Source organism: Acinetobacter sp. YH12120, from assembly GCF_013418795.1.
GTDB lineage: Bacteria > Pseudomonadota > Gammaproteobacteria > Pseudomonadales > Moraxellaceae > Acinetobacter > Acinetobacter towneri.
Genome location: NZ_VPBI01000002.1, coordinates 115,343 through 173,013, shown reverse-complemented (window position 1 = coordinate 173,013; position 57,671 = coordinate 115,343). Strand labels below are relative to the sequence as shown.

The window sequence follows — 57,671 nt, the reverse complement described above, 5'->3', positions numbered from 1 at the left end:
CGTGAAATTCTTACCGTCGTTGAAACGGTTAGTAACGAAAAAGGTGTAAGTCGTGAGGCAATTTTTGAGGCGCTTGAACAGGCTCTTGTTGCTGCGACGAAAAAGAAATTCTACGAAGGCACAAACTCAGAAGAAGCACGCTTACGTGTGGAAATTGATCGTAAAACAGGTGACTACAGAACTTTCCGTCAGTGGGAAGTGGTGGCAGATGAAGATCATGAAATGCCTGCATGCCAAGATGCAATTTCTGATGTAGACCCTGCAAAGTGGTCAATTGGTGATATTCGCGAACTTGAAGTTGAGTCAATTGACTTCGGTCGTATTGCTGCGCAAATTGCCAAGCAAGTGATTGTGCAAAAAATTCGTGAAGCAGAACGCGCATTGGTTGCAGATGCTTATGAAGCCAAAGTAGGCGAGCTGATTTACGGTGAAGTGAAAAAGCAAACCAAAGATGGCTTTATTATTGATTTGGGCGACAATGCAGAAGCATATTTGGCGCGTGAAGAAATGATCGCCAAAGAAATTTTGCGTCCTAAGCAGCGTGTGAATGCAATTTTGTACAGCGTGAACCGTGAAGGTCGTGGTGCACAATTGTTGTTGTCACGTGCCAAGCCTGAAATGCTGATTGCATTGATGAAAAAAGAAATTCCAGAAATTTCTGAAGAAATCATCGAAATTAAAGCAGCAGCGCGTCAGCCGGGTGTACGTGCAAAAATTGCAGTAAAAACCAACGACCATCGTATTGACCCTGTAGGTGCATGTATTGGTATGCGTGGTACACGTATCCAAGCGGTACAGCAAGAGTTAAATGGTGAGCGTATTGATGTTGTGGTGTGGTCTGATGATCCAGCACAATATATCGCCAGTGCTTTAGAGCCAGCCGATGTATCGGGTATTGTGATTGATGAAGAAGAACGTACTGCCGACATTATTTTCGCAACCAGCGATCAGTTGGCACGTGCAATTGGTTCACAAGGTCAAAACGTACGTTTAGCCTCTGAACTCACAGGTTATAAGCTGAACATGATGCTTGAAGAAGAGTATCACGCACGTCAGCAAAATGAAGCGCAACAATACTTAGACTTGTTTGTTTCACGTCTAGACATTGCTGAAGATTTGGCGATGGCATTGGTAGAAATGGGCTTCACTTCATTAGAAGAAATTGCGTATGTTCCTGCGGAAACATTTGACGAAATTGATTTAGATGAAGAAATTGTTGAAATGTTACAAGGTCGTGCCAAAGAAGTGGCATTGGCAGACGCATTGCAACAGCAAGAAAATATCCAAGATCCGAGTGCAGAACTTCTAGCAATGGAAGGTATGACACAAGAGATCGCTTATGCGCTTGCCGCTCGTGGTGTCATCACAGTTGATGATTTAGCTGACCAAGCGACTGACGATATCGAAGATATTGAAGGTCTAGGTACAGATAAAGCGGGTCAATTGATTATGAAAGCGCGCGAATCATGGTTTAACTAGGAGGTAATATATGACGGACAAGTCGATTAAAGAGTTAGCGCTCAGTGTAGGTCGTCCAGTTGAGAAACTCCTGGAACAGGTTCGTGACGCAGGTTTACCACAGCGTAAGGCTGACGATATTATTTCCACTGAACAACAAAGTACCCTAGTGAACCATTTAAAAAAGGTTCACGGTCAAGAGGGTAATGCAGGACAAATCACGTTGAAACGTAAAACCACCAGTACCGCTAAAGTGGCAAGTACTTCGGGCAAAGCGAAAACGATTAATGTAGAAGTTCGTAAGAAGCATACATTTGTAAAGCCTGATCCTGAACAGATTAAAGCGGAAGCACTGGCAAAAGCACAGGCGGAAGCAGCTGAAAAAGCGCAAGCAGAACAGCAAGCACGTGACGTGGCAGAAAAGAGCAAAGCGAAAGCAGACGCGCCTCAAGCAGGTGCTGCAAAAGCGAAACAAGCTTTAGATGCAATGCGTGCAGCAGCGAAGCAAGAAACAGCCAAGCAAGAAGTTGCGAAAGCTGCGGTTGTGGTGAAACGTAAGTCAACCAACAAGCCAATTGTGAAGCAAGCAGTGAAGGTCACTGAAACGCCTGAGCAAAAGAAAGCACGTGAAGCGCAAGCAGCTCAGTTGAAAGCGACTGAAGAAGCAGCACGTCGTAAAGCGGCTGAAGAAGCGCAGCAACGTACGCTTGAGCAAATGCGTCAGATGGCATCTAAATACTCAAATGAAGATGCAACAGCTACTATTCGCGTGGTAGATGATTCTCCATTGGCGGCTGGTCTTGTGGGTCAGGCTTATGAAGATTCATTTGCCAAAGAAGACCGCGAAATCAAGCGTGGTACCAGTACCACCAATACACGTTCACCGAAAAAAGGTGGTCGTCGCGGTCAGGAAGAGCAATCTTTCAGCCAAAACCCACATAAACGCGGTTTGAAAACGAGCCAAGCCAACAAGCACGGCTTTGAAAAACCAGTTAAAAAACAAGTTTATGATGTTGAAATTGGTGCAACGATTGTGGTTGCAGACTTGGCTGCAAAAATGGCAGTTAAAGTACGTGAAGTGATTAAATCACTCATGAAAATGGGTGAGTTAGTTACGCAAAACCAAGCGATTGAGCAAGAAGTTGCGGCACTTGTAGTTGAAGAAATGGGCCACAACCCAGTTCTAGTATCGGATACGCAAGCTGAAGATAACTTACTCGAAGCGGCTGAAGAGGCACGTGGTGTTCAAACGACACGTCCACCAGTGGTGACCATCATGGGTCACGTTGACCATGGTAAGACATCATTACTTGACCGTATTCGTCGTGCCAAAGTGGCTGCAGGCGAAGCAGGTGGTATTACCCAGCACATTGGTGCATACCACGTACAAACCGACAAAGGCATTATCACCTTCTTAGATACACCGGGACACGCAGCGTTTACTGCAATGCGTTCACGTGGTGCGAAAGCAACAGATATCGTGGTATTGGTAGTTGCGGCAGATGATGGTGTAATGCCACAAACTGCAGAAGCCATTGACCATGCGCGTGCAGCGGGTACGCCAATCATTGTTGCCATTAACAAAATGGACAAAGAATCGGCTGATCCAGACCGCGTATTGAATGAATTGACCACCAAAGAAATCGTACCTGAACAATGGGGCGGTGACGTACCTGTTGCAATGGTTTCAGCGCATTCAGGTCAAGGTATTGATGAACTTCTTGACTTAATTTCAATTCAAGCAGAAATGATGGAATTGAAAGCATCTGAAGAAGGTGCAGCGCAAGGTGTGGTGATTGAAGCGCGTGTAGATAAAGGTCGCGGTGCAGTGACGTCAATTCTGGTACAAAACGGTACTTTGAATGTAGGTGACTTGGTACTTGCAGGTTCATCTTATGGTCGCGTACGTGCCATGACTGATGAAAACGGTAAGCGTATTAAATCTGCAGGTCCTTCAATTCCAGTTGAAATTTTAGGTTTACCTGAAGCGCCAATGGCAGGTGACGAAGTTCTTGTTGTAAATGACGAGAAGAAAGCACGTGAAGTTGCCGATGCGCGTATGGATCGTGAGCGTCAAAAACGTCTTGAGCGTCAAAGCGCAATGCGTCTTGAAAACATCATGGCATCAATGGGCAAAAAAGACGTTCCATTTGTCAATGTGGTATTGAAGACCGATGTACGAGGTACTTTGGAAGCCTTGATTGTTGCATTGGGCGAGTTGTCTACCGATGAAGTACGTGTACGTGTGATTGGTTCAGGCGTAGGTGCGATCACTGAGTCTGACGTTACGCTTGCAGAATCTTCAGAAGCTGTATTACTGGGCTTTAACGTACGTGCTGACAATACTGCGCGTCAAAAAGCCGATGCCGATGGTATTGACATTCGTTACTACAGCATCATCTATCAATTAATTGATGATGTGAAAGATGCGATGAGCGGTAAGCTTGCACCTGAACACCGTGAAACTATTTTGGGTGTTGCAGAAGTGCGTGAAGTGTTCCACTCAAGTAAGTTCGGTGCAGCTGCAGGTTGTATGGTACTTGAAGGCGTACTTCACCGTAACAAACCAATTCGCGTATTACGTGATGATGTGGTGGTATTCCAAGGTGAGCTTGAGTCACTTCGTCGTTATAAAGACGTGGTGGAAGAAGTTCGCGCAGGTATGGAATGTGGTCTTGCAGTAAAAGGCTATAAAGACATCAAACCACTTGATAAGATTGAAGTGTACGATGTTCAATTGATTAAACGGAGTCTTTAATGGCGGGTAGTCAACGTCTGAAGCGTATGGCGGATACAGTACAGCGTGAGCTGTCAGAACTGATTCGCCAAGAGCTGAAAGATCCACGCTTAGGTGGTCTTGTGACCATCTCTGCAGTGAAGGTGAGCCCAGACTTAGGATATGCGGAAGTGTACGTGACCGTCATGGGACGTGAATTAGGCGATGAGCAAAGCGAAACGGCAAATAAAGAAACCTTGGATGTGTTGAATAAAGCATCAGGCTTCTTGCGCCATGAGTTAAGCCGTCGTATTAAGACACGTATTACCCCGCGTTTGCGTTTTCACTACGATAAAACCAATGCCTATGGTAACTATATGTTTGGTTTGATTGCAGAAGCGGTAAAAGATTTACCTCCTGCAGCACCTAAGCAAGATGAAGAATAAATCAGTGATGATAAAAAATGCCACCTTCGGGTGGCATTTTTTTGTCTATCATGTTTGAGCTTTTGCAATGTAAGCAAGGTTATATCGGATACGATGCTTTTTTTAATGCCTGACTAATATTCTAGACCAAATCATCATGGGACTTTTTTTCATAACGACGTAAATTACGACGTTGGCGTTGCCACGGTAATGGACGGTCTAAGGTTTCAGGCACATTGCCACTCATCGAACGTAAACGTAAATGCAGTGCTGCCTGTGCCATTAAATTGGCAGAAACAGGCGCGGTAATAAACGCAAATAGGGTGATTAATACTTCTGCAAAGCCAAATCGTCCTTCAAATGCCGCATAAATAATGGCTGCAATTAAGAAACTGCCTAGTCCTAAAGTGCTGGATTTTGTAGGGGCATGTAGTCGCATAAATAAGTCGGGCAGGCGAACCATGCCGATGCCGCCCACCAACATGAAAAAGGCGCCAATGATTAAAAAGAATGACACTAAAATTTCCATGAATAATTGCATGTTCATTCTCCTTAATCAATCACATGACCGCTGGTGAAATAACGCGCCAGTGCAGCAGTAGATACAAACCCTAGCATCGCCACCAATAATGCACCTTCAAATAAGGAGGTGGTACTCCAAAAGATACCCAAAACTACCACCAAGCAGGTTGCATTTAAAAATAAGGTATCCAAGGCCAACAGGCGGTCCACAATTGAAGGGCCAATAATCAGACGGTATAGGCACAACAACATGGAAAGCGTAATCGCAACTATGCAGATTCCAAGTGCATAAGGCAGAATCATCATTGCTTTTCTCCTGACTGCGCATCAAAAATTTCAATCAGTGGTTTTTCATAACGATTTTTGATGTCTTGAATATCTACACTTTCATCTGTAGTGTTTAAGGCATGCACCAAAATATCACCACGATCTTGGTCAATACCAGCCGTGACCGTGCCTGGTGTGGTGGTAATGATCATCGCCAAAATACTGTTGACCTGTTCGTGCTGTGTTTCGAGAGGGACACGGAACCATTTTGGCTGCATGCGATCTGTTGGACCAAGCACCAGTTTTGCGACACGAATATTACTAATCATAATATCCCAGACCACCACAAAGAATAAGCGAATGGCTGCAGTCCAGTTGATGTCTGGTGTACGTGTGATAAAGGGCTGGATCAATTTGGGAATTAATAGTGCCAAAACCAGTGCCATCAACAGATTTCCTGCAGAAACACTATGCGCCAACATCAGCCAACTCAGTGCCACCAATACAGATACAAACGGGTGTGGCAGCAGGTTGTCCCAAAACGAAGTTTTCGGTCTCGTTTTTTGCATGTTTAGGGCTCCGCAGGTTTGAGTTGAGTATCGCTAGGTTGCTGCGCTTCCTCACGATTTTGCTGTTGAATCTGACGTTGTTTATAGTCAGAAATATGCTCGCCTTCCAAGGTATTTGGATGAATCACGTATGGAATTAAATGTGCGTTGGCATCGATTGCTTCGCCACCGTACTTGGTTTCTGGTAAGTACAATGGATCATAAGGTTGTACGCTAATCACATTTGTAGCACGGTCTTTTTTCAGAATCAGAGCTTCATAGGCCGCATTATGTTGAATTTGCTGTGCAGTGTTCAGCATATATTGCTGAATTGGATTAGCAAATACTACGTACAGTACCAAACCCGTCAAAAGTAAATAAATGACACGGTCATTTCGGGGCGGAGCAATTGCAGGCAATCTCTGATATTCATCATAGGCTTCAGTGCGTATATCATCTTCAGGTTTGGTCGCGCGCCAAAATAAAATAAAGCCGACACGGGTGAACGCAATAATACTAAGCAAGCTGACCAAGAGAATGATGCCAATAATCCAGCCTTGATGTGCCATATTGGCAGAGGCTTGCAAAATAAAGACCTTGCCCAAAAATCCACTAAATGGTGGTAAGCCCGCCATCATTAATGCAATCATGAAGTACGTGATAGCCAGTACTTTATGTTGCTTCATTTGTGGGGCAATGTTGAAGTGATCTTTAAATGCACCACGTTGAGAAGTAATCCAACCGCACAGCAAATAGAAAGCCGCTGCAATTAAGGTACTGTGTATCAAGTAATACAGTGCAGCTGACCATGCCTGTGTGTTCAGCATTGAAATAGCAATGAGGATGGTACCAATTGAAGACAGCATCATAAAACCGACAAAGCGACGTAAGCGCTCAGCACCAATCGCGCCAATGACTCCATACAGGGAAGTAATCAAACCAATCGTCAGTAAGCAGTCTTGTAAGATTTTATGGCTCAGCTCATCATCAAATACGGTTCCATTGACTCGCAAAATAGCATACACACCGACTTTGGTCATGATGGTGAACAAGGCTGCTACAGGAGTTGTTGCCACGGCATAGGTTTTAGGTAACCAAAAACCGACAGGAAGCATGGCAGCTTTAATACCAAACACCACAAATAGCAGTAAGCCACCTGCCACCGCAATTTTATGTGCATCAGCATCGAGTAGGGGAATTAGACGCGCCACATCGGTCATGTTTAAACTGCCGACACTACCGTAAATCATCCCTAAGCCAATTAGGAAGAGGGCAGAGGCTAATAGGTTGATGGTGACGTAATGAATCCCGAGTTGAAAACGTGCTTTGCCTTGACCGTGCAATAACAACACATAAGAAGCAAGGAGTAATACCTCAAAGAAAACGAACAGGTTAAACAAGTCACCTGTGAGGAATGCACCGCAAAGTCCCATGAGCAGGAAATGCACCATGGTGTGAAAATAGCGACCACGCTCATCCCATTTCTTGCTGGAAAACCAAAGCAATGGCAGAGCAAGTGAATAAGTCAGTACCAACATGAGGGCAGACAGTTGATCTAGCACTAAAATAATGCCAAATGGTGCCGCCCATTCGCTCAAATTATATATAATAATTTGTCCGCTGCTGACTTGAATTAAATAGCTGATCGCAGTGACTAAACCGAGCGTAGCAGAGAGCTGACTAATTCCACGACGCCATGGCTGACGCCAGTCATGTGAGAGTGAACCAAAGCCCGGATTGCCTAATAGCACCAAAATAAATGCGGTAAAGGTTGGAATCAGGATGCTAAAGATCGGTGAATGCTGTAGCCAAAATTGGAGGAAATCATTCATTATGGCTCATCCTCACGTGGGTCAAGCAGTGGATGTTCTTCTTTGGCATCGACGTGGTCTGTCCCTGTTTCATAACGGCTACGCAGCGCCAATTGCACAATAAATGCAGTGGTGGCAAAGCCAATCACAATTGCAGTTAACACTAAGGCTTGTGGTAATGGGTCAGTGACTTTCGTGGCTTCAGTCAAAATTGCAGGCGCATTGAGTTGAATACGCCCCATGCTGAATAAGAAAATATTGACTGCATAACCAATCATGGCCAAGCCCAAAACAACCGGAAAGGTACGGGCACGTAAAATTAAATAGATTCCTGTCGCGACTAACATTCCAATGGCAGACGCAATTAAAAACTCAATACTAATCATTGCATTACTCCTTTGGAAGTGGGCCAGACATGCCTGAGTGACGGGAGTCGCCCAGGACCGAAATCATCAACATGACCGCGCCAACCACCGTGACATACACGCCCACATCAAATAAGGCAGCTGAAGCGAGGTGCATTTCACCAATGATTGGAGGATTGACATAAATATGTGCGCTAGTGAGGAAAGGACGTCCCCAGAACCATGCAGCAAGTCCTGTCAGACCTGCAATGCTTAAACCCACTCCAATCCAGATTTCGTATAAACGTCCAGATTTGGCTTTGAGCATTTGTTCGGTCTGGTCTTGACCAAGCGCAATGTATTGGATGATTAGTGCCATTGCGGTAATTAAGCCAGCAATAAAGCCACCACCTGGTAAGTTATGACCACGCAAGAAAATATACAGACTGACCACAAGGGCGATTGGTAAAATCCATGAGGCCGTAATACGTAGCATTAACGGCGAAGGATTAAAGCGATAGGTTAAACCCTGGGTCATGATGGTGCCGTGCGCACGCATACCATCCATTAAGCACAGCGTACCAATCGCGGCAATGCCCAAGACGGTAATTTCACCAAAAGTATCGAAACCACGAAAGTCTACTAAAATGACGTTGACCACGTTGGTTCCGCCACCGAGTGGAATGGATTGCTGATTAAAGAACCATGAAATTGAATTATGGTCGCGGGTCATCACCAGCCATGCAATCCAGCCGATACCGATACCGCCACCAATCGCAATGAAGGCATCTCGCCAGCGACGTGAACGGCTTGACTCATACGGGGTCAATTGTGGGAGCAAGGATAGACTCATGAGCAATAAAACAGTGGTGACAACATCAACCGTGATTTGAGTTTGCGCCAAGTCGGGAGCAGACAGTCCGACAAAAACCATAGTGACGACCAAGCCAACTGCACCGCTGATTAAAACAGCTTTGATGCGCTCATGGTGGAACCACAGCATCATCCAACAGGCAGAGAACAGCAACAACCATAAAACAATGGCAATCATAGGGGCATGTGTGAGTTCACGTGTACCAGTTGTTAAGCCCTGATTGAATAATGGTAGCGCGACCATGAAAACTGTAAAAACAATGATCCACACCAAATAGCTTTGAAGTGAACCGTTTTCGGTTTTGCGTTTAATTTTGCGAGAAACTTGTAGTAAATGTTTTAAGAATAATTCAAACAGCAATTTGCCTTGGAATTGACCTAAATGTGGATCGAGGTCAATGTCACGGATTTTTCCACCTTTGGCGAGCGAGAAATAGAAGATGATCCCGCCAAGCAAAGCAATTGCACTCATTAGCAAGGGAAGGTTAAAGCCATGCCAAATTGCTAAATGTGTGCCTTCAAACTGTAACAGTTGGGTACTGGCACGAGTTGTGCTATTGACAATATGCTCGACCAATAAGGCAGGCATCAAGCCGACTAAAATACATAAAACCGCCAATAAAGTTGCGGGTGCACGCATGCCAAACGGGGGTTCGTGAGCTTCTTTGTTTGGGACATCTTTACCAATTGGGCCGTCAAAGAAAACGCCGTGTACCAAACGTATTGAATAGACCACTGCAAAAATACCCGCCAGTGTGGCAACAATTGCAGAAACCAACAGTACAGGGCCAGATAAGTTTGCTATCAGTTCGTTAAAGAACATTTCTTTGGATAGGAAGCCATTGGTTAAGGGTACGCCTGCCATAGAGGCCGCGGTAATCATGGTGAGGGTGGCGGTAAAGGGTAGCAGTTGCCATAAGCCACTAAGTTTACGTAAATCACGTGTGCCTGATTCGTGGTCGATAATTCCCGCAATCATAAACAGTGCCGCTTTAAATGTGGCGTGGTTGATGATGTGGAAAATTGCTGCAGCCACTGCCAACGGTGAACCAATGCCCAGTAAGCACATGATCAGACCTAAATGACTTATGGTGGAATACGCCAATAAGCCTTTTAAATCTTCTTTGAAAATAGCAAAGAATGCTGCCATACACAGGGTAAATAGACCAATAAAAGTGACTAGGTTGTGATATAACGCTGCGCCTGCAAAAATTGGCAATAAGCGCGCCAGCAAGAAAATCCCTGCTTTGACCATCGTTGCCGAATGTAGATAGGCAGAAACAGGCGTGGGTGCAGCCATGGCATTGGGTAGCCAGAAGTGAAACGGAAATTGCGCACTTTTGGTAAATGCACCCAATAAAATCAGCAATAAAGTTGGTACAAATAAATGATGACTTTGAATTTGTTCAGTCATCATTAAGATTTGGTCAATTTGATAGGTGCCTGTGATTTGCGCCAATAACACAAAACCACCGAGCATGGCGAGTCCGCCCATGCCTGTAATGGTCAGTGCCATACGTGAGCCGCGTTGTGCTGCCTCGTAATTGCTCCAATAACCCACCAATAAGAAAGAGGAAATACTGGTCAGTTCCCAAAAAGTCAGCAACAAAATCAGGTTATTGGAGAGCGAAATTCCCAACATGGCAGCCATAAACAGCATGAGGAGAACATAGAGTTTACTGAGCGAGTTTTGTGGACTTAAATAATAATAGGCATAAATAAAAATGAGTGTGCCGATCCCCGTGATCAGCAAGGAGAATAATAAACCAAGCGCATCTAGACGGAAGCTTAAATCAATCCCCAACTGTGGCAGCCAAGACCATGTTTGAATGATCGTTTCGCCATTAAAGACTGCTTTTGCTTGAGTCAGGAGCAGAATAAGACTGCTCAGACTGACGCCAATCGCCCCTAAAGCCGTTACCCCGCGTGAAAATTGTTTCAGCCACGAGACAAGGGTTGTGCCCAGTACTAACGGTAACAATATAATAATCGGTAGCACACTCATATCCATTGTCGTGAATAGGTTGAAAACCTAAAGGATGAATCTTATCTTCCAAGGATTACAGGACAGCAACACACCATCCAAAAGATTCAATCTTGAAAGCCAATCAGTCGTGTCAGTAAACACGTAGTCTATTGTTTTGATGAGCGTATTGTCGCAACTTAAACTCAAAACAAGATCATGCAAAAATAATTTTACATGGCTAGGCGGCTCAAGCAGCAAAAAATATGCTGATCTTTCGCTGACGATGCAGCGAATAAGGTTGTGCTTGGTTTGGTTAAAGCTGTGTTAAAAATATTTAGATGCGTCAATCTACAACCTAGTTGAACTATGGATGAAGTTGATCTGCATCTGCTGCATTTTTACAGCATTCACCGTGTTTGAAAGGTCAATAGACACTATTCAAGGTATAAAAAAAGTTGTATTGCGCAACTTTAAAAACTACAGCAAAATCGGATTTTACTATAAAAGTTCAAAATTAATCTGATTTTATTACATGAATAAAACAACATCAATTTATTTTGCATACAGCAAAGTCATTATATACCGTCTGTTATATGCGGGATAAAGTATTTCCTTGCTTTTTGGCCAAGTATGCCTTGAAAGACTTCGGCAATTAAGATTCAGGCAATTGATCAGGTGTTGGCTCACTATCCAATTGCTGTAAGCGTTGCAGCAATTCCTGTTTTTGTTCGGCAGTTAAATGGTTTTGAATCTGCTGCAAAATTTCAGCCGTGCCTAATTGTGTTGGGTTTTGTTCTTGTAGGCTGACGTCTTCTGTCGTGTGAGTGGTTTCTAGCACATCAGCATAAATTTCTGCAAACTGCGGTTGTAAACTTTGCCATGCGATGGGATGCAGCTGTTGATGTTCCAGTTTTAAACATTGAAAGCGTTCCGCTTGTTCCAAAAGTTCGCTGCGGTTGCCTGTGGCAATAATTTGTAAGCGCGGAAAAGCTTGATGTAAACGGGTCAGTATTTGTGCGGCCTGTTGTTGATCGAGCTGATGATCAATCTGGTCAATCAACAAAATACCATCTCCCTCGCGACACGGATACAAACTGTTTGGGTTTAGCAAACAGAGGCGACGTACAATATCGCCTACCAGAGCAATCCAGTTGCGCTGACTGTTCGACAATTGCTGATACAGCATATCTTTGCCCTGACAGCGCACCATGAGTTGTAATTTAGGCAGATGTTGTAGATATAGGTCTTCAATTTCAGGCAGCACGATTTGTAAGGCATCTTTCAGTGCTTGTAAACTCGGTGCATGCATTTGGGTATAGGCATGCAATAAGGACTGATTCAGGGTTTGTGCGAGTTCGCTTTGTTGTTGCTGATATAGCTTGTGTAAAAGCTGCGCACTTTGGGCATTTTCAATATCGGAAATTTCCCGCAACCATTCAAAAAAACGAGTAAATGTCGTGAATGGAATCGCAGCAATTTCGTAGGCATGTCCAGGTTGTAAAATCAGCGGATTATTTTTATTGAGTAAATTAACTTCATTCACGAAGCGTTCTGCAGGGTAGTAGGCAATCAGCGGTAGACCTTGCATCGGGTCATGTTTAATGGCGTGTTGATAGAGCTGCACCATTTTTTCAAGCTTGGCGGTTTCTGCTTTGCTTACTCCTACGCCGCTACTATTCAGGGTTTTATATAATTGCCAGTCACAATGTTGGGTGCTTTCAATTTGCGTGTTGCTTGATTCTGCCAAACTGCCTATTTCTGCTGGAATTTCCACACAAACATCAATTTTAGCTTGCAAGCGGTTGAACAAAATATCTTGATCTTGCATCACCAAACCCGCAGTGCGTAAGTCTTTATAGCGAGCGGCAAACCAAGTCAGTGCTTGATAACTAAATCGTAACAGCGAGGTTTTACCCGCGCTTTGGTCTGCCAAAATAAGCGTAATGGGCAGGTCGTGATAATTGAGTTCGAGTTTTAGGTCTGCAAAATGGGTGATGTGTCTGAAATGAACCGATGTAATTTTCATAGCGCACCTGCTGCAATTACCCCACCGCTTTGCGTAACGATGTCGGCATTTTTATTTTCAGTTGTTGTACCAAATCGTAAATATGATGAATATTTAAACTGACTTTAGCACGTGTGCATGCCACGTACAGTAATCTTAATTCTTCATCGCTAATTTTATGCTCTTTGTCGTTCAGTTTAAATTGGTAGTCGTCTTCAATATGTACCCGATTCCATTCTAAACCTTTGGCTTTATGCGCTGTCGAAATAATATAGTCGGCTTGGTCAATTGGGGTGATTTTTGCCAACGCCCGTTTGAGTGGATTAGTACCATGATCATCCACCAGTTTGACCAAAGGTTTAATGTCGCTGCCATCGTTGGTTTCACAATATTCATGTACATCATGCCAAGAGTTAAACCATGCCAGTTCTGGAACGTCGGTCACACGTTTGCCTTGTTTGAGCATCGCGGCAGCATCCACAAAACGGTTTAAGCGCACATGGTCGGCTTGCAGACTGACTTTATCGCCATGCACTAAACCTGCCAGTAGCAGTTCCATGGCACGGGCGTTGGTACGGCATAAAATCGCATCACGCATTTTGGTATGCGGTTTGTTGACCACTTTGGAATGTAATTCTGGATTGCCCAAGAGTGGCACGGTTTCATTCAGCCCACCTAAAATGGCATTGGCGGTCAGGGCAATTTCTTCACCAAAACGGAACGATGTGGTCAGTCGTGATTCAGGCAAAGGTAATTGCTGCATGGCATTGATTGCACCACGCCAAGCATAGATTTGCTGATGCGCATCGCCCACATAAATCACTTGAGTATTACGTTGCTTGAGTAAAATGCCCAGCATGAGCGGGTCGGCATCTTGAGCTTCGTCAAACAGCACATAATCGGCAGGAATGTTGGGTTCAGACAAGGCCCAAAGTTTCAGATAAATATCGTGTCCAATGCCTGCCTGATGATTCGGGTCAATTGACTCCAACCAGCGTCGTTCTACCGCAGGATAAAGATGCTTTTGTAAGGTGTCGATGTCATCTGGATGCAACCAACTGGGTGCTTGTAAATGTCGTGGGGCAGGGTATTGCGAACTGGTCGAGCAGAAATGACTCACGGCATTGGCCACCAAACTGGCTAAACGACTTGGCATCAACACATATTTTTCATAGCGTCCGCCCATCATACGTCTAAGGGTAATCGGTTCTAAACGATACTCTTTGGCAATAAAACTTGGACTTAAACGGGGTAGGCGTAATTTGTTGGTGACTCCACGTGGAACGCTGCGATATGCAAGCGAGTGAAATGTACGACAATCGACCTGACGATGAAATTTACTTTGTGCTTCTGCGGCAATGGCTTTGTTAAATGCCAAGTACATGCCACGCCGTTCTGGCATGGCATCACTGATCATTTGTAAGGTCGTGGTTTTACCTGTACCTGCATAGGCAATCACTTTAAAAGATTTGCCCAGACGTGCATTATCTATAGCAGTGGCTTGCTCATAGGTCGGGCGAGGCTTGGTGATTACAGACACAGATCAGGGTTGGCTTTTCGCGTTAATGGCTACGGTTGGCTTTTTCAACCAAGCCTGATAAACCTTGACGACGAGCCAATTCATTCAGTACCACTTGCGGTTCAATATCGAAATAACCCAACATGACAATGCTGTGGAACCATAAATCGGCCACTTCATAAATCAGGTCATTTTTGTTGTTGGCATTGGCTTCGGTGTTGAAATCTTTGGCGGCAATAATTGCTTCCACGGTTTCTTCACCTACTTTTTCCAAAATTTTATTCAAGCCTTTATGGTATAGCTTGGCTACATAAGATGAGTCAGGATTAGCGGTTTTGCGCTCGCTCATCATTTGCCCTAAATAAGCCAAAACTTCAACTTGTTCAGCTTGTGCTTTTGATTGGCTCATGGCTAAGGTGTGAGCATTGGCGGCTTGTTCACCATAAATTTGATTCGGGTCTTTCAGCTGTGCATCTACAATTTCCCAACCATTGGCGGTGAGTTTGCGATAGAAACAAGATTCACGCCCTGTGTGGCAAGCAATTCCACCATGTTGTTCAATTTGCAGGATAATCACATCGGCATCGCAGTCCAGACGAATCTCGTGCACAGTTTGAAAGTGTCCAGATTCTTCACCCTTGTGCCACAATTTATTGCGCGAACGTGAAAAATACACCGCCTGATTTTTTTCGGCAGTTAGTGCCAAGGCTTCACGATTCATCCACGCCACCATCAACACACGTCCTGTTTGATGATGCTGTGCAATGGCAGGCACTAATCCTTGTTCGTTAAATTTTACTTCATCGAGCCATTGCAACTTATTCATGAGTTGTTCACCAAAATTAATTTAAATTGTATGGACGCTATTTTCAGAGCGCACGATTTTGCATCGTCCCTATAGTGTACGTGATTCAGGACAATTTACCTAAATTATCTTGCCAGATTTGTACTGTCAAAGCGTTTGCATAAATTGAGGGAAGTTTTGTTTTTCCACCATTTCCAGAAATTCATCGCCCAAACGCTGACTTTCTGCCACCGATTGTTTCCATAAGCGAACGCGCTGTGCCTGATCTAAACCTTTTAAAGTGAAGTCTTTACGATCGGGCAAACGGCCTAAAGGCAAGCTGCTTAAATATTCTGCCGAAGGTGATAGCAAGAGTGTGCGGGCCTGATTTTCAGGATTAGCCTTACGATGCTTCAACATTTTATCGAACCAGCCAGGGGTAATGCTGTCGGTAAAGTGTGGATACAGCACAATGCCTTGACTTTGGTAAGGTAAGTCCAAATGGTAGTCAATTAAGCCACCATCCCGATAACTGCCTACGGGCGCATCAGGGATATCACGAATTGCAGACATTACGCCGGGAATAGACGCTGAGGCGAGTAGCCACGGTGCGACATTCTGCTCATTCAGGGCTTGGTAATGGGTGACAAAATCATCCTCTACCATAAACTGCTGACCTTGCGCAGGTTGGCTGATGACACGCTGCATAAATAAGCGATTGTGTTTGCGAGCAATGGCATTGCTGCCAATAATTCCTGCCACAGACGCAAGCAAAGGCAAGGCTTGGTCACTTTGGAAAATATGCTGAGCTTTGACTGAAATAACCGTGAGGTGATAGTCAGGATGCTGAATCAGTTGTTGTTGCTGTCCCTGAATCAGTTCAAACAGCATGTTTTGACAAATCTCGGCGACTTCTTGGCGCGACATTTTTTTATGAAAATACAGGTTGGTATATAAATCGGACAGACGTTCAGTGCCTTGTTTTGCGCCCCACGCCAAAATACTGGCAAAGCGCCAACTGCCAATTGAAGAACCGACCACGGTACGACGCTTTGGGGCTTGGGCAAAAAACTCGCCAAAAATAGCTTGGTCTAAGCCTTGAATGCCAATGCCTTTGGGGCCGCCTGCTGCGCCTGGAATAATATCGACGTGTTGGGCGTGTAAGCCTTCTTGTTCAATCAGTTGGCGTGCCAGATGTCCTGCGCGAATACTAAGTGCAGGGGCACGTTTATGCAAAATCTGAGTCATGCTTGGTCTATAACGCTACAAATGTGCATTAATTGTAGGCGTGGTGATTTTTGCAACAATGGCGAGAGGCATCACTTGGTGACTGATGAGTCATGTTGAGGTTTTTAGGGGGAGTTAGATAAAATCAGTGCGATAAAAAAGCCTATTTTAAAACAGGCTTTTAGTTTTTTTTGTTGCTGCATCAATTTGTTATCAAGCAATGTGGCTTTATTTGGCTATCCGCCAAATCGCCAAGAAACTTGCCAACGCGATTAAAACAATAGAGACATACCACGGTGCAATAATCGCAATGGAGAGGAAAATGGCCATAATGCTGCCAAAAATCCAGCTGCGTTTTTGCTGATGTTCCATTTGCAGACGCATGCTTTGTAATTCATGCAATTGTTTGGAATGCCAAGCCGATTGGTTTTTTAAACCATTTAAACTGTCAATCATTAAACTTGGTAAGTCTTGTGCACCCAGTAACAGGTCAGGAATTTGCTGCCCAATTTCTTTGACATTTTTGACTGGATTCATATTGGCTTTAATCCAATCCGTTAAAATTGGTTTTGCCAGTTTCCAGATATCCAGTTCAGGATATAAGTCTGTGCCCAAGCCTTCAACGTGCACCAATGTTTTCAGGAGTAGCATCAATTGTGGTGGAATTTCCAAATGGAAACGACGTGCAATATCCATGACCTGAATCAGAATGCCAGCAAAGTCCAATTCGTGCATCGGTTTAGACACCATTGGCCCGACAGTACGACGCATTTCGCGGGCGAGGGCATCTTGATCTGTGCCTGGTGGAATCCAGCCAGCTTGATGTACGACTTGAATCAGCTGCATAAAGTTGCTGTTCATCACTGCTAGCAACATACGCGCTACGGTCATTTGGTCATGCTTGGACAGCTCGCCCATAATCGCACAATCTAGCGCAATAAAACGCGGATTATTCGGATTGATGGTTTCCACGAAGACGTTGCCAGGGTGCATATCGGCATGGAAAAAGTTGTCACGGAACACTTGGGTAAAGAAAATTGTGAGGCCTTTTTCTGCCAAATCGGCACGATCCATACCCAAACGATCAAAGGTTGCTGTGTCGGAAATTGGCACGCCTGTAATGCGCTCTGCCACCATTACATCTTTACTGTCCATATAGACTTCAGGCACATACATCATGCTTGAGCCTGTAAAGTAGTGACGCATGCGGCGGGTGTTATCCGCTTCTAAGGTCAAATCCAGTTCGTTGAGAATAATTTGACGATAGTCCTGAATAATTTCAGATAAATGTAGAGCACGTGCCGCTTCCAGACGTTTTTCCAGTGCTGCGCCGAGCCATTCCAAAATTTCAAAATCTTGTAGAATTTGCTGGCGAATATCGGGGCGGGTGACTTTAACCACGACTTCACGACCATCATGCAAGGCAGCGGTATGGACTTGCGCAATAGAGGCTGCTGCCAAAGGCTGTTCATCAAAACGGGCAAACAGGGTGTTGATGTCTGCCTTAAGGGATTGCTGAATTCGCATTTGTGCCACGTCAGAACCGAACGGTTTGACACGGTCTTGTAGCAATACCAATTGCTGTAAAACTTCAGGCGGAATCAGGTCACGACGCGTAGACAGCAATTGCCCAAGTTTAATTGCCAATGGTCCCATTTCTTCTAAAGCTTCTTTGAGCTTCAGCGGGTTTTTACGTTCTTTACTTGACCAAGCCGCAGGGTGCATGCGAATAAAACTGAGCGCATGACGTGCCTTTTCTGGTAGTTCTTCCGCAGGAAACAACGTGTCGAGTCTATAGTGCGCGGCAATGCGCCAAAGTTCGAGTAAACGTGAAACGTGCGGAATCATAAAGACTTATTCCCTAGGGTTGAGTGGAGTTTAAGGTGTCAGAAGCGGTATCTGGCTGTGCATCAAGCTGCGCTTGTAGCTGTTGAATTTTGGCTTCGGCGCGGTCTAAATTTTGTTGAAAAATGCGCGTGTCTTGTTGTAAGTCATCCATTTGCCAGCGTGGGGCAAATAGACCACTGTCTTCTTTTAGGGCATCTTCAGCAAAGAACAAATGGCTGTGTAGACTGCGTTTTAAATGCTTGGGTGCAAGCTGAATTTTGCCAACTTCATGAGCCAAAGCAGGACCAATCCAAGGGCTTAAATGTGCGGCCAAGTCTAGTTCAGCCTGCTGCATAATGCGCTGAATATCTTGTAAAAGATGATAGTCACCTTGTAGGGGAATATTGCCCACTTCATCGGATAGCAACAGTTTGAGCAATTGCACCACATTTTTAACATGCAAAGTGGTCGTTGCGGGGCTGATATTTTGCGCTTGATCAAACGGGCGTTGCTCAAAAATAGAAGGCTGCTCGCTGTGACCTGTTGCAGTAGGTTCTAAACGAACTTTGTTGTCATCAAAAAAGACATCTACAGAAAGCTGTGGCGAATCGAGCACCACACGCAACATTTTGCCGTGTAGTTGGTTGAGCTGGATGCGAGTAATCGCATCCAAATCAATAACATGATGAATCAGTTTCTCAACTGCACCAAGGGCGAGAATTGACCACATTGCGGTACGCCTTAGAGTTTAAAACCACGGTGAACGGCAACAATACCACCAGTCAGGTTGTGGTAATCACAGTTTTGGAAGCCTGCCTGTTCCATCATGCCTTTTAAAGTGCGTTGATCTGGGTGCATACGAATAGATTCAGCCAAGTATTTGTAGCTTTCTGAGTCGTTTGCGACAATTTTACCCATCAATGGCAATGCTGTGAATGAATATAAATCGTAGAGTTTTGAGAACGGTTCAAATACTGGTTTTGAAAATTCTAAAATCAATAAACGACCACCCGGCTTGAGTACGCGGTACATCGCTGCCAAAGCTGCATCTTTATCGGTCACGTTACGTAAACCAAATGAAATAGTCAGTAAGTCAAAGCTGTTGTCTTCAAATGGTTCTAAAGTTTCGGCATTCGCCAACACGAAATCGACATTGGTACAGCCTGCATCAATTAGACGGTCACGGCCAACATTCAGCATAGATTCGTTAATATCTGACAGTACCACATGACCTGTAGGGCCAACTTCACGGCTAAAGACTTTGGCTAAGTCACCCGTACCGCCTGCAATGTCCAGTACGCGCTGACCACGACGTACACCTGACATATTAATCGCAAAGCGTTTCCATAAGCGGTGAATACCAAATGACATTAAGTCGTTCATAATGTCGTATTTGCTTGCAACCGAGTGGAAGACTTCTGCGACTTTCTGGGCTTTATCTTCACTGCTGACGGTTTGGTAGCCGAAGTGTGTGGTTGCACCGACATTGCCTGTGTTGGCACCGCGCGGCAAATTATATTTTGGCACTGAACCCGTAACAGGTGTATCCGTTAATTTTTGTTCTAAAGATTGTTGCTGACCTTGTGGAGCGCCTTGCGGTAGAGGTTCGGTTAAGAATGGACTCACTTTGTCTGTTGGTTGTGCCGACTCGGGAGTAGCGGTAGGCGTTTGATTTTCATTCGACATTGGAGTCACTCCTCAGGATAAAAAGGCTTAAGGCTGCAGTGTATGCATGATGACAGATTCTAAGCACTTGTACAGTAATCATCATGCAATTGTTATGAATAATATACAGAAAAAACCAAAGATAGCGTAAGTGTGCTGAATAAGTGTTGGTTATTTCACACATTGGGATTATGAAAATGGATGTAAATCACCTGCATGTACTTTGGCAATAATTTCCCGTTCTGTGGTAGTAAATTGCTTCACAAATTTCTCTGCAGACTTTAATGGTTTCATGGCTAAAAAGCCATCTTGCATAAACTCATACATAATTTGAAAACTGTATTTTTGCGCCGCGCCTTTACACATTTTAAAAGCGGTATAGACCACAAAAGAGCGCATATATTTATCTAGGTTTTTACCCAGTTCATCCAACATATTTAATTGTTTTAAGCGTGCTTCGCCCTGATCGAGCTTTAAATAAGTCAGACGCATCATCTCATCATTTAAAGGCATATTTTCAGGATAGTCCTGTAGCAATTGTATCGCGACTTGTTCATCTAACTGCACTGCCAAAATCGCCAGACTTACCCCAGAAGTCCCTGTTTTTATTGCATTTTCAGGGATGATTTTTTCAGCTTTGTGTGCATATTTCAGTAGGCGAGCAATTTGACCTGCCAAAGCGTCAAAATCTGGACCGCCATATAAGCGGTTTAAAAAATATTCAGCCATCAAGACATTGTGCTTTTCGGCAAACTGTGTGGCATGGGTGCGTTGCATACGCTGTTTTTGCCATGCTTGAACATCTTGTAAGCGTTGAAAAAGCATAGGATTTTTATGATATTTAAATTGATAATACAGTTCTAACAGCTCATCTAAAGCAGCAAGTTTAGACATAGGGTGTCTCATTATTGAGTTGAATGGGCAAATCTTAATGTGAGTTTGATCTCGTCGCTATGACAAATTACACAGAATTCCAAACGGCAAAGGTCAGTGTGTGAGATTAATCTACAAAAATAAGCGAAAAGTTGTTAAAAAATGGGTCGATATTCGTATACTGATCAAAGTCTGTCGCTCATTCTAATATCGTAAATATAGATGAATGATCAGCAGAGCTTAAATAACACAACAATAGGGTAGATGATGTCACAAGCACATACTGAATTTAAACTCATGGAAGAAGAACAACTTTCAGTCGAGCTAATTGAAGCCCAATATGCTTTAAAAAACACCAAAGGTGAAAAAAATGCCAAAAGTTTGCTGATTTTAGTGAGCGGCATTGAATTGGCGGGTAAGGGTGAATCGGTTAAACAATTAAGAGAATGGGTCGATCCGCGTTATTTAAGGGTAAAAGCCGATGCGCCGCACCCGTTTAATCCCAAACAGACACTTTGGCAGCCTTATGCACGTTTTATTCCTGCCGAAGGTCAAATTATGGTGATGTTTGGCAATTGGTATAGTGACTTATTAAGCACAGCCATGCATGTGTCTAAACAAATTGATGACACCATGTTTGATAACTATGTCGAAAAAATGCGTGCCTATGAAGAAGACTTAAAAAATAACCATGTGGATGTCATTAAAATCTGGTTCGATTTATCGTGGAAATCACTACAAAAACGACTAGATGATATGGAACCGAGCGAAGTGCATTGGCATAAATTGCACGGCTTGGATTGGCGCAATAAAAAGCAATATGACAGCTTGCAAAAGCTGCGCCAACGCTTTACCGATGACTGGATTATGATTGATTGCGAAGATGAAACCATCCGCGATCAACAATTTGCACAGCATATTTTACGTGCTTTAGAGCATTGTCCTGTGCATCCGACCAGTTCGGGCATCACTTGGCAAGCTGCAGAAATTCCAGAAGTTTTGCTTAATCCTGTATCTGAATCGGTCAATGAGGATGACTATAAAGCAGAGTTAAAGAAACTCACGAAAAAAGTGGCAGATGCACTGCGTTTAGATAACCGTAATGTCAGCATTGTTTTTGAAGGAATGGACGCAGCAGGCAAAGGCGGCGCGATTAAACGGATTGTAAAAAAACTGGATCCGCGTGAATACGAAATTTACACCATTAGTGCACCTGAAGCCTTTGAAATCAGTCGTCCTTATTTGTGGCGTTTTTGGACGAAAATTCTGCCTGAAGAAAAAATCAATATTTTTGACCGTTCTTGGTATGGGCGGGTATTGGTAGAACGTGTAGAAGGTTTGATTAGCCCACTGGAATGGCAGCGTTCTTATGACGAAATCAACCGTTTTGAAAAAGACTTAAATGATCATCAAACTGTCGTCATCAAATTTTGGTTAGCCATTAGTAAAGATGAGCAAGAGCTGCGTTTTCAAGCACGTCAGGAAACCGCACATAAGCGTTTTAAAATTACAGATGAAGACTGGCGCAACCGTAGCCGTTGGGATGATTATTTGGTGGCAGCGGCAGATATGCTGCAACGTACCAGTACCGAATATGCACCGTGGCACATCATTCCGAGTAATGACAAAAATGCAGCACGTTTGGAAATTTTAAGAACCATCTTGAAACAACTCAAGGCAGAATAATCTGCCTCGAGGATGCAAAGACTGCGTGTTAAGTTAGCTGAATTTGAGTCTGTTTAGTTTAAAAATTAAGCATTCACAACTTTGGCTTGTTTAAGCTGAATGCTTTTTGCCAGTTTATAGCTTTCTTCAACATGCGTTTCGGCAATTTTTTTCATAATAAAATAACCCAAACCTGCTGCCACCATTTGTCCACCCAATGGAATAAACTTGGTGACTTGTTTGGTGATGTACTTGGCTGCGACATTATTCAGGGATTTTTTTACTGCAGTACGCGCCACGACTAAGCCTGAAAATTCCACACCGCGTTTACGCAATTCGCTCCAGTGGACTTTTCGGGTTTCAGGATCATACACGCTGACTTGCTCAGGAGATAAGCCAAAACGTGCATTAATTTCTGGAATCAGTTGCGACAAGATGCCCACATCAATGACAACGTCTAAGAACGGCACAGGAATGACGGCTGCACCTGCAGAAAAATAGGCACGTTTTTTGACCAGTTCTAGGCATTCTGCACGAATCATTTCCAAGTCTAGGCTTGGATCAATACTGTCTGGAATTGTCTCTCTTTTTATCATAAATACAACCTTAAAATGGCGGATAATCGTATGCTGTTTGGTAAATTAAACCACTTTATTCAAAGCACTTTTTGAATAAAGTAGGCAATAAAAGTATGCTTGTAAAGTGGCATACACCGTTGTAAGTGTATAGCCAATAATCTTTATTCTTTTGTTGTGCTTGAGGCAAATGATAGATCAACGGCCTTCTAGTACATTTAATACATTCTTATTCAAAATAAATTAAAGGATACCTTATGGCGATTCATGTCATACAAAGCCAACGTATAGAAGTTTTAGTCAATGAAATGCTGAAAACCATACGTCAACCGACATCGAATCCGCTTCAGGTGCTACAAACCCAGCATTTTATTGTGCCTTCAGTGGCAGTAGAAAAGTGGCTGACGGAAAAAATAGCCGAGCAAAAAGGCATTAGTGCCAATACTGAATTTCATCATCGTATTCGTGCCTTTCAATGGGCCGCTTATCAGGCAGTTTTAGACGATAAAGATCGGGTGCGTCAGGCAAATATTCCGCGTATTGTGATGCAATGGCGTGTGTTTTATGACTTACAACCGTGGATACAACACGAACAAAACCCACTTCCTGCGGAGCATGCTTTACATCGTTTGATTCAGCGAATTTATGACAGCGCAGAGCAATTGTCACAGGGTTTAGAAAAGCAGCTCAAAAAGCAAAACATGCTGTATTGGGTGGCAGATAAAGTTTCACGTTTATTTAGCAATTACATGGTTTATCGTGGTTTTTGCCAAAAAGGCTGCGAGGGTGTCTGCCAATGTCAAAGCAATTGGTTAGCGGTTTGGGGACAGCAGAAACGCCTGAACTTAAAGCAGCAAATTTATATCCCTAAAAACTTTGAGAGCGAAGAAGAAAAACAAGCGGCATTGGAAATAGCCGCATTTACTCAAGAGCAAGCCGAAGAATTAGAGCAATGGCAAAGTTGGTTGTGGTTGCATATTTTTCATGCAGATTTTGAAAAAATGCAGGAGATTGATCTGCAATTTTGGCAAGCTTTGGGCGAGCCTGAAAATCCAAATTCGTGTATTAACAAATTACCCAAACAGTTGGTGATTTTTACCTTATTGGATTTGCCGCCAAGCCAGTTGTTGTTTATTCGCCGTTTGGCGCAGTATATGGATATTTTTATTCTGCATTACAACCCATCGCAAGAATATTGGGCAGACATGGTCGATCCTAAGTGGAAATTAAACATGGATGCGCGAATCAAAAGTCGCTTTATTCGCGAGATGGAAAGTCAAAATAAAACTGTAAGCGATGATGATATTGCTGCGTATATCAAAAAATATAATGGTGAATTTAATGCCGATATGCGCGAGTCACATCATCCCTTGCTGACACGCTTTGGTAAGCAGGCACGCGATCACTTTTCTTTATTGGCGGCGTTGTCGAGTGGTGATGAAGGCGAGTGGTATGATCTTTTCCCTGAAGAAGAGCCGCAACATTTACTTGGCAAAATTCAATCGGATGTATTGAATTTGGTTGAGCCAGTCGCGCAGGCGTATGACTTAGACCCTGCCGATGAGTCATTGCAAATTCATGTGTGTCATTCAAGTTTACGTCAGCTTGAGGTACTTAAAGATCGTTTAATTGCATGGCTAGGACAAGATGACAGCCGCCAAGCCAGTGATATTTTGGTGTTGAGTCCGAAACTCAAAGAACAAGAATCTTTAATTCGCAGCGTATTTGCTGCACCGCCAAGTGAACGTGATCTCTATCAGAAAGGACAACAAAAATCACAGCAGAATCAAGCCGCTTTAGGGCATCAACTCAGTCAAGATAGTGTGTATTTGCCTATTCAAATTGCAGGCATCAGCTCTTTAGACATTCATAATGCTTGGCGTGCGGTGGTTGGGCGTATAGCGCTAGTACAAGGACGTTTTAGCTTTGAGGAGTTTGGCGACTGGTTGAGTTTAGCTGCCACACAACAGCGTTATGCCTTGAATTTAAACAATATTGAGCGCATGAATGAGTTGTTGGCCAATGCAGGTTTTAAACGTGGTTTAGATGCCGAGCATTTAAAACGCAGCCTGAGTGCAGATGATCAAGATTATCGGTTCAGCTTAAAGTTTGCTTTAGATCGTTTGGCTTTGGGCGTTGCAGTGCCAGAGCATTGCGTGGTTCAGCACACTTTAAGTTATGCCGATGTGCAAAGTAGCGATTTTGAATTGATTTTTAAACTGGTTCAAATTTATCAGGATTTTGCACAGCGCCGTGATTGGCTAATTCAGCATGAATTGGGGCAAGCCAAAACGGTGGAATATTGGCTTAAACAACTGATGCAAGACCTGAGTGAGTTTCAGGATGCAGGAGTAGATGTGTTGGCATCGGTGTTTAGTTTGGTGCAAAAACATGACCGTATGCTGACCTTAGCCAGTTATTTTGATGTGCAGTCGGGTCAAGATTTGCGTCATTTAAGCTTACCGCTGGATTATATTCTGCAAGAAATTTCAGCCCAGCTCGAAACCCAACTCGAACAAGCCAGTCCATCGGGCGCCATTACCTTTAGCCAAATTGGTGCAATTCGTCCACTGCCGTATAAGCTGATTGTGATGCTGAATTTGGACAATGGCGTGTTCCCAAGTCGTGACCAGCAATTGGCTTTTGATTTGATGCAATTATTAAAACCACAACTGGGAGATCGTTCACGCATTGAGGATGATCAAGGGGCATTTTTAGATAGTTTATTGTTGGCGCAAGACAGTGTTTGGTTATTTTATAACGGTTTTGATGTCAGCGATGGTGAGGTACGTGATCCATCCGTGCTGGTGCAGGAATTTGTGCAGCATTTGGAGTTGATTGTGAAACATCCCGATGAAGCTAGCGATTCACGCTTAAATTTGAATGGTGTCGAGATTCCCGCACAATTGAAATCTCTTTATCACTTACATAGTTTGCAACCTTTTGATCAACTGCGTTTTGCCGAAAGCCGTGAAGTTCGCTTTAAAGATCAATGGTATCGGGTTGCCAAACAAATGCAGCAAGAAACCACACCACGCGAAGCATGGTTTGGTGAATATCCATTATTGCCACAAGACGTGGTGGTACTCGACAGTATGCAATGGATTCGAGATGTATGTTTCCCTGCACGTGCCTATTTAAAAGCGATTGGAGTCGAAAATTTACAATCCGACACTGCTGCAATGAACCATGAGCCACTGATTTTAAATGGCTTGGAAAAATATAGTGTGCGTGATTTTTTACTCCAACATGGCACGCAAGATGCAGAAAGCTTGTTGCAAGATACTTTACCTGTGGGCAAAACTTTAAATGCCACGTTTAAAACGGGACTGCAAGAACAGCAATATTTACGTGACATACTGCAGCAGTTTGCAGATGAGGCAACCGCAACAACGCAACAGCTTTGGAAAATGAATCCGCATTTGCATATCCGTATTCAAGTGCCTGAACAGCCTACAAAGCTTTGGTGTAGCGTGGTGGCAGCGAGTGCCAGACCAAAAAAATATGCCGAAGTATGGTTGGAATATCTGTTCTGGGTGGCTTATCAGAACACAGAACAGCAAGATTTAGAGCGGATTGTGGTGTGTAAAGATGCGGTGATTCATTTTGCCAATATCCATGCACAGCAAGCACACGAGTATTTAGCCCAGTGGTTTGAGTTCTGGAAACACGCACAGCAATATCCTGTGTTATTGCCTGCGGCTTTGGTTTTAAAAATGAAAGATAAAAAAGAATTTGAAATTCAGTGGGATGAAGCTCAGTCCGATCAAGTTTTGAATATGGAAAGCTTCGTAAAACATTGGCATGACGGTGCTAGGAGGAGCTTTATTGATGAAAGTGAGAAAAATCACCCAGACTGGTCATTTATTTTTCAAGACAGTGAAACTGAACCGTTGTTGATTGAGGCATTTCAGCAATATAGCCATCGACTGTATCAGCCCATCATTGAAAATTATGAATCTGCGAAAAATCTTCAAAAACAAGGGGAATCTGCGTGAACTCATCTAGCCCATTCCCAATTTGTTATGACCCAATTCAAGAGATGCAATTTAAAGGCTTGCATTGGATTGAAGCATCGGCAGGTACAGGAAAAACCTATACTTTATCTAGTTTGATGGTGCGGATTTTCCTGAAAGATTATTTGCCTAATCAGGTGATTGCGACCACATTTACCCGTGCCGCAGCAGCCGAGCTAAAAAGTCGTATTCGTGCACGTTTGCTTGAAACCCAACAATATATCGATCAGTGTTTAAACCAGTCTTTAGATCAGCGTGCCCTTGCAGAGAAAATTACACAACTACAAGACCCTTTACTCAAACATATTTTGCAGAAATATCGTTTAAAACTGGACTATGCCAGTTCACGTTTGAAGTTGGTGATTGCACAACTCGATGAATTATTTGTCGGAACGCTGGATAGCTTTAGCCAAAAATTATTGCGTGAATTTTCCTTTGAAAGTGGCAAAATTGAGCGCGCCAATATTACTGACCAAGCATCGGTCTATACCGAACAATTGGTGCATGATGTGCTGCGTGAATGGATTCAGGCACAGCCTCAGCATGTTGTGGACTATATGCTGTTATGTGGGCGGTTGAAATCTGCAGCCGATTATGAGGGGTTGGTCAATACCAGTTTGAATTTTGCATCGGCAGAGATTCAGGGCATAGATCAGGCACAGTTGGAGGTTCAGGATTTAGCAGAGGCGTTGCAGAATTTAGCCAGTATCAACATCACGCAAATTGAAGAATTAAAAGAATATTATGATGGTGAATATAGTTTTAATTTTTCCCATTATGTCGCGGGGAGTGACAAGAAGGGGTTGCAGCCACTATTTACAGAAGCTTTGCCAAAACTGATTGAAAAAATTAAGCATAATCCTTTAGAACATTATTTTAATTCACACCTTGCTGAATTGTTTAATGCGGTCTTTGCACTATATTTGAATCAAGACGGTAAGCTCAGAAAATCTATTTTTAACAAAGCGAAAGCGCCATGTACGCAAGAGGTGCAAGATGCTTTTTTTGATCATCCTGTAATCCGAAAAATTAAAGCAGTTGTGGATGCCAAACTTAATTTTGAGCGTCAAATTGAATTGGTGGATACCAATTTAAAATTCTATTTGGTACAACACGTCAAGCAGCGTTTACCGCAACTTTTACAGCAAAAAGGGGAAACCACTTTTGCCCAACAAATTCGCAGCTTAGCCGAAGCGTTGCAGGGCGAACGTGGGCAGCGTTTTGCGCAGTTTGTGCATACCCGTTATCCACTGATTTTGGTGGATGAGTTTCAGGATACTAACCAAGATCAAGACGACATGCTGGCGCAAATTTGGCGTAATCCGAAGTGGTATGCGCGCGGTTGCATGATTATGGTGGGCGATCCTAAGCAGGCGATTTATGGTTTTCGCGGTGGCGATATGCTGACCTATAACAATGCCCGTGATGACGTGCTGAAAAAGCAAGGTCGCATTTATTCACTCAGACAAAATCATCGTTCAGTGAAAGAGTTGGTCTGTGTGGTGGATGAGTTATTTCAACGCCAACCCGCTTTTGGTGAGAAAGTGATTTATGAACCTGTCATTGCAGGTTCACGTCCTCATCCTGCTTTAATGGATCGGCAACAGGCCAATCCCGCACCGCTGCGTTGGGTAACGGTGGAACATGAACAGGATGAGTCCATTCAAATTGCACGAAAAATTCGCGAGTTATTAAATCAAGGCATTGCAGGCGATTTATATTTTGATCACTCTTCAGGCAAAGTCGCTTTACAAGCCGATGATATTGCCATTTTATCGACCAGTCATCAAAAGCTTGATCAAGCCCAATACGAGCTTGAACGGATTGGAGTTCAGGTCAATAGAAGTAGTCAGCGCAGTGTTTTTACAGGCTTTTTAGCCAAAGATGTGGCGGCAATTTTAACTGCAATTTTACATCCTTATGATGAAGCCAAGGTCAAGCGTGCCTTACTGACACGTTTATTGGGTTATAACCTGCAACAGTTGATTGAACTTGAGCAACAGGGGTTAGGTCAGTTTATTTATGACTTCGACTGCATTCGGGAAATGTGGGTCAATAAAGGCTTTTTAACCGCATGGAATTACTGCCTAAACTTATTTAAAGTTTGGGAAAATTTGGTGGCGAAACGCAGTTTTGACAATGAACGGCATGTGGTGAATTTACGTCATTTGACTGAATTGCTGAGTCGTCAAAGTGAACGCCATCAAGGGGCTTACATGCTGTATTACTGGTATTTACAGCAAGTTGAATCACCTGCCAAACGCGATTGGGAAATTGAACGAAAACTTTCTAATGCGGCAGGCGTGAAATTGATGACCATTCACCAGTCCAAAGGCTTGGAGTTTAAAGTGGTCTTTTTGATGTCGGCAGATCAGCCGCCCAAATCTGACAAGTCTGCTTTGGTGTTTGCAACGCAGGAAGAGCAAGGCATTGAGCAACGTATCATTGCCATTAAACATAAAGACATAGATGCCACAGCAATGCAGCAGCACAGTGAGCGCCGTTTGGCAGAGTTGAATCGGCTTTGGTATGTGGCACTCACCCGTGCCAGTTATCGGGTCTATGCGATGCTAAAACAGCCTACGCCTGCAAAAGAAGGTAAAAAAGAGGCTGCACTAAAATCTGCTGGTTTAAATGTCTGGCGTTTACAAGCGCCAAGTTCAGCAGAAATTGCAGCAGCATGGAGCTGTGATGAAGCACCTCTGACACAATTGGCGGCAGCATTACAACTTGAACAAGTGCAAGAAATTAAGATTGAAGCTGCAGATTTTCCGCAGCGTCGCTTTTATCCACGAACCAAAACCAGTTTTAGTGGCTTGGCACAACATTTACCTGCCGCCATGCGTAGCGATACTTTGGCATTGGCAAGCGAGGAGCAGGCTGCTGCTGCCGACGAAATCAATCAGGAACCTGTCGAAACGGAACAGGAAATCGTACAGGTGGCTCAACCGATTGCATGGATCAAAGCTAATTTTCAGCGTGGTACTCAAGCGGGGAGTTTTTTACATAAACTCTTTGAATATATCGACTTTCAAGCCAGTCATGATGACATTTTTGAAGAAGTCAAACGCCGTTTTCATAACGACAAAGAGTTTAATTCAGATGTGTTATTGGTAGATTTGATTGCAAAACTCGACACTGCCAAAGGCAGCGCGACTGTGCAGGAAGCAGATATTTTTGCGCACATGACCGAGTGGCTGAAGGATGTGTTGAATACTCCTTTGCACGATACTTTCCAGCTTTCCGCCTTATCTACTGCACATTATTTATCAGAGTTTCCATTCTATTTGGCGTTGGCAGATCAGCGCTTATTTATTCAAGCAATTCAGCAATTGTTTAAAGATGCGGGACATCCTATTCAAGATTTAAATGAAGCCACTACTGCGCGTTATCTGACAGGCTCAATTGACTTGGTTTATTTTGATGGGCAGTGTTATCACATTGCCGACTATAAGAGTAATTATTTGGGTGCCGATCAGCGCGATTATGAAAAAACCAACCTTGAACACAACATGACCCAATCGAGTTATTGGTTACAAGCGGCCTTGTATTTGGTGGCGTTGCACCGTTATTTGGGCAGTCGTTTGCAAGATTATGATATTCGGCAACATTTGGGTGGAGCCAGTTATTTGTATTTGCGTGGTATGCAGGGGCAAGCAGGGCAAGGGGTTTGTCATTGGCGGCCAGATGCGGAATTTATTCTGCAACTAGATCAAATATTGGGTTACTTTGAACTTAAAAAATAACGCTAAGTCAGCTTATCGACTTAATAAAACAATTGCTTATCCTGTGGATAACTTTGAGGATAACTGTGTGGAAAACAAGCATATTCACTTAAATTCAGCTCAAACGCCAATGCAGGCGTGGATGGATTACCTATGTCAGCCGCCATTTAGCAATGTCACTTTTGATGCTTCAGCGCAAATTTTGATGCAACAGGTACTCGATGCTATTCAGCAAGGGGATAGCTGTATTCCTGCAACCGCAGAACAAGTGGCGGCATTGCAACATTTGCACATGAACTTGCAGCGTAGCGCTTTAAATCCTGATCCACAAATTGCACCGTTTGTATTTGATGGGCAGCGTTTGTATTTGTATCGCTACTGGAAACTGGAACATCAGGTTGCTAGCGATATTTTACGGATTCAGGCGCAGCCGCCTTTGTCCTTTGAATTACAAGCCGAACAGCTTAATTTATTGCAAGATCCACAGCAGCAAAAAGCGTTACAGACTGCGGCAACTCAAAGTTTAAGTATTATCACTGGTGGGCCAGGTACAGGAAAAACCTATACTTTGGCGCATATTGTTGCGGTGCTTAATCAAGCTTTGCCAAATATTCGGATTGCGATGGCTGCACCAACAGGCAAAGCGGCACAGCGGATGGATGAAGCTTTGCAAAATGCCTTGAATAGTCAAGCTTTACAAATGTTTAATGTCGATGCTTTACGTCAATTACGACCCGTGACTTTGCATCGTTTATTGGGCTTAGGCAATACAGGCAAGCCACGCTTTCACGCTAAACAACCTCTACCTTATGACGTGATTGTGGTCGATGAAGCGTCGATGCTGGATTTAAGCCTGTCACAGATGTTATTGGCTGCCATTCCTGCGCAGGCTCGTTTAATCCTGTTAGGAGATGCCAATCAGTTGGCGTCAGTCGATGTTGGTACTGTGTTGGCAGATTTACAGCAAGTTCCTGAATTAGCAAAAAATCGTGTCAATTTAGTCACCACACGCCGTTTTGCCGAAGGGGCAAAAATTGGGGCAATGGCGAAGTTCATTCAGCAAGAGCATCCTGCACAGCAGGTTTTGGCGGCGTTTGAACAGCAGGTGGTTGCTGCCACCCAGTTACGCAAAATCAATTTAGAACAAATACAGGTCGATGAAGTTCAACTTCAATATCTACCAAGTCAAGACAGTCCAATGTCTGCAACAGATTTGGATGGCTATTATGACCAACTCATGTATGGCTATCAGTCCTATGTGGAAGTATTGAATGCGGGCTTGGCTGAAGGCAACGATTTGCAAGATTTTCAGCATTTTGTGATGCAGGTTATTCAGGTGTTTGATGATTACCGTATTTTAACCGCGATTCGTCATGGTCATTTGGGCTTAAAGCAACTGAATGTGCAGATTGAACAGCGCCTTTTACAGCAATCCAAACAGCAGAAACAAGGGGGTTGGTATATCGGCCGACCTGTGATGATGACCTATAACGATTATCAGTTGGGACTGTCGAATGGTGATATTGGTATTTGCTTTATGCGAGCACATAACGCACAGCGCCAGTTTGAAGTGTATTTTCCAAGTCTGGACAAATGGGTACCTGCAACACGCTTACCTAAAAATATTGAAACAGCTTTTGCGCTCACTATTCATAAATCACAAGGTTCGGAGTTTAGCCATACAGCAGTGGTGCTAGATGCTATGGCTAAAAACTTGCTCAGCAAGGAACTGATTTATACGGCTATTACCCGTGCTAAAAAAGTGGTGAGTTTGCTGGTCGATGCACAAGCGCTGGAACAGGCATTGAGTATTCGCACCCGTCGTAGCAGTGGTTTGTTAGCTAGAATTAATGAGGTTCTGAATTATTAAGCGGAAGTGAATAATAGGTGCTTTTGTACGAAATGGCTTACATCAATTCGAGAAATTTGCGCATAGAGATTCGAGTATGTTTTTGAGAAGATGACTTCACACAAAAAGCTCAATAAGGATTTTGAGCATAATCGCAGAATAATAACGATAATTGTCGATAGACAGCGAACTGACAGGACGTGAGTGAGAAGAGGAAACTTACAGCCGCTAAGCCTTGTAGTTTTGGGAGAGACTACAGGGCTTTTTTATGTCTGTTGGTTTTGTTGGCTTGCAAAATACAGACAATGCTTACTTGTTGTAAGAAAAAGCTTACAAATAGATACGAGAAATACGACTTCTTTCACTTTAGTATTATGGCAAAATCTACCACACAAGGACGTGAAACCCAGAACAGGAATGTTCAGACAATAAGACGCGAAAACGCGCAAATAACGACAATAAACAAAACAATAAGAATAATAAGACAAGAAACTACAGCGCAAAAACAGCCCGAGCTCTGCTCGGGCTGTTTTATTTTGTGAGCTAAAAATGACATTATGTTTTATGTTATTGGCAAAATATTACATATTATCAAACATATACAAATGTATATTTATTTATGCGGAGTACTTTATACTTTTATCTATGCAGAACAGCGGGCAGAAAAAATCTGGTGTGACTGCTTAAAGTAAAAATTAAAGCAGTTGTTAGTCGTTCTGTTTTGCAATCGGCACGTTTTTGCCTTAAAATGATGCCCTTGCTGTAGTGATGCACGGCAGTCAGTTGATTCATCAATTGATCGGTATCAAATCTTTTTATTAAGCATCTCGGAGAAATCGAATGGCTTTAACAAACGCAGATCGCGCAGAGATCATTGCTAAATTTGCTCGTGCTGAAAACGACACTGGTTCACCAGAAGTTCAAGTAGCGCTTTTAACAGCTCAAATCAATGACTTACAAGGTCACTTCAAAGAGCACAAACACGACCACCATAGCCGTCGCGGTCTAATCCGTATGGTTAACCAACGTCGTAAGTTACTTGACTACCTTAAAGGCAAAGATGCGACTCGTTACAGCGCATTGATCGCTGCTTTAGGTTTACGTCGTTAATTCGATTTAAGCTTTTATTTTCGGACTATTGCATGTTGAATGCTGTATTACTGAAAACTAAAGTAAATCTAGCTTTGGCTAGATCAGTGGAAGGGGCGAATGTTTCGCTCCTTCTTTGTGTTTAAAAATCGTGTTTCATTCGAGTGAGGTCGGCTTCTAAGCTTTGTCATTTACCAAAATATTGTGTTGTGAATGCCAAACCTTAGGGGTCTCCACGAGAATAATTGTTCACAAGAACTAGGAAAAAATAAAATATGTCGATGTTTAATATTATTCGTAAAGAATTCCAATTTGGTCAGCACCAAGTTGTTCTAGAAACTGGTCGCGTTGCGCGTCAAGCTAACACGGTTATGATCACTATGGGTGGTGTAACTGTATTGGTTGCTGTGGTTGCTCAACCTACAGCGAAAGCGGGTCAAGACTTCTTCCCGTTGACTGTTAACTACCAAGAAAAACAATATGCTGCGGGTCGTATCCCAGGTGGTTATGGTAAGCGTGAAGGCCGTGCGTCTGAAGCGGAAACTTTAATTTCACGTTTGATTGACCGTCCAATTCGTCCGTTGTTCCCAGAAGGTTACTATAACGAAATTCAAGTGACTGCGACGGTTGTGTCTTCTGACAAAACCATGGACGCTGACATTGCAGCCATGTTAGGTACTTCTGCTGCACTTGCAATTGCAGGTACGCCTTTCCGTGGCCCAATTGGTGCTGCACGTGTCGGTTTAATCAACGGCGAATACGTACTTAACCCGAACTTTGAACAAATGGCGCAATCTGACCTTGACCTTGTGGTTGCAGGTACAGAATCTGCAGTATTAATGGTTGAATCTGAAGCGAAAGAACTTTCAGAAGACCAAATGTTAGGCGCGGTGCTTTTCGGTCATGACGAAATGCAAATTGCAATTCAAGCGATCAAAGAATTTGCTGCGGCAGCTGGCGCAACAGAATCGACTTGGACTGCACCAGAGAAAAATGAAGACCTTCGTGCGAAGTTAAAAGAAGCATTTGAAGCGAAAATTTCTGAAGCATATACGATTGCAATTAAGCAAGACCGTTATGCTGCATTAGACGCACTTCAAGCTGAAGCTGTAGCTCAGTTTGTTCCAGAAGAAGACGTTGATGGCATCGCAGATGACTTGAATGAACTCTTTGAAGACCTGAAATACCGCACTGTACGTGACAACATCTTGTCTGGTAAGCCACGTATTGATGGTCGTGACACCAAAACTGTACGTGCATTAGATGTACAGGTGGGTGTGCTTGATCGCGCGCACGGTTCAGCATTGTTCACCCGTGGTGAAACTCAGGCTTTAGTCACCACGACTTTGGGTAATACACGTGATGCCTTGATGGTAGATACACTATCAGGTACTAAAACTGACAACTTCATGTTGCACTACAACTTCCCTGCATACTCTGTAGGTGAAACAGGTCGTGAATCTGGTCCTAAACGTCGTGAAATTGGTCACGGTCGTTTGGCACGTCGTGGTGTGCAAGCTGTTCTTCCTGCTGCAGACCGCTTCCCGTATGTGATTCGTATTGTATCTGACATTACTGAATCAAACGGTTCATCTTCTATGGCGTCTGTATGTGGTGCATCTTTATCACTTATGGATGCAGGTGTTCCGCTTAAAGCACCAGTTGCAGGTATCGCAATGGGCTTGGTAAAAGAAGGCGAGCGTTTTGCAGTGCTTTCTGACATCTTGGGTGATGAAGACCACCTTGGTGATATGGACTTTAAAGTTGCAGGTTCTGCCAACGGTATTACTGCACTTCAAATGGACATCAAAATTGAAGGTATCACTGAAGAAATCATGGAAGTTGCATTGAACCAAGCTTATGCAGGTCGTATGCACATCTTGAATGCAATGAACCAAGTGATTTCACGTGCACGTCCAGAAATTTCTATGCACGCGCCGACCTTCCAAGTCATCAACATCAACCCAGACAAGATTCGTGATGTAATTGGTAAAGGTGGTGCAACCATCCGTCAAATTACTGAAGAAACTAAAGCGGCAATTGATATTGAAGACAACGGTACAGTGCGCGTATTTGGTGAAACCAAAGCTGCTGCACAAGCTGCTGTTGCAAAAATTCAGGCTTTAACTGCTGAAATCGAGCCGGGTACAATTTACACAGGTAAAGTAATCCGTATTGTTGAATTCGGTGCGTTCGTAAATATCCTTCCGGGTACTGACGGTTTACTTCACATTTCTCAAATTTCAAATGAGCGTATTGCCAACGTTGCAGACGTGTTGAAAGAAGGTCAGGAAGTGAAAGTACAGGTTGCTGATGTAGACAACCGTGGTCGTATCAAATTAACTATGAAAGATATCGAACAAGCGTAATGCTGTGTTGATGATCTGAAATGGTCAAAAAACCCGTATTCAATCTGAATGCGGGTTTTTTTATGCTAAAAATTTTGTTGCATCGTACAAACCATCTTTGTTGTATGAAAAGCGGCATAAATTACAGCATGTATTTGAAAAGAAGCCTGATGCAGGCTTAAGATGAGTACATCTTAAAATCTCAAAAAACCGTACAAGAAAACTGAAATAGAGTGCCCGTTCTATGCAAAGTTATTATTTTTATCTGCATACCAATCATAAAACCAATATTTATGTGCAAAAACAGCCAATTGAAGGGCTTGAGCCTGAATTTATCTGGATTGATTGCACCCGTGATGATGTGCTTAACCGTGCAGAACAGTGGCAACAAGAGATTTTTCAGTACAGTCAATTATCGCTCAATGAATATCATGTGCGCGATATTTTAAATATAGAGCATCCATGTGCGTTTGATACTTTAGATGATTATGACTTATTGATTTTCCGTAAACTGATCACACCCGAAGACCGTATTGCAACAGGGCAACAAGTCGGGGAGAAACATGAACGGATTTTTGGACTGGCCACTACGCCGATGAGCTTTATTATGACACCGCAGATTTTGATTAGTGTGCGGGAACAGGGCAATAAAGTCATGGAAAGCTATTTGTCACGTGTGGAAGCAGCGGTACAACGCCCGATTGAAGAACAGAATAAAGCACGCAAACTGGCAGCAACACCATTAGATTTAACGTTGCGTTTACTGAATTTGGTAGCGGATGATTACTTGGATATTCGCATGCCGCTAACCCGCCGTGTGGAATATTGGCAACAAGAGTTGTTGCAGGGACATCGTCGTTTTACCCGTTGGCATCAATTGCTGCAAGAAAATATGGCGTTTCAGCAAGTTGAAAATTTATGTGAAGAGCAAATAGAAGCCTTGCAGGAATTGCGTGATGAAATTGTCGATAACTACCCACATTTACGTGGCAAAAAACGTAGTGAACGGCAGGATATTATTTTGGTACGTTTGGATGATTTGACCAGTCACATTGAACGAATTCAAAAGCATACCATTCGCTTACGCTCTGCAGTGCAAACCGCAATTGATCTGCATTTTTCTGCTATTGCCAACCAGACCAATGAAAACATGCGGATTTTAGCCATCATTACCGCAGTTTTTGCACCTTTGACTTTATTTACAGGGGTGTATGGTATGAACTTTGAGTTTATGCCGGGGCTGAAACACGCACAGGCCTTTTGGATCATGCTTGGGGTAATGGTGATGACTACTTTGTTGTTGCTGTATTATTTTTATCGTAGGCACCTTGTCGGTCTGGGTGAAAAAAGTGTGATTGATATGTTGGCACAGCAACATAATGACCAACCCATGAATTTATTTTGGTTTTTAGACTATGAACCCATTAAGCAAACCGTGAAAGGCACCATTAAAGAAGTCGAAAAACTGACTAAAATTAAATAATCCAGAAGATAGACTTGCAGATGTGGTGATAAATTGAGTTCCACATCCAATATATGTCACAAGATAATTCGTTGATAAAAGTTGTCCACAGACCTCAAAAGTTATCCATAGGACTGATAAGCTTATCCACAGATTGAACCAGATAGGCAGACACTTAGCTCAAGATGGCAGTTTTTTGAATGCTGTTTTCAGACTTGAATACGCCATCTTGTTTTGCTTTTTGTCTTTTCTTGCTGTGTCCTGCATTTGATCGTATGAGGATTTGCAGTTCAGACTTGTATGTATTTTTAAGCCAATTGATCATTTTGTGCATTACGCAGCAAGTGATACATTTCATCTTTTAGTCTTAATTTTTTGCGTTTCAGCGCTTCAATGTCATCATTAATTTGATGCACAGGATCAAGCTCTAACTGGCTGATTTCACGGTCTAGCTGTTCGTGATCTTCAAAAATTTTTGAAAAATGTGGATTGCTGTCGCGTAATCCCTGAATTAAATCACGAAACTCAGGAAACATATTTTTAATCTTCTTGTTGCAGTCTTTAGTTTTCATTGTGTAGATCATTCTCATCAAAAAAAAAAAATTTACGGGCATAGAAAGAAAAACGCTCTAGCAAGGTGATGAATCACACAGCTAGAGCGTGAGGATTAACTATGTTGAAAATTCAGATGTTTAACTTCTTTACGTAATTTTTGTACTTCATCAATCAGGTCAAGCATCATGGCGACAGCTGAAAAACTGGCATCAAAATCACGTTGCAACCGATAGGCTTGGCGTGCACGGCTGACATCTTCACCAAAAAATTGGTGGATACGTTCGGCAGGGCGGGAAGGCAGGATGTCATATTCTAAAAGTTGTAAGACCCATTCAGGGCTTTGCCCACACGCTTCGGCAAATTTTTTTAAATCTAACTGGGTAAATTCTTCAATAATTTCTGTGTGCTGTCCGTCTGAAGTGATTTCACGATATAAAATAGTGGTCATGGCATACTCCTTCTGATCGAATTCAAACGAGTTGGCTCGCCTGAAATGAGGGATTGCTTTACATCAATAATTGGTGGATATCCAATAAGTGATTCTCTTTAATTTAGCCTGTGTACGCTGTAATAGAATCTTTTATTTGTATTCCTTTGGTGAAATTCAGCCAACCCTTTGCTGTGCTCACGCCTGTTATATTGATGTGTCAATTTGGCTTGTGCGTATAGATGTCTTATAGATATTAGTCTATTTTTTATTCAATGCCATCCTTTATTTCAATATTTTGGATTGAACGGTCGTACGGTGTTTAAAAGGATTGTTTCAAAATTTGGTAATAAAAAGGGCTCTTTAAAAAGAACCCTGTAAATCAATATCTTAGTTTTTGGAATTAGTATTTTACCCAAGTCACGCTGCGACCAATCACTGAAACACCTACATAGCCACGTAAGGTGAGGCGCTTACCGTTAGCGCTTAAACGAGCTTTGCCTTTATAAACTTTACCGCCAATTGGGTCTAAAACATGACCTTGGTTAAATTCACGTGGGTTTTTAGCATCTTGTTTAAAGCCCCAAATAAATGGCAAGCCAATAAAAGGTTTATTCTTTAAGTTACCTGGACAATTGCTACAAATCACCATTTTTTCTGCACCCGGAATATTACGGGTTTCCACGATAATGCCTTCATAAGTGCCATCTGGCTTTTTGCGAATTTCGACATCGGCACGTGAATAACCTGTGCGGTCATCAATGGTTTTCCATTTACCGACCAGTAGATCGCTTTCTGCAAAGCCAACACTTGAGAGGGTTGTTAAAACGAAACCCGCAAAAATCCCTCTGAAATTTATTTTCATGAACAGCATCCCCAAAATTGTTATTTTAAAAAATAGAGTAAAAATTCTATTTCGGGTTTTATAGCAAGAATGTAATAAACAAGCAAATTGAGCAGTGTGAGATGTCAGGCAGGAAAAGATATAAGTGTTATGGAGTTGGTAATTTAAATCTAATCATTCCGATAAAAGTGTGCAGAACACAGCTTTTATCGCATTGGTGAGGAATAATATCAGTATTTCACCCACGTCATTTTGCGGCTGGCATTGGTGGCAAGGTCTACATTATAAAGGGTTAAATGTTTGCCATTGCTGCTTAAACGTGCACGAGTTTTATATTGTTTACCTGTGCGCGGGTCTAAATAGTCACCTTCATAAAATTCAATTTGATTGCTTGGCGTAGCTTTTAAGTGACTTAATGGCACAAAACCTAACAGTGGCTTATCTTTATTTTTACCCGTACAGAGTGTGCAATTTTCCAAACGCGGTGCGCCAGGAACCGCACGTAGTTCTATAATCGTAGCGGCATACGCACCTTGTTTATCTTTACTCATGACTACGTCAGACAATGAAAAACCTGTGCGGTAGTCTAATGTTTTCCATTTGCCCAAAAGTGGGTCTGCATTGGCTGCATAAGCTAAACTTGAACAGCAAATCGCGCTGATGAATGCTAAACGAGAAAAGAACAGGGTGTTCATAAAATCAATATCCCAGAGAAGAAGCAGCCTAAAATATATAAAGGCATAAAAAAAATATGGGATTATTTATACCCAATTTACGCGGTATTTTCTAGTAATTGCATGAAAGTTTTGTGAAATTAATCACATGAAAAGTAATAAAATAATAGGTTTTGACGATGGTCATCACGTAAATAAAAAATGAGCAGAATGTACTGCTCATTTTTGATGAATTTTCAGCATTACATCACATATTAATCATGGTATTCACCATGCCATTTAACTGAGATGTTCTCCAAATAAACCTAAGGCTTCTTCGGCACTAAAGCTATATTGTGTGCTGCAGAATTGACAATCCATAGTAATAGGGTTCTGATGTTCCAAAGTTTCACGTACCGCAGCAACACCAATTTGCATTAAGGCATTGGCACAGCGCTCTTTGGAGCAAGTGCAACCAAAACGTAAGGCTTCCACTTCAGGCAAACGCACTTGTTCTTCATTGTATAAACGGTACAAAATTTCATTGACGTCTAAATCAGTCAATTCTTCCGCTTTTAAGGTTTCAGTCAGCATGGTCACACGCGGCCATAAATCTTCATCGACCCGTTGTTGTTCTTCTTCACTGTTACGCGGCAACAATTGAATCAGCAAACCGCCCGCACGTTCGGCATTGCTTGCCAACACAATACGAGTTGGAATTTGTGCCGATAAGTCGTAATACTGCATTAAACATTCAGCTAAATTGGCTTTGTCCAAAGGCACAATACCTTGATAACGCTCACCAAATTCAGGCTCGATATTAATAAACAGTACAGGACTGACCAAACTTTTCAGGACGGTACTGCTGTCTTCAGCGCTTAAAAAGCGCGGGTCTTGTTCGTAGTCTGCCAACGCACGCACTTCACCCAAGTGGTTACATTCCGCCATGGCCCATTTAAATGTGCCAGATGCCTGAATTTGTAAGCTAATACGCCCTTTAATTTTTAGGGTACTGGCCAGTAGGGCAGTGGCGCAAAGCATTTCTCCCAACAACACTTGTACCGCAGGCACATAATCACGTTGTTTCAAAATGGTTTGCAAAGCTTCTTCGAGATGAACTACTTCACCACGAACAGGGCTATCTTCAATAAAAAAGCGTTGGCGTAAATCAGACATAAAATTCTCCATAACCCTGTTTTAATGGTGGCAATATTGTAAAACACAAGTCAGTTTGCTGCATCACGTGTTACATCAATATGACTGCTATGCAAGCCGCGTTTTAAATCGACACCCAAGGGCATTTCACGGTTTTGTGCATCACTTTCAAACAGGTGTTCCAGTTCTGCCAAAGCGTTACGATGGGTTTCATATACTTTTTGTTCATCGGTATAAATGTGCTGCTGTTGTGCCAAGAGTTGTTCATCATAATCACGGAACAACTCAATGCTTTTATAGGCATCTTTTTCATTAATGCCCAAATCGCGCAAAGCCTGATAGGCCATGCCTAAAGAGGATAAATACGTTTCACGCCAAATATAGGTAACGCCTAAATCGCGCAATAAGTGCACATGATGACGATCACGAGCGCGTACCAGTAATTTTAGCGCTGGATAATTCAGGCGAATATGCCGTGCCACGTTCATTGAGTCTTCAATATCATCAATGGCTAGAATAAAGATTTTGGCATGCTCGATGCCTGCGGCACGTAAAATTTCAGGTTGAGTGGCATCGCCATAATAGACTTTACCGCCGTAATTCCGCACAAAATCAATTTTATCCATATTGCTGTCGATGGCAGTAAAGTGCAGATGCTGCAAGTACGCCACACGGGCAATAATTTGTCCAAAACGACCAAAACCCGCAATAATCATGGGGTGATGTGTATCGGGAATTTCGTCATATTCAGGCGATTTTTCACGTTCTAAGCGAGGAATAATTTGACTGCTCATCAACCAATATAAAATTGGGGTCAACACCATCGACAAAGTCACAATTAAGGTCAGTGGTTGCAGCATGGCCTGGCTGAGCACACTTTCACTTTGTGCGACACTGAGCACCACAAAGGCAAACTCACCGCCTTGTGCCAAGCAAGTCGCCAACAACAAACTATTGCGCCAAGAATATTGGAAATAACGGGCAATGGCCGTGAGGCTAATCAGTTTGATGAGCAGGAGCAGCAATGCACCGCCTACAATCAGCCAAGGGGTATTCATTAAGATTGCCAGTTCGGTGCTCATCCCGACGGTCATAAAAAATAAGCCTAGCAATAAGCCTTTGAATGGGGCAATACTGGCTTCTAACTCATGTCTAAATTCGGAATCTGCCAACAATACGCCTGTTAAAAATGCACCTAAGGTGGTGCTAATGCCCAGCACATCCATAATGCTGACCACGCCAAGTACAATGAATAAACCGACAGCAGTGATCAGTTCATGTGCGCCACTTTTAGCCACAAAACGAAAAAATGGACGCATGAGATAACGGCTAAATAAGAACAAACCGCTAAAGGTCGCCATGATTGCAGCAAAATAAGCAATGCCATGATGAGTCGATTCTGCACCTGCTAACATGGGAATGATGGCAATTAAAGGAATGGCGGCAATATCTTGAAACAGCAGAATGGAAAAGGATTGTTGTCCATAACTGCTGTTGAGTTGCTGCTTTTCTTGCAACATTTGTAGCACAAAGGCTGTAGAGGAAAGTGCCAGTGCAAAACCTATCACCACACTTGAGGCAATGCCTTGCTGTAAGGCAAAAAAAGCCAAGATTGCAAGTAGAATACCCGTGATGCCGACCTGTAAACTACCCAAAACAAAAATGGGCTTGCGCATTTCCCACAGCCGTTGTGGACGCAGTTCTAAGCCAATAATAAACATCAGGAACACCACACCATATTCTGCCAGTTCCTGAATATCATCGGGGTCGCTGGCAATATTGAATACGCTAGGCCCTAGCAAAATGCCTGTAAACAAATAGCCCAATACGGTCGCAATACCAAAGCGTTTTAGTAAGGGAACCAAAACCAATGAAGCGCCTAGAAAAATGGTTATTTGTAACAATAAGGACATGTGGTCATCCAAAGTTTAAAGCGGTGGATTATTGAAATAAGTGCTGATACAGCTAAGTTTCAATTTACAGTATTAGCTAAATTCTTGCGGATCTATATCTAAACTTAGTTTCATGCTGGATGGCTTTTCATGCAACATATTTTGCCACCAGTTCCTGATATAAAAATGTAAGCGTGCCCGATCTTTAGACAACAACACCATGTGTGCATGGAAACGTCCTGCTTTACGTTCCATTGGCGCAGGAATCGGCCCCCAAATTTCAATTAATTGTTCTGAATGTTCTCTAAGCCATTGTGCATGTTGTTGTAAAAATTGCTGGTTTAATTCCTGACTTTTAGATTCACAGCGAATCAAAGCACTGTAACGATAAGGCGGTAATTGTGCAGCTTTGCGTTCTTTTAAACTTTGTTTGGCGAACTTGCGGTAATCTCCCTCGACCAATGTGGTGAGAAGTGGATGATCAGGACGCACACTTTGCAAATAAACATCACCTTTATGCTCACCACGCCCTGCACGTCCCGCCACTTGCACAATCAGTTGAGCCGTGCGTTCAGGTGCGCGAATATCCACACTAAGTAAGCCTGAATCAATATCTAAAATTGCCACCAATGTCACATACGGAAAATGATGCCCTTTGGCCAGCATTTGCGTGCCCAATAAAATCAGTGGTTCGCTGCGTTGAATACGGTCATAAATTTTTTGCCAACTGCCAACACGACTGGTTGAGTCACGATCTACCCGAATCACATCTACATTGGGAAACAGCTCGTTTAAACTGTCTTCGACTTTGGCAGTGCCCATGCCAATTGGTTTGAGTTCTGCATGGTTGCAGCCAGGGCATTGCTCAGGTTTACGATGAATCGTACCGCAGTGGTGGCAATGCAAATGTGTATAAGGTTGATGATGCAAGGTAAAGTTGGCATCACAATTCGGGCATTTGGCTTGCCATGCACAGCTCTCACAAATCAATACGGGTGCATAGCCGCGTCGGTTTAAAAACACCAAAACTTGTTCTTTTTTAGCCAAGCGTTTTTTGATTTCATCAATCAATTGTTGGCTAATACCGTGCTGTTTTTTGGCAATTTTTAAATCAATCAGGTGGATTTTGGGCATGAGTGCCGTGCCCGCGCGTTGATTTAATTCCAGACATTGCATTTTGCCTTGATCGACTAGTGCATAGCTGTCAATGCTTGGAGTTGCCGAACCTAAAATAACAGGGCAATTTTCCAGATGGGCACGATAGAGCGCAACATCACGGGCATGGTAGCGAAAACCTTCCTGCTGTTTAAAAGACAGGTCGTGTTCTTCATCTAAAATAATCAAGCCTAAATTTGGCAATGGGGTATAAATCGCAGAACGTGTACCTAAAATAATCGAGGCTTTGCCCGTTTGTGCGGCTTGCCACGCCTGCAAACGCTTGGAATCATTTAAACCTGAATGTAAGAGGGCGATGTGGCAGTGAAAACGCGATTGGAAACGGCTAATGGTTTGTGGCGTTAGACCAATTTCAGGTACTAACACCAACACTTGTTTGCCCTGTTTTAGTACCTCATGCATGATGTGTAAGTACACTTCAGTTTTACCGCTACCCGTTAAACCATCCAGTAAAAATGCCTTATATTGCTGCCGTACTTTAAGTACGCTGTCGATGGCTTTTTTCTGATCTGGATTAGGGGTTAAAGGCATTTGCGCCAAAGTCACTGGCATTGGGCTAAAATCTTGGGCTTCCAAAACACATGCGCAAATTTCTTTATTCGCCAAGGCTTTTAGGGTTGCTGTTTCAATGCCTGCCAAATTTAAAATATTTTCAGAAGTTCCCGAAGGATGCAGCTTTAAAATTTTATAGGCTTCTTGTTGTTTTTCTGAGCGTGTAATTTTAGCTTCGGCATGTGCATCCAACAATTTCCAAGTACGTGCCAATAAATTATAGGGTTTGGCTTGGCGCAATAAGCTAGGTAAGGCACTTTGCATCACTTCACCAATCGGGAATTGATAATATTGTGCCGACCATGTCAACAAAGTTAAAACTTTAGGGTCTAAAATCGCTTGCTCATCTAACAGTTCGCTAATGGCTTTGAGTTTAAAACGTGGATCAATTGGGGTGTCGAGTGCCAGTTTTTCGACAATAATTCCGACCAAGTTTTGCCGACCAAAAGAAACCAAGACCCGCGCGCCCACTTCTGCTTGCTGATATTGTGCTGCACTGAGCATATAATCGAAGCAGTCGTAAAGATATACGGGTACAGCCACTCGAATACGATAAACAGGCTGTGGGTCTAAAGTGGAATCTGGCATAGAAAAAGTCGTATCGTCCTGTGAAAAATGGCTTCGTGCTCGACTTTGGCATGTGTTAGAGTGAGCACAGAATTTATATCTAAGAATATGAATGATTTTAGTGGTCAGACGCAACTGCGTTGCAAGAAATTTTGGAAAATTAGAGCATTACAATGCCAGCATATCAATTTACTGCCATTGACGCTTCAGGGAAGCAGCAAAAAGGTGTTTTAGAGGGTGATTCTGCACGACAAATCCGTCAGCAATTACGTGACAAAGAATGGATTCCTGTCAGTGTCGATGCCGTTGAACAGAAAGATAAGCACAGCGGCAGACAGTGGTTTCAGAAAAAAATTACCGCCTATGATTTGGCTTTGCTGACCCGACAATTGTCAGTATTGGTGGCAGCCTCAATTCCATTGGAAGAAGCGGTTCGTGCAGTGGGCAAGCAAAGTGAAAAAGCGCACGTGCAAAATTTGCTGATGTCGGTGCGCTCCAAAGTACTAGAAGGCTATTCACTGGCCAATGCTTTACAGCAATCGGGACGTTTTCCAGACTTATATATTGCGACCATTGCCGCAGGTGAGCGTTCAGGGCATCTGGATTTAATTCTGGAACAATTGGCAGACTACACCGAAAATCGTTTTGCCATGCAGAAAAAAATTCAAGGCGCCATGATTTATCCCATCATTTTAATGCTGATGTCCTTTGCGATTGTAATGGGCTTAATGACCTATGTGGTGCCCGACATTGTTAAAACCTTTGACCAAAGTAAAGATGCTTTGCCGTGGATTACCGTAGCTTTAATGAAAGCCAGTGATTTTATCCGTGCAGCATGGCCATTTTTACTGGTGGCATCGGTGATTGGGGTTTTATTGCTGGCTCGTTTTTTACGTACTCAGGCAGGGCATTATGCCTTTGACCGTTTAACCTTAAAATTGCCGTTATTTGGCAAGTTATCACGCGGTATTAATGCAGCACGTTTTGCCAGTACCTTGTCTATTCTGACTCAGTCAGGTGTGCCGTTGGTCGACGCGCTGAAAATAGGAGCGGCAGTTAGCAATAATTGGGTGATTCGTGATTCTGTCAATTTGGCAGCAGAAAAAGTGACCGAAGGTGGTAACTTGGCGACTCAATTGGAGCGGAGTGGTTATTTTCCACCGATGATGGTACAAATGATCAAAAGTGGCGAAGCCTCGGGTGAGTTAGACCGCATGTTGTCACGTGCCTCGGTGATGCAGGATCGTGAAGTGACCACGCTGATTTCAACCTTGTTGGCACTGTTGGAACCGCTCATGTTAGTGTTGATGGCCAGTATTGTATTGGTGATTGTAATTGCGGTGATGCTGCCAATTGTGAATATGAACAATATGATTTAAATCGTTTTGAAGCATCCTTCTTCAAACTGAACTTAAAATAAATGTCGAATTGATATAAATACATGAGAGAAATTGAATGAAACGGAATCAACTCAATAAGCAATCTGGTTTTACCCTGATTGAAGTGATGGTGGTGATTGTCATTTTAGGGGTGTTGGCTGCCTTAATCGTACCGAATGTGATGGGACGTGGTGAAAAAGCCAAAGTGGATACCACTGCCATTACTTTAAAAGGAGTAGCAGGGGCGCTGGATCAATATAAACTCGACAATGGTAAATATCCATCTATGCAAGATGGCGGTTTAGATGCTTTGGTGAATCAGCCTGCATCGGCTAAAAACTGGTTGCCTGGCGGTTATGTGAAAGGGGGCTATCCGAAAGACAGTTGGGATAATGACATTCAATATGTGATTCCAGGTGCGGAAGGACGTACGTTTGATTTGTATTCATTTGGTGCAGATGGTCAGCAAGGTGGTGAAGGCACCGATGCCGATATTTATTATCAGCCTTAATGTTTATTGAATGTGGTATACGCTGCATTTATAAAGCAAATAGATTCAACATCTATAGCCGTTGTTATCGATATGATGAAATAAAAAACCGAGCATAGCTCGGTTTTTTAAGTTATTTTGCCTGAGCTGCATCATTAGCGCCGTGATTTAAACGAGACATCTACCTGACGTGGACGATAAATCCAGCCCAGAATTAATAACAGCAAAGAGAAAATCAGCACAGGCCAATCGCTGAGTCGAGTATACAGTGTTTCACCTTGCATGGCAGGCAACTCACCGCGTAGCACAAACTCTTGATCCATTGGTGCTTGTTTTACAATGCGACCATGATGATCAATAAATGCAGTTACCCCTGTATTGGTGGCACGAATAAACCAGCGTCCATTTTCTTTGGCACGCATTTGCACCATTTGTAAGTGTTGCAGCGGCCCTGCGGTACCAGTAAACCACGCATCATTAGACACGGTTACCAAAAAGTCACTTTGGCTGGCATTTCTGCGGGTCAGGTTCGGATAGGCCACTTCATAACAGATGGCTGCACCCAAATCATGCTGCTTAATGGAAAGCGGCTTTTGATCTGATGCCCCCCGTGAAAAACCACTCATCGATGGGTCATTTTGCATGGCAGGTAAAACCCAGCTCAGTAAACCTGAAAGTGGAATGTATTCACCAAAAGGTACCAAACGTTGTTTTTTATACAAGCCTTCTGCGGCGTCACCCGTTGCCATAATACTGTTGTAGTACATTGGATGTTGCTGAACTTGTGATTCAGGCAAGTCCCAGTACGGAATACCTGTGACCCATGAACTCCCTGTTTTTTCTGCCTGTGTTTTCATGGCATCTAAAAACGGTTCAATATCGGTCTGGAACATTGGAATTGAAGACTCAGGCCAGACAATAATGTCACGTCCCCATTCGGTTCGAGTCAGGCGAGTATAAATTTCCAGTGTCTTGATTTGGTATTCTGTGAGCCACTTTAAGTCTTGTGGAATGTTGCCCTGAATCAGAGAAACCGACAGCGGCTTTTCTACTTTTTCAGTCACAAAACTGAGTTGCGCTGCCCCCCATGCACCCAAGAGTAAAATTGCCGATGGAATGAGCCAGAAGATACGCTTTTTAAGGACTTCAACCAACGCACAGCCCAGAAGGATGACCACAAAAGACACCCCGAAAATACCAAACAGTGGTGCATAGCTATCCAAAAAGCGTTCAGTGAAAGCATAACCTGCAAACAGCCACGGAAAACCTGTAAAGACCCAAGTTTTTGCCCATTCAAACAACACCCAGAGCGGTGCAAAAGTCAGTGGTGTTTCAGGGAAAAACCGACGATACAACCAAGTTTGTATGGCAGTAAATAACCCCATTAACAGCGCCATAATGACAATCATCAGTACGCTTAGAAAGGCATTGGTGTCGCCATAGACATGAATAGAGGTGTAGAGCCAAAAAGCCCCGACAAACCACAGTCCGATCCCATAAGACCAACCAATCAAAAAGGCCTGTTTCGGGGTGCGTTTGCTTAAGGTCGCATACAGTAAAGCGGGAGAAAGTAAGGCAATCCACCAATAATGATAGGGAGCAAGTGCAAAACTAAACACTGCACCCGCCAATAGAGCAATGATTAATGGATAAATTAAGGGTAGTTGTTGATGTTCTGCAGGATTAGACAGCTTGGAAAAAAAAGTCCTCATTGACGTACGGCTCGAATCAGATGAATAGTGCGGGCATCTGCTTCAAGAATGGTGAATTCCCAATTGCCAATCACAATCACTTGCCCTTGCAAATCACTCACTAAACCAATTTCTTGAAGCAATAAACCGCCCACAGTTTCTACTTCATCGTCAGAAAAATCTGCATCTAAAACATTGTTAAAATGTTCGATTGGTGTAAGTGCTTGTACCAGCCAAGTGTTTGCAGTTTTCGGGTCATTATCTGGAATAATGTATTCTGCTTCTTCGTCTATATTGTCGTGTTCATCTTCAATTTCACCGACAATCTCTTCCAAAATGTCTTCTAGCGTGACCAAACCTGAAGTGGTGCCGTATTCATCAATCACAACCGCAATATGGGTTTGAGTGTTTTTAAGCATGCGCAATACTTGGTCTGAACGTGCACTTTCAGGCACAAACAATGGCTGACGCATGAGGGCACGAATATCGACTTTAGTTCTTTGTTCGGTCAGTAATGGCAATAAATCTTTTGCCAATAAAATTCCCACCACATTGTCTGGTTGGTCAGATGAAAACACAGGAAAACGTGAATGTGCCGATTCGACCAAAACGTGCAGAATGTCGAGTAACTCGTCATCTTCCTGCAAGCTAATCATCGCGGTACGTGGGGTCATCACTTCACGAATTTTGGTGGCAGGTAAATCCAGAACACCTTCGAGCATTGCCACCGTATCGGGTTCTAAAAAACGACGTGAATCTTGTACTAATTTTAGCAATTCATCGCGGGTTTCTGGCGCGGTGCCTAACCATTTTCTTAAGCCACGCATACCCCACGATGGGCCTGATTCCTCGTGCATGATCTTTCCTAAAGACTCTTTATATCTAAAAAACTTAGCTTAATCATACCTTAGAAAATACAGTTGTCTATTGCTAATCTTGGGAGAAAATGACGGCAATTACGTCACGAGATGTGTTGCTGTGCGTAGCGGGAACACATAAAACAAGGCTGCGCTTTATGCTAAACTAGCCCGATGTTTTAATATCGAGTCTGTGCATGTCTGAACTTCCTGTCACACCTAGTATTCAACTGAATACCCGCGGTTTGCGTTGCCCTGAACCTGTGATGATGCTGCATCAAGCCATTCGCAAATCTAAGTCTGGCGATGTGGTTGAAGTGTTTGCAACTGACAATTCGACGTCTTGGGATATTCCAAAATTTTGCATGCATTTGGGGCATGAGTTGTTATTGCAAGAAGAACGCTTAGATGAGCAAGGCAATAAAGAATTTCATTATTTGGTGAAAAAAGGCTAATAGGCAAAAATTAGCCTCAGCACTTTTAGAACACTATAATTTAAACACGATAAAATAGTCATGTGATCCATATAGGCATATTTCATTTGCAATTCATGCAAGTTGAAATATGCCTTTTGTGTTTTTAGCCATGACGTTCAACTTTATTTTTAATTTTTCATCAATTTTGCATCAATCCAACCTGCTTCACAGTTTGAGTTAAAAAATGGCGAAACGATCCACGAGTTGCGTTATCTGCTACACATTTTTTAAGGGACTTTTCAACTTTTCTGCATTTATAGGGCAAGTTGTGTGCTTGTGCAAAATCTAACAAAGCTCTGTGTGTTGTATAAGAAATAATTTTTAGAGTGTGAGTTTAGTCTATTTTTTAGTTATTGATTTTTAACAAAATTATTTTAAATATTTTTTAATATATGGAAAAATTAGCCTATAATGCGATCAGTTTATTGAGTTCGATTGCAGAACATTTGGGGATAAAATTAAGCAGATTTGGGGTTTTGCTTGGTTTGAATGTTATATGGCAGTGTTTATGTTTTATAAGGCTGAAAAAGCTGATTAAGCTGTCGCATTAAAGTAGTCAAGTTAAGAAAAATAATTTTGGGGGGGCTTAACTGATTGTCTTTATCTTAAAAAAATATGCCATTTAGACTGAGCAAAATCTGCTTAATTTTTTACGTGATCAATCATCAATAAATCTTGCGTTATCATCATTTTGATTGAGTACGGTATGATTTTAGATAAAAAGCAAAACTTTTCTTTAAAGCCACTGAGTGTGGCGTGTTTATTGGCCATGAGTATCTCAGGCTGTTCATCGGGTTCAGGCTCTCAGTCAAGCACGGTTCAAGTCACTGATGTGTTGGGGGCAGAAAATGTCAGCCAAGAAGATCAACCGACTACAAATGAAGGCATTGGCAGCGGAGTAGAGCAACCTGTCGCACCATCTGCCCCCATTACCGATCAACCTCCTGTGAATTTAGAGCTAGATCATGGCGATGTATCATCCAATGGTGGTGGTTTGAGTGGTGGCAGTACAGATCATGGCAATACATCACCAACTGAAGATTCACTTTTAGACAGCAATGATGCTGTACCTAGCGATGATGCTACCGTTTTAGAAAATAATGATGTCAATCAGCCTGATACGATACCTACACTTGAATCACCTCCGTCAGAAGCAGAGCAACCTGTCGATGTGGTAGCTCCACCTGCAGTAGAGCCTGCTTTAACCGACACCGTTTTGGTCGATAGTGCAATTCAAGATATTGAAGTACCACAAGATACATCTGAAGTTGAGATGGGTAGTACGATTCAAGAACTTGAACCCTCACAAAACACTTTAGAAGTCGAAACAGGCAGTGCATTTCTTGAAACACCTGCAACCAACGATGAAGCTGCTGCAGAGATTCAAATGGATGCTGCAATCATTGATGCGGCAGAAGCAGAAGAACATTATTTTGATCCTGCAGCATTGCTGCAACAGCCGAGTTATGTTGCGCCTGTGAGCGCGGAACAACTGAGCAAACCTCAGTATGTGCGTGCAGTGCAAGCAGAACTACAAAATGCCCAACCACAAGCCAGTGCAGGCACACTTGCAGGCTATGCGGTGATGGATTCAAGCAATAACAGTAATCTCACCGAAGCCATGTATGGTTTAAATGAAGCCGACTATGCAGCAGAACTCGGTGCATTAAAAACCAAAATCGATACCCGTAATATGCATGTGGGTGTTATTGATACGGGGATTGATCCGAATAATCCTGACCTGAACAATGTCAATTTACATGACAGCCAAGTGGTATGTACGCAAAATCCGTTGTGCTATTACAGTGAGCAAGGTCTAGAAAATTTAAGTTATACCGACCATCAAGCCAGTCATGATCATGGTTCACAAATGGCTGCCATTATTGCGGGGAATAATGGTTTAAGTAATGCACGGATTTATGGCAGTGACAGCATTGACTCAGGCTCGAATGGTGGCAATCAATTCCTAATTATCAGCAAAATTAATCGCGACAGTCAGGGTGAGGTTAAAATTTTTAACAACTCTTGGGGCGGTGACAACAGTGGTTTATGGACACAGCTTACTCGGAATGAACGCTATGATGCTGCCACAGGCGTAGGCAATGGCGACTTGGCAACTGTGCATGATTTAATTTTAAATCGGGATGTATTGTTGCTGAAAGCCACAGGCAATGAAGGTTTGGACAACTCCAGCGATGAAACTTTATTGCCCGACTTTAACCCACGCTTTAAAGAAGGTTTTATTGCCGTTTCTGCACCACGTGAAGATTTTTCTGGCGCAAACCTTTGTGGTGATGCGGCAGAATGGTGTTTGGCTGCACCATCATCCACACAAAACTATAGCAATAGTGGTCAATTACAAAACTACAAAGGCACATCACCTGCTACAGCGCGGGTGACAGGCACGGCAGTATTGGTTAAAGCTGCTTATCCGTGGATGAAAAACCACAATTTGGTACAAACCATTTTAGGCACAGCCAAAGATTTTGACGAGATTCGCGCTGAATCACCAACTTATCGTGGCATTGTGCAGGTCGATGAAGTTCCAGAGCATGTCTGGAGTTACTGGCGTGATGGGACAAGGCAACTTCTATATTGAAGGCGAAGCAGCGTGGGAAAACCGCAATCGCAACAGCCGCGATCATCATGGTAAAACCATCACTTATGAAAGTGGTTGGGGCTTGTTAGATACTGTTGCCGCCACACAGGGCTATGGTGGTTTTTATTGGGATGATGTGCAGTTAGATACCGCAGGTACACCTGTTTCGGTCTTTTCAAATGATTTAAAAGGGAACAAAGGTTTCACCAAATCGGGTGAAGGTAAACTGGTATTTACGGGCAATAACCAATATTTAGGTGATTCGATTATTCGCGGTGGTGTACTGGAAATTAATGGCAATAATGGGCCATCAAAATTTCAGTTACATGCAGGTGAGCTGACGGGTTATGGCAGCATCAGTGATGTGCAGCAAACAGGCGGCTGGTTAAATAACGAAGGCAATTTAACCATCACAGGCAACTATTCGATGCAGATTGCTGCAGATCAGCAGCAACATGCGGGTTTTAAAGCACGTTTTGGCAATTTGCTGACGGTAACGGGAACTGCCAATTTGGCAGGGACGTTGAACCTGTTTGATGAAGTGCCACTTGATCAGCCACTTATTACTGCACAAGGTTCACAAACCACAGTGTTACGTGCGCAACAAGGCGTACAGCGTGAGTTCGATGCCTATCGCTCAAGCAATCCATTATTTGAGTTGACACAAGTTAGTTATCGTCCTGAACTGAATGCAACGGGCGAGCCTGTACGTGCGGCAGATACAATCAATACCGATGTGGTGATTACGGCAAAGCGTAAATCGACTGAAACGGTGGCGGCTCTTGCTGCTGAACTTGAAGGACGTACTCAGGTTGCCCGTAATTTAGATGTAGTTTTAGCAAGTCTTGATCAGAAACAACAGTTAGAAACGCTGGAAGATGCTGAAAAAGTTTTTGCCAATCGCTTATTTAACAATTTTGCTCAAACTATACGTTATAGCAATGCTGCTGAAAGTACAGTTTCTACGCAGGCATTGAATCAACTGTTTCATCAACTTGATCCAAGTTTTTATGCCAATACCGTTTTAAATGTCGCAGAAGAAAGCAGCAAGCAAGAACGTCAGTTTGCACAGCGTTTGGCAACCGCACAACCCAAACAGCTTTGGTTTTCGGGTGATTACCAAAGTTATGATATGGATTATGTCGGCTTAAATAGTGAGCGCCGTAGTCATCATCAAGGTGTTGGTGTGGCAACAAAACTGGCAGGGATGACCTTGGCAGCGCAGGCCGATTTCAGTCAACTGAACTTAGATGATGCCGTACAAACAGGCTCAAAAAATAGCAGTCAGAGCAAAGCCTATGCACTAACTATGGGGACAGCACAGCAGCTTAATCGTGATTTAAGTGTCGCGGCATGGTTAAAAGGCATGCAGGTGGATGTTGACGCGCAGCGTGGTCATGCTCAAGCACAAAAAATACAGTTTGATGGACAAATGTATGCCGCAGGTTTGCGTCTAGATTATAGCTATCCACTCAGTCAAAAAATGCAGATTCAACCGTATTTAGACGCTTCGTTCCAACATTATGTTCATGCCGAACAAACTCAGCAGGATGGTGTCAACAGCTTAGATGATTTGGTGATGCAGCGCTGGAATTTTGGTGCAGGTTTGCAAGCCAATTACCAGTTGAATCCAGCATGGCAATTGCAAGGCAGCTTGTATTACAGCCAACCGATTCAGGAAAAAGCATATTTAGATACCCATTATGTAGGCACAGCGGAGAAACTGAAGTTTGATGCATGGCATGCCGATCAAGGTCAATATCATGCTGCCTTAGGTTCACAACTTTACTTTGGACAACATAGTTTTATCAATTTGAATTATGAATATAGCGGGCGATCACATAGCGACAGTCATCGGGTACAGTTGGCGGTAACGACTCGATTCTAATTGATCGTTTTATTCATGAGAAAGTCATGAAAAAGCGTAGATTTGCGTATGAATGAGAAGTTTGAATCTTGATTGAAACAGCCATGTAGATAAATCTGCATGGCTGTTTTTTAGATCACAGTCAAATGGACTGAGTTTTAGACCGCATAGCGACTCATTAAAGTCAGTGGTGCTTTGGACTGTAAATAATCGGCAGGAATAAATACGATATTGGCAGCGTGTTGCTGTGCTGCATCAATAATATGGTTGATCACATCGTCTGTGGCTTGTGCGCTGTCAGGTGCGTGCGCTTGATCTAGATAAATTCGTTGCTGGTCGGTATCGACCCAACCCGCCTGCATGTAGCCTTGTTGAACATATAAAGTATCGACATTATTTTGCAACACTGCCTGATAAATTTGCTGCAGATCGGTCACAACACGGTCACTGGCATAGAGTTCATCCAGTTGCTGCGCATGTTGCTGATGCAATTGTTGTTGATGGCTTTTTAGCTCGGTCTGAATACTGTCAATAATGTGTTGTGCGCTGCCTTGTTCTAGCTGAGTGACGTTATCTACACTGAAAATAATGGCATTGGGTTGGTCGCAAATAGATTCATAAAAACTGATATTGCGTCGATCACCCACAATGACCAAGCCCAATGGCTCACTGGCACGTACAGTTTGCACATTTTTATCGACACGGTTTAAAAACTCTTTGAGTAAACGGTCTTCATTGGCGGCTGTGGCACGTTCTGCACCGCTGGTGCTATATAAGTTATCATTTTGAACAGGAAATGCACCATGTGGCAGTCGTTCATTCAAGTCGCTGTCATCTACAGAAAACTCATGGATTACACGATCATTGGAGGCCTTAATCAGACGTCCAACTTCACGACTGATCACTACCACATAGTATTGCACTGCATAAGATAGCTCACGAATAAAATCACGCACTGAAAATTGTTGATCAATCACAATACGTTCTTGGGTAGGGAATGGCAGACGCAGTACTTGTGCACTGTCGGCTGTGGCAAAAATAGCCAGACTGTCTAAATGGTAGTTGGGATTCAAATCTTTGGTTTGATGATGAATCTGTTCTAAAATTTGTGCCACCAGACGTTTGTCATAGTCTGCCAACAGGCGTTCTTCGAGTTGTTTAAGTTGGTTTTTAAGAGCAATCACATCTTGCTGATTGTCTGGAAAGGTACGATGTGTGGGTAGAAATAAGCTGACTGCAGGTTGTGCCTGCACATTTTTAAGTTGGTTGAGGGTGTCTGTTAAATTAAGCATGTTGGAATTCCTCTTCTAATGAAAATAAGAAGAACAACCAAATGCTTGAGCAAGATAAAACTCAAAGTACTGCTTTATACTCCACTCAAGTCAGTTTTAGTCAGCATCTACAACATTTTGCTACCGTGCTAAGTGCTGCATAAAATGCCGAATAGCATTGTATAAAAGCTGACAAAACAACATTTTCGGTTGTTCAAGTCTGAAAAAAACGAAATAAAAAACTAAAAATAGAAAAGATAAAAAATAAGCAAAAACAGCATAACAAGGAAAGTTATTCAATCGCCTGCTTTTGAATAGAGAAATACCTGAAAAATGTAAGGGATTATGAGACCTTGGTAATTTTGTAAACTGTGTATAAAAAAGCAGTGCCGAGGCACTGCTTTTGGGTTTCTCAATTGCGATTCGCAATTACATATTCGGGTAATTCGGACCACCGCCACCTTCAGGTGTTACCCAAGTGATGTTCTGTGATGGGTCTTTAATGTCACAAGTCTTACAGTGAACACAGTTGGCTGCGTTAATCTGGAAGCGTTTTGAACCATCATCATTTTCCATGATTTCATAAACACCCGCAGGGCAGTAGCGCTGTGCAGGCTCATCCCATTTAGGTAAGTTTACGTTCACTGGAATAGAGGTATCTGTCAACTTTAAGTGTGCTGGCTGATTTTCTTCATGTACGGTATTCGATACGAACACTGAAGATAAACGGTCAAAAGTCAGCTTGCCATCTGGTTTTGGATAGTTCGGTTTAAAGCTGGTTGCATCTACAGTTTTGAGTGCGCTGAAATCAGGCACTAAATCATGCAAAGTAAATGGTACTTTAAACACGTTCTGGTCGATAAAGTTAAACGCACCACCCATCCATTGACCAAACTTATGCATTGCAGGGCCAAAGTTACGTGCGCTATAAAGTTCTTCTTTCAGCCAGCTGTTGTTGAATTTTTCAGTGTAAGCCGTTAGCTCTTTCACAAAGAAATCTTCGCCTTCAGTTACGCGAGCAATCGCCAAGTCACCGCCTTTTGCGACACCTGCAGCAATCGCTTCAAATACTGCTTCACCGCAAAGCATGCCAGACTTCATGGCGGTATGAGAGCCTTTGATTTTGGCAAAGTTTAAGAAGCCTGCATCATCACCAATTAAAGAACCACCTGGGAAGGTGAATTTTGGCAATGAGTTAAAGCCACCTTTGGTCACAGCACGTGCACCATAAGAAATACGCTTGCCGCCTTCTAGATACTGTTTAATTAGAGGGTGAGTTTTCCAGCGCTGCATTTCCATAAATGGATACATGTGTGGGTTGGTATACGACAAGTCCACAATCATACCCAAAGTCACTTGGTTGTTTTCTGCGTGGTATAACCACCAACCGCCTGAAGAACCTGTTTCACTTAATGGCCAGCCTGCACCGTGCATGACTAAACCTGGTTTGTGTTTTGCAGGGTCAATTTCCCAAAGTTCTTTAATACCAATCCCGTAGTGTTGCGGATCGGCATCTTTATCCAAATTGAATTGCTGGATTAAACGCTTACCTAAATGACCACGACAGCCTTCTGCGAAAATGGTGTATTTGGCATGTAGTTCATAACCCGGTGTGAAGTTATGCGTTGGCTCGCCATCTTTACCAATGCCCATGTCACCAG

41 protein-coding genes (2 of these 41 running past the window's edge) are annotated in these 57,671 nt (G+C 43.0%); 15 read left to right on the top strand and 26 right to left on the bottom strand.

Annotation, left to right across the window (positions count from 1 at the left end; genetic code table 11):
* The 3 genes in view from nusA to FTU58_RS02925 are tightly spaced (at most 10 nt apart) and all read left to right on the top strand, a layout consistent with a single transcriptional unit that may run on beyond the window.
* Positions 1-1,479 carry the 3' portion of a transcription termination factor NusA gene (gene nusA, locus FTU58_RS02935; RefSeq protein ID WP_004975873.1) on the top strand. 6 nt of this gene lie to the left of the window's left edge, so the window shows 1,479 of its 1,485 coding nt (coding positions 7-1,485); the start codon falls outside the window, past its left edge; the stop codon is at positions 1,477-1,479.
* A gap of 10 nt (positions 1,480-1,489) precedes the next feature.
* The gene (gene infB / locus FTU58_RS02930; protein ID WP_180060887.1) at positions 1,490-4,216 is read left to right on the top strand and encodes a translation initiation factor IF-2; all 2,727 of its coding nucleotides are present in this window, start codon (positions 1,490-1,492) and stop codon (positions 4,214-4,216) included.
* Positions 4,216-4,620: a ribosome-binding factor A gene (locus FTU58_RS02925; protein ID WP_004975876.1), complete on the top strand. Its 405-nt coding sequence runs from the start codon at positions 4,216-4,218 to the stop codon at positions 4,618-4,620. Before infB ends, FTU58_RS02925 begins: the two co-directional genes overlap by 1 nt.
* Positions 4,621-4,741: 121 nt before the next feature.
* Here the strand turns inward: FTU58_RS02925 and FTU58_RS02920 are convergent, their stop codons facing one another.
* The 14 genes from FTU58_RS02920 to FTU58_RS02855 all read right to left on the bottom strand — a co-directional run bounded on the left by FTU58_RS02920 (position 4,742) and on the right by FTU58_RS02855 (position 20,851).
* Entirely contained in the window at positions 4,742-5,140 is a 399-nt protein-coding gene (locus tag FTU58_RS02920) for a Na+/H+ antiporter subunit G (RefSeq protein WP_180062018.1), read from the bottom strand.
* Between the two features lie 11 nt (positions 5,141-5,151).
* The gene (locus tag FTU58_RS02915; RefSeq protein ID WP_180062017.1) at positions 5,152-5,427 is read right to left on the bottom strand and encodes a monovalent cation/H+ antiporter subunit F; all 276 of its coding nucleotides are present in this window, start codon (positions 5,425-5,427) and stop codon (positions 5,152-5,154) included.
* Positions 5,424-5,957, bottom strand: coding sequence for a Na+/H+ antiporter subunit E (locus FTU58_RS02910; protein WP_180062016.1), 534 nt, complete (start codon positions 5,955-5,957; stop codon positions 5,424-5,426). Before FTU58_RS02910 ends, FTU58_RS02915 begins: the two co-directional genes overlap by 4 nt.
* Before the next feature lie 2 nt (positions 5,958-5,959).
* Positions 5,960-7,768 (bottom strand): monovalent cation/H+ antiporter subunit D, encoded by a 1,809-nt coding sequence (locus FTU58_RS02905; RefSeq protein ID WP_180062015.1) that lies wholly within the window; start codon positions 7,766-7,768, stop codon positions 5,960-5,962.
* Positions 7,768-8,133 carry a Na+/H+ antiporter subunit C gene (locus FTU58_RS02900; protein ID WP_070154376.1) on the bottom strand — a complete coding sequence of 122 codons (366 nt, stop codon included), beginning with the start codon at positions 8,131-8,133 and terminating at the stop codon, positions 7,768-7,770. Before FTU58_RS02900 ends, FTU58_RS02905 begins: the two co-directional genes overlap by 1 nt.
* Before the next feature lie 4 nt (positions 8,134-8,137).
* Positions 8,138-10,975: a monovalent cation/H+ antiporter subunit A gene (locus FTU58_RS02895; protein ID WP_180062014.1), complete on the bottom strand. Its 2,838-nt coding sequence runs from the start codon at positions 10,973-10,975 to the stop codon at positions 8,138-8,140.
* 607 nt (positions 10,976-11,582) lie between these two features.
* Positions 11,583-12,956, bottom strand: coding sequence for an AAA family ATPase (locus FTU58_RS02890; RefSeq protein WP_154321107.1), 1,374 nt, complete (start codon positions 12,954-12,956; stop codon positions 11,583-11,585).
* Between the two features lie 16 nt (positions 12,957-12,972).
* Positions 12,973-14,475: a UvrD-helicase domain-containing protein gene (locus tag FTU58_RS02885; protein WP_180062013.1), complete on the bottom strand. Its 1,503-nt coding sequence runs from the start codon at positions 14,473-14,475 to the stop codon at positions 12,973-12,975.
* Positions 14,476-14,497: 22 nt separating this feature from the next.
* Positions 14,498-15,280 carry a bifunctional phosphoribosyl-AMP cyclohydrolase/phosphoribosyl-ATP diphosphatase HisIE gene (gene hisIE / locus FTU58_RS02880; protein ID WP_180062012.1) on the bottom strand — a complete coding sequence of 261 codons (783 nt, stop codon included), beginning with the start codon at positions 15,278-15,280 and terminating at the stop codon, positions 14,498-14,500.
* 126 nt (positions 15,281-15,406) lie between these two features.
* A complete protein-coding gene (locus FTU58_RS02875; RefSeq protein WP_180062011.1) occupies positions 15,407-16,486 on the bottom strand; it encodes a patatin-like phospholipase family protein in 1,080 nt (359 codons plus the stop codon).
* Between the two features lie 207 nt (positions 16,487-16,693).
* Entirely contained in the window at positions 16,694-18,313 is a 1,620-nt protein-coding gene (locus FTU58_RS02870; protein ID WP_179988492.1) for an AarF/ABC1/UbiB kinase family protein, read from the bottom strand.
* A 13-nt stretch (positions 18,314-18,326) separates the two neighbouring features.
* Complete coding sequence (locus tag FTU58_RS02865; protein WP_004975904.1) at positions 18,327-19,022, bottom strand: SCP2 domain-containing protein; 696 nt, start codon at positions 19,020-19,022, stop codon at positions 18,327-18,329.
* An 11-nt stretch (positions 19,023-19,033) separates the two neighbouring features.
* Positions 19,034-19,978 carry a bifunctional demethylmenaquinone methyltransferase/2-methoxy-6-polyprenyl-1,4-benzoquinol methylase UbiE gene (gene ubiE / locus FTU58_RS02860; RefSeq protein WP_004975907.1) on the bottom strand — a complete coding sequence of 315 codons (945 nt, stop codon included), beginning with the start codon at positions 19,976-19,978 and terminating at the stop codon, positions 19,034-19,036.
* Between the two features lie 168 nt (positions 19,979-20,146).
* On the bottom strand, positions 20,147-20,851 hold the full coding sequence (locus FTU58_RS02855) for a hypothetical protein (protein ID WP_004975910.1): 705 nt from the start codon (positions 20,849-20,851) through the stop codon (positions 20,147-20,149).
* A gap of 246 nt (positions 20,852-21,097) precedes the next feature.
* On the opposite strand from FTU58_RS02855, the gene FTU58_RS02850 reads away from it, so the two are divergent.
* Entirely contained in the window at positions 21,098-22,516 is a 1,419-nt protein-coding gene (locus FTU58_RS02850) for a phosphate--AMP phosphotransferase (protein ID WP_180062010.1), read from the top strand.
* Between the two features lie 65 nt (positions 22,517-22,581).
* Here the strand turns inward: FTU58_RS02850 and FTU58_RS02845 are convergent, their stop codons facing one another.
* Entirely contained in the window at positions 22,582-23,091 is a 510-nt protein-coding gene (locus FTU58_RS02845) for a hypothetical protein (RefSeq protein ID WP_004975913.1), read from the bottom strand.
* Positions 23,092-23,327: 236 nt separating this feature from the next.
* Between FTU58_RS02845 and FTU58_RS02840 the strand changes: the two genes are divergently transcribed.
* The 6 genes from FTU58_RS02840 to FTU58_RS02815 all read left to right on the top strand — a co-directional run bounded on the left by FTU58_RS02840 (position 23,328) and on the right by FTU58_RS02815 (position 37,580).
* A complete protein-coding gene (locus FTU58_RS02840; protein WP_179997306.1) occupies positions 23,328-27,068 on the top strand; it encodes an exodeoxyribonuclease V subunit gamma in 3,741 nt (1,246 codons plus the stop codon).
* Positions 27,065-30,832: a UvrD-helicase domain-containing protein gene (locus tag FTU58_RS02835; protein ID WP_373885999.1), complete on the top strand. Its 3,768-nt coding sequence runs from the start codon at positions 27,065-27,067 to the stop codon at positions 30,830-30,832. The genes FTU58_RS02840 and FTU58_RS02835 overlap by 4 nt, the downstream gene beginning before the upstream one ends.
* A 109-nt stretch (positions 30,833-30,941) precedes the next feature.
* Positions 30,942-32,681 (top strand): exodeoxyribonuclease V subunit alpha, encoded by a 1,740-nt coding sequence (recD, locus tag FTU58_RS02830; RefSeq protein ID WP_180062021.1) that lies wholly within the window; start codon positions 30,942-30,944, stop codon positions 32,679-32,681.
* An 819-nt stretch (positions 32,682-33,500) separates the two neighbouring features.
* A complete protein-coding gene (gene rpsO, locus FTU58_RS02825) occupies positions 33,501-33,770 on the top strand; it encodes a 30S ribosomal protein S15 (protein WP_067761248.1) in 270 nt (89 codons plus the stop codon).
* Positions 33,771-34,030: 260 nt separating this feature from the next.
* Complete coding sequence (pnp, locus tag FTU58_RS02820) at positions 34,031-36,118, top strand: polyribonucleotide nucleotidyltransferase (RefSeq protein WP_171525211.1); 2,088 nt, start codon at positions 34,031-34,033, stop codon at positions 36,116-36,118.
* Positions 36,119-36,341: 223 nt separating this feature from the next.
* Entirely contained in the window at positions 36,342-37,580 is a 1,239-nt protein-coding gene (locus FTU58_RS02815; RefSeq protein ID WP_004975927.1) for a magnesium transporter CorA family protein, read from the top strand.
* A gap of 287 nt (positions 37,581-37,867) precedes the next feature.
* On the opposite strand, the gene FTU58_RS02810 is transcribed toward FTU58_RS02815, so the two are convergent.
* The 7 genes from FTU58_RS02810 to FTU58_RS02780 all read right to left on the bottom strand — a co-directional run bounded on the left by FTU58_RS02810 (position 37,868) and on the right by FTU58_RS02780 (position 45,401).
* Positions 37,868-38,131 (bottom strand): YdcH family protein, encoded by a 264-nt coding sequence (locus FTU58_RS02810; protein WP_026438326.1) that lies wholly within the window; start codon positions 38,129-38,131, stop codon positions 37,868-37,870.
* Between the two features lie 95 nt (positions 38,132-38,226).
* On the bottom strand, positions 38,227-38,562 hold the full coding sequence (locus tag FTU58_RS02805; protein ID WP_004975930.1) for a chaperone modulator CbpM: 336 nt from the start codon (positions 38,560-38,562) through the stop codon (positions 38,227-38,229).
* A gap of 382 nt (positions 38,563-38,944) precedes the next feature.
* Positions 38,945-39,406 (bottom strand): DUF2147 domain-containing protein, encoded by a 462-nt coding sequence (locus FTU58_RS02800; protein ID WP_004975935.1) that lies wholly within the window; start codon positions 39,404-39,406, stop codon positions 38,945-38,947.
* 209 nt (positions 39,407-39,615) lie between these two features.
* Positions 39,616-40,080, bottom strand: coding sequence for a DUF2147 domain-containing protein (locus FTU58_RS02795; protein ID WP_004975938.1), 465 nt, complete (start codon positions 40,078-40,080; stop codon positions 39,616-39,618).
* Between the two features lie 258 nt (positions 40,081-40,338).
* The gene (gene hslO / locus FTU58_RS02790; RefSeq protein ID WP_004975941.1) at positions 40,339-41,214 is read right to left on the bottom strand and encodes an Hsp33 family molecular chaperone HslO; all 876 of its coding nucleotides are present in this window, start codon (positions 41,212-41,214) and stop codon (positions 40,339-40,341) included.
* 50 nt (positions 41,215-41,264) lie between these two features.
* Positions 41,265-43,106 carry a monovalent cation:proton antiporter-2 (CPA2) family protein gene (locus FTU58_RS02785; RefSeq protein WP_154321101.1) on the bottom strand — a complete coding sequence of 614 codons (1,842 nt, stop codon included), beginning with the start codon at positions 43,104-43,106 and terminating at the stop codon, positions 41,265-41,267.
* 72 nt (positions 43,107-43,178) lie between these two features.
* Positions 43,179-45,401 (bottom strand): primosomal protein N', encoded by a 2,223-nt coding sequence (locus FTU58_RS02780; RefSeq protein WP_180062009.1) that lies wholly within the window; start codon positions 45,399-45,401, stop codon positions 43,179-43,181.
* Between the two features lie 152 nt (positions 45,402-45,553).
* Here FTU58_RS02780 and gspF point away from each other — a divergent pair, with 152 nt between their 5' ends.
* On the top strand, positions 45,554-46,759 hold the full coding sequence (gene gspF, locus FTU58_RS02775; protein ID WP_104852974.1) for a type II secretion system inner membrane protein GspF: 1,206 nt from the start codon (positions 45,554-45,556) through the stop codon (positions 46,757-46,759).
* Positions 46,760-46,835: 76 nt separating this feature from the next.
* Positions 46,836-47,270 (top strand): type II secretion system major pseudopilin GspG, encoded by a 435-nt coding sequence (gspG, locus tag FTU58_RS02770; protein ID WP_104852975.1) that lies wholly within the window; start codon positions 46,836-46,838, stop codon positions 47,268-47,270.
* A gap of 134 nt (positions 47,271-47,404) precedes the next feature.
* Here the strand turns inward: gspG and lnt are convergent, their stop codons facing one another.
* Positions 47,405-48,961, bottom strand: a complete 1,557-nt coding sequence (lnt, locus tag FTU58_RS02765) for an apolipoprotein N-acyltransferase (protein ID WP_180062008.1) — start codon at positions 48,959-48,961, stop codon at positions 47,405-47,407.
* Complete coding sequence (locus FTU58_RS02760) at positions 48,958-49,797, bottom strand: CBS domain-containing protein (RefSeq protein WP_104852977.1); 840 nt, start codon at positions 49,795-49,797, stop codon at positions 48,958-48,960. The genes lnt and FTU58_RS02760 overlap by 4 nt, the downstream gene beginning before the upstream one ends.
* A gap of 197 nt (positions 49,798-49,994) precedes the next feature.
* Between FTU58_RS02760 and tusA the strand changes: the two genes are divergently transcribed.
* From tusA to FTU58_RS02745, 3 genes are all read left to right on the top strand, one after another.
* Positions 49,995-50,252 carry a sulfurtransferase TusA gene (gene tusA / locus FTU58_RS02755; RefSeq protein WP_004975955.1) on the top strand — a complete coding sequence of 86 codons (258 nt, stop codon included), beginning with the start codon at positions 49,995-49,997 and terminating at the stop codon, positions 50,250-50,252.
* A gap of 727 nt (positions 50,253-50,979) precedes the next feature.
* On the top strand, positions 50,980-52,872 hold the full coding sequence (locus FTU58_RS02750; protein WP_180062007.1) for a S8 family peptidase: 1,893 nt from the start codon (positions 50,980-50,982) through the stop codon (positions 52,870-52,872).
* Complete coding sequence (locus tag FTU58_RS02745; protein WP_180062006.1) at positions 52,826-54,760, top strand: autotransporter-associated beta strand repeat-containing protein; 1,935 nt, start codon at positions 52,826-52,828, stop codon at positions 54,758-54,760. The genes FTU58_RS02750 and FTU58_RS02745 overlap by 47 nt, the downstream gene beginning before the upstream one ends.
* Positions 54,761-54,897: 137 nt before the next feature.
* On the opposite strand, the gene FTU58_RS02740 is transcribed toward FTU58_RS02745, so the two are convergent.
* Together FTU58_RS02740 and FTU58_RS02735 are read right to left on the bottom strand one after the other, a co-directional pair.
* Positions 54,898-56,031: a hypothetical protein gene (locus FTU58_RS02740; RefSeq protein ID WP_179988487.1), complete on the bottom strand. Its 1,134-nt coding sequence runs from the start codon at positions 56,029-56,031 to the stop codon at positions 54,898-54,900.
* A 408-nt stretch (positions 56,032-56,439) separates the two neighbouring features.
* Positions 56,440-57,671, bottom strand: partial view of an electron transfer flavoprotein-ubiquinone oxidoreductase gene (locus tag FTU58_RS02735; protein ID WP_004975965.1) — the 3' portion only. The gene runs 481 nt beyond the window's last position; 1,232 of the gene's 1,713 nt are visible here — the last part of the coding sequence; its start codon lies off the right edge, out of view; its stop codon occupies positions 56,440-56,442.

Excerpts from the sequence above, each read along its gene's own strand:
- infB (WP_180060887.1), top strand. The coding sequence starts at position 1,490 with ATGACGGACAAGTCGATTAAAGAGTTAGCGCTCAGTGTAGGTCGTCCA.
- FTU58_RS02925 (WP_004975876.1), top strand. The coding sequence starts at position 4,216 with ATGGCGGGTAGTCAACGTCTGAAGCGTATGGCGGATACAGTACAGCGT.
- FTU58_RS02920 (WP_180062018.1), bottom strand. The coding sequence starts at position 5,140 with ATGCAATTATTCATGGAAATTTTAGTGTCATTCTTTTTAATCATTGGC.
- FTU58_RS02915 (WP_180062017.1), bottom strand. The coding sequence starts at position 5,427 with ATGATGATTCTGCCTTATGCACTTGGAATCTGCATAGTTGCGATTACG.
- FTU58_RS02910 (WP_180062016.1), bottom strand. The coding sequence starts at position 5,957 with ATGCAAAAAACGAGACCGAAAACTTCGTTTTGGGACAACCTGCTGCCA.
- FTU58_RS02905 (WP_180062015.1), bottom strand. The coding sequence starts at position 7,768 with ATGAATGATTTCCTCCAATTTTGGCTACAGCATTCACCGATCTTTAGC.
- FTU58_RS02900 (WP_070154376.1), bottom strand. The coding sequence starts at position 8,133 with ATGATTAGTATTGAGTTTTTAATTGCGTCTGCCATTGGAATGTTAGTC.
- FTU58_RS02895 (WP_180062014.1), bottom strand. The coding sequence starts at position 10,975 with ATGGATATGAGTGTGCTACCGATTATTATATTGTTACCGTTAGTACTG.
- FTU58_RS02890 (WP_154321107.1), bottom strand. The coding sequence starts at position 12,956 with ATGAAAATTACATCGGTTCATTTCAGACACATCACCCATTTTGCAGAC.
- hisIE (WP_180062012.1), bottom strand. The coding sequence starts at position 15,280 with ATGAATAAGTTGCAATGGCTCGATGAAGTAAAATTTAACGAACAAGGA.
- FTU58_RS02875 (WP_180062011.1), bottom strand. The coding sequence starts at position 16,486 with ATGACTCAGATTTTGCATAAACGTGCCCCTGCACTTAGTATTCGCGCA.
- FTU58_RS02870 (WP_179988492.1), bottom strand. The coding sequence starts at position 18,313 with ATGATTCCGCACGTTTCACGTTTACTCGAACTTTGGCGCATTGCCGCG.
- FTU58_RS02865 (WP_004975904.1), bottom strand. The coding sequence starts at position 19,022 with ATGTGGTCAATTCTCGCCCTTGGTGCAGTTGAGAAACTGATTCATCAT.
- ubiE (WP_004975907.1), bottom strand. The coding sequence starts at position 19,978 with ATGTCGAATGAAAATCAAACGCCTACCGCTACTCCCGAGTCGGCACAA.
- FTU58_RS02855 (WP_004975910.1), bottom strand. The coding sequence starts at position 20,851 with ATGTCTAAACTTGCTGCTTTAGATGAGCTGTTAGAACTGTATTATCAA.
- FTU58_RS02850 (WP_180062010.1), top strand. The coding sequence starts at position 21,098 with ATGTCACAAGCACATACTGAATTTAAACTCATGGAAGAAGAACAACTT.
- FTU58_RS02845 (WP_004975913.1), bottom strand. The coding sequence starts at position 23,091 with ATGATAAAAAGAGAGACAATTCCAGACAGTATTGATCCAAGCCTAGAC.
- FTU58_RS02840 (WP_179997306.1), top strand. The coding sequence starts at position 23,328 with ATGGCGATTCATGTCATACAAAGCCAACGTATAGAAGTTTTAGTCAAT.
- recD (WP_180062021.1), top strand. The coding sequence starts at position 30,942 with ATGCAGGCGTGGATGGATTACCTATGTCAGCCGCCATTTAGCAATGTC.
- rpsO (WP_067761248.1), top strand. The coding sequence starts at position 33,501 with ATGGCTTTAACAAACGCAGATCGCGCAGAGATCATTGCTAAATTTGCT.
- pnp (WP_171525211.1), top strand. The coding sequence starts at position 34,031 with ATGTTTAATATTATTCGTAAAGAATTCCAATTTGGTCAGCACCAAGTT.
- FTU58_RS02815 (WP_004975927.1), top strand. The coding sequence starts at position 36,342 with ATGCAAAGTTATTATTTTTATCTGCATACCAATCATAAAACCAATATT.
- FTU58_RS02810 (WP_026438326.1), bottom strand. The coding sequence starts at position 38,131 with ATGAAAACTAAAGACTGCAACAAGAAGATTAAAAATATGTTTCCTGAG.
- FTU58_RS02805 (WP_004975930.1), bottom strand. The coding sequence starts at position 38,562 with ATGACCACTATTTTATATCGTGAAATCACTTCAGACGGACAGCACACA.
- FTU58_RS02800 (WP_004975935.1), bottom strand. The coding sequence starts at position 39,406 with ATGAAAATAAATTTCAGAGGGATTTTTGCGGGTTTCGTTTTAACAACC.
- FTU58_RS02795 (WP_004975938.1), bottom strand. The coding sequence starts at position 40,080 with ATGAACACCCTGTTCTTTTCTCGTTTAGCATTCATCAGCGCGATTTGC.
- hslO (WP_004975941.1), bottom strand. The coding sequence starts at position 41,214 with ATGTCTGATTTACGCCAACGCTTTTTTATTGAAGATAGCCCTGTTCGT.
- FTU58_RS02785 (WP_154321101.1), bottom strand. The coding sequence starts at position 43,106 with ATGTCCTTATTGTTACAAATAACCATTTTTCTAGGCGCTTCATTGGTT.
- FTU58_RS02780 (WP_180062009.1), bottom strand. The coding sequence starts at position 45,401 with ATGCCAGATTCCACTTTAGACCCACAGCCTGTTTATCGTATTCGAGTG.
- gspF (WP_104852974.1), top strand. The coding sequence starts at position 45,554 with ATGCCAGCATATCAATTTACTGCCATTGACGCTTCAGGGAAGCAGCAA.
- gspG (WP_104852975.1), top strand. The coding sequence starts at position 46,836 with ATGAAACGGAATCAACTCAATAAGCAATCTGGTTTTACCCTGATTGAA.
- lnt (WP_180062008.1), bottom strand. The coding sequence starts at position 48,961 with ATGAGGACTTTTTTTTCCAAGCTGTCTAATCCTGCAGAACATCAACAA.
- FTU58_RS02760 (WP_104852977.1), bottom strand. The coding sequence starts at position 49,797 with ATGCACGAGGAATCAGGCCCATCGTGGGGTATGCGTGGCTTAAGAAAA.
- tusA (WP_004975955.1), top strand. The coding sequence starts at position 49,995 with ATGTCTGAACTTCCTGTCACACCTAGTATTCAACTGAATACCCGCGGT.
- FTU58_RS02750 (WP_180062007.1), top strand. The coding sequence starts at position 50,980 with ATGATTTTAGATAAAAAGCAAAACTTTTCTTTAAAGCCACTGAGTGTG.
- FTU58_RS02745 (WP_180062006.1), top strand. The coding sequence starts at position 52,826 with ATGTCTGGAGTTACTGGCGTGATGGGACAAGGCAACTTCTATATTGAA.
- FTU58_RS02740 (WP_179988487.1), bottom strand. The coding sequence starts at position 56,031 with ATGCTTAATTTAACAGACACCCTCAACCAACTTAAAAATGTGCAGGCA.